54 protein-coding genes and 2 pseudogenes (1 of these 56 running past the window's edge) are annotated in these 56,960 nt (G+C 66.0%); 32 read left to right on the top strand and 24 right to left on the bottom strand.

Going from position 1 to position 56,960, the window contains the following annotated elements; genetic code table 11:
• From CA951_RS36325 to CA951_RS36315, 3 genes are all read right to left on the bottom strand, one after another.
• On the bottom strand, positions 1-1,021 hold the 5' portion of the coding sequence (locus tag CA951_RS36325; RefSeq protein ID WP_087561480.1) for an aminobutyraldehyde dehydrogenase. The gene continues 512 nt to the left of window position 1, outside the view; only the first 1,021 of its 1,533 coding nucleotides appear in the window; it begins with the start codon at positions 1,019-1,021; its stop codon lies off the left edge, out of view.
• A gap of 63 nt (positions 1,022-1,084) precedes the next feature.
• Positions 1,085-2,152 (bottom strand): alpha/beta hydrolase, encoded by a 1,068-nt coding sequence (locus CA951_RS36320; protein WP_087561479.1) that lies wholly within the window; start codon positions 2,150-2,152, stop codon positions 1,085-1,087.
• The gene (locus tag CA951_RS36315; protein WP_087561478.1) at positions 2,149-3,729 is read right to left on the bottom strand and encodes an NAD(P)/FAD-dependent oxidoreductase; all 1,581 of its coding nucleotides are present in this window, start codon (positions 3,727-3,729) and stop codon (positions 2,149-2,151) included. The genes CA951_RS36320 and CA951_RS36315 overlap by 4 nt, the downstream gene beginning before the upstream one ends.
• A gap of 375 nt (positions 3,730-4,104) precedes the next feature.
• Here CA951_RS36315 and CA951_RS36310 point away from each other — a divergent pair, with 375 nt between their 5' ends.
• The 4 genes from CA951_RS36310 (at position 4,105) to CA951_RS36290 (ending at position 6,767) form a co-directional block, all read left to right on the top strand.
• On the top strand, positions 4,105-4,971 hold the full coding sequence (locus CA951_RS36310) for a phytanoyl-CoA dioxygenase family protein (protein WP_087561477.1): 867 nt from the start codon (positions 4,105-4,107) through the stop codon (positions 4,969-4,971).
• Positions 4,972-5,075: 104 nt separating this feature from the next.
• Complete coding sequence (locus CA951_RS36305; RefSeq protein ID WP_087561476.1) at positions 5,076-5,234, top strand: NAD(P)-binding domain-containing protein; 159 nt, start codon at positions 5,076-5,078, stop codon at positions 5,232-5,234.
• A gap of 455 nt (positions 5,235-5,689) precedes the next feature.
• Positions 5,690-5,953: a DUF3263 domain-containing protein gene (locus tag CA951_RS36295; RefSeq protein ID WP_087561474.1), complete on the top strand. Its 264-nt coding sequence runs from the start codon at positions 5,690-5,692 to the stop codon at positions 5,951-5,953.
• A gap of 283 nt (positions 5,954-6,236) precedes the next feature.
• A complete protein-coding gene (locus CA951_RS36290; protein WP_087561473.1) occupies positions 6,237-6,767 on the top strand; it encodes a DUF1269 domain-containing protein in 531 nt (176 codons plus the stop codon).
• A 63-nt stretch (positions 6,768-6,830) separates the two neighbouring features.
• Here the strand turns inward: CA951_RS36290 and CA951_RS36285 are convergent, their stop codons facing one another.
• From CA951_RS36285 to CA951_RS36265, 5 genes are all read right to left on the bottom strand, one after another.
• Positions 6,831-7,265: a nuclear transport factor 2 family protein gene (locus CA951_RS36285; protein WP_087561472.1), complete on the bottom strand. Its 435-nt coding sequence runs from the start codon at positions 7,263-7,265 to the stop codon at positions 6,831-6,833.
• Complete coding sequence (locus CA951_RS36280; protein ID WP_087561471.1) at positions 7,262-7,825, bottom strand: thioesterase family protein; 564 nt, start codon at positions 7,823-7,825, stop codon at positions 7,262-7,264. Before CA951_RS36280 ends, CA951_RS36285 begins: the two co-directional genes overlap by 4 nt.
• A gap of 32 nt (positions 7,826-7,857) precedes the next feature.
• Positions 7,858-9,354, bottom strand: coding sequence for a peptide MFS transporter (locus CA951_RS36275; protein ID WP_087561470.1), 1,497 nt, complete (start codon positions 9,352-9,354; stop codon positions 7,858-7,860).
• Between the two features lie 281 nt (positions 9,355-9,635).
• Positions 9,636-11,990 (bottom strand): arylsulfatase, encoded by a 2,355-nt coding sequence (locus CA951_RS36270; protein ID WP_087561469.1) that lies wholly within the window; start codon positions 11,988-11,990, stop codon positions 9,636-9,638.
• Positions 11,991-12,079: 89 nt separating this feature from the next.
• Entirely contained in the window at positions 12,080-13,561 is a 1,482-nt protein-coding gene (locus tag CA951_RS36265; RefSeq protein WP_256974231.1) for a DUF1254 domain-containing protein, read from the bottom strand.
• A 698-nt stretch (positions 13,562-14,259) separates the two neighbouring features.
• Here CA951_RS36265 and CA951_RS36260 point away from each other — a divergent pair.
• Both CA951_RS36260 and CA951_RS36255 read left to right on the top strand, forming a co-directional pair.
• Entirely contained in the window at positions 14,260-14,637 is a 378-nt protein-coding gene (locus tag CA951_RS36260) for a hypothetical protein (RefSeq protein WP_087561467.1), read from the top strand.
• 10 nt (positions 14,638-14,647) lie between these two features.
• A complete protein-coding gene (locus CA951_RS36255) occupies positions 14,648-15,397 on the top strand; it encodes a rhomboid-like protein (protein WP_256974230.1) in 750 nt (249 codons plus the stop codon).
• 73 nt (positions 15,398-15,470) lie between these two features.
• Here CA951_RS36255 and CA951_RS36250 read toward each other — a convergent pair whose 3' ends face one another.
• Positions 15,471-16,172 (bottom strand): MspA family porin, encoded by a 702-nt coding sequence (locus tag CA951_RS36250; protein ID WP_087561466.1) that lies wholly within the window; start codon positions 16,170-16,172, stop codon positions 15,471-15,473.
• A 601-nt stretch (positions 16,173-16,773) separates the two neighbouring features.
• Between CA951_RS36250 and CA951_RS36245 the strand changes: the two genes are divergently transcribed.
• Positions 16,774-17,475: a response regulator transcription factor gene (locus CA951_RS36245; protein WP_087561465.1), complete on the top strand. Its 702-nt coding sequence runs from the start codon at positions 16,774-16,776 to the stop codon at positions 17,473-17,475.
• Here CA951_RS36245 and CA951_RS36240 read toward each other — a convergent pair.
• Together CA951_RS36240 and CA951_RS36235 are read right to left on the bottom strand one after the other, a co-directional pair.
• Positions 17,432-18,832: an ATP-binding protein gene (locus CA951_RS36240; protein WP_087561464.1), complete on the bottom strand. Its 1,401-nt coding sequence runs from the start codon at positions 18,830-18,832 to the stop codon at positions 17,432-17,434. The two genes, CA951_RS36245 and CA951_RS36240, sit on opposite strands and share 44 nt — an antisense overlap.
• A gap of 60 nt (positions 18,833-18,892) precedes the next feature.
• Positions 18,893-19,627 carry a phosphatase PAP2 family protein gene (locus tag CA951_RS36235; RefSeq protein WP_256974229.1) on the bottom strand — a complete coding sequence of 245 codons (735 nt, stop codon included), beginning with the start codon at positions 19,625-19,627 and terminating at the stop codon, positions 18,893-18,895.
• 417 nt (positions 19,628-20,044) lie between these two features.
• Here CA951_RS36235 and CA951_RS36230 point away from each other — a divergent pair, with 417 nt between their 5' ends.
• The 10 genes and pseudogenes from CA951_RS36230 to CA951_RS36190 form a co-directional block, all read left to right on the top strand.
• Entirely contained in the window at positions 20,045-20,329 is a 285-nt protein-coding gene (locus CA951_RS36230) for a hypothetical protein (protein WP_306300874.1), read from the top strand.
• Positions 20,330-20,525: 196 nt separating this feature from the next.
• Positions 20,526-21,747, top strand: a pseudogene (locus tag CA951_RS36225) (hypothetical protein).
• A gap of 51 nt (positions 21,748-21,798) precedes the next feature.
• Positions 21,799-21,948 (top strand): hypothetical protein, encoded by a 150-nt coding sequence (locus CA951_RS36220; RefSeq protein WP_179220437.1) that lies wholly within the window; start codon positions 21,799-21,801, stop codon positions 21,946-21,948.
• A 130-nt stretch (positions 21,949-22,078) separates the two neighbouring features.
• Positions 22,079-24,664 carry an AMP-binding protein gene (locus CA951_RS36215; RefSeq protein WP_256974228.1) on the top strand — a complete coding sequence of 862 codons (2,586 nt, stop codon included), beginning with the start codon at positions 22,079-22,081 and terminating at the stop codon, positions 24,662-24,664.
• Between the two features lie 74 nt (positions 24,665-24,738).
• Positions 24,739-25,779 carry an iron ABC transporter substrate-binding protein gene (locus tag CA951_RS36210; protein WP_087561460.1) on the top strand — a complete coding sequence of 347 codons (1,041 nt, stop codon included), beginning with the start codon at positions 24,739-24,741 and terminating at the stop codon, positions 25,777-25,779.
• A 71-nt stretch (positions 25,780-25,850) separates the two neighbouring features.
• Positions 25,851-27,365 (top strand): iron ABC transporter permease, encoded by a 1,515-nt coding sequence (locus CA951_RS36205; protein ID WP_087561459.1) that lies wholly within the window; start codon positions 25,851-25,853, stop codon positions 27,363-27,365.
• Entirely contained in the window at positions 27,362-28,402 is a 1,041-nt protein-coding gene (locus CA951_RS36200) for an ABC transporter ATP-binding protein (protein ID WP_087561458.1), read from the top strand. Before CA951_RS36205 ends, CA951_RS36200 begins: the two co-directional genes overlap by 4 nt.
• Before the next feature lie 148 nt (positions 28,403-28,550).
• Positions 28,551-29,786, top strand: coding sequence for a CdaR family transcriptional regulator (locus CA951_RS36195; RefSeq protein WP_256974227.1), 1,236 nt, complete (start codon positions 28,551-28,553; stop codon positions 29,784-29,786).
• Between the two features lie 216 nt (positions 29,787-30,002).
• Positions 30,003-30,233, top strand: a complete 231-nt coding sequence (locus CA951_RS43655) for a hypothetical protein (protein WP_179220436.1) — start codon at positions 30,003-30,005, stop codon at positions 30,231-30,233.
• Between the two features lie 167 nt (positions 30,234-30,400).
• A pseudogene (locus CA951_RS36190) lies at positions 30,401-30,553 on the top strand (PAS domain-containing protein); the annotation flags it as partial.
• 176 nt (positions 30,554-30,729) lie between these two features.
• On the opposite strand, the gene CA951_RS36185 reads toward CA951_RS36190, so the two are convergent.
• Entirely contained in the window at positions 30,730-33,072 is a 2,343-nt protein-coding gene (locus tag CA951_RS36185) for a sulfatase-like hydrolase/transferase (RefSeq protein WP_087561456.1), read from the bottom strand.
• Between the two features lie 114 nt (positions 33,073-33,186).
• On the opposite strand from CA951_RS36185, the gene CA951_RS36180 reads away from it, so the two are divergent.
• Positions 33,187-33,954, top strand: a complete 768-nt coding sequence (locus CA951_RS36180; protein ID WP_087561455.1) for a helix-turn-helix transcriptional regulator — start codon at positions 33,187-33,189, stop codon at positions 33,952-33,954.
• 28 nt (positions 33,955-33,982) lie between these two features.
• Here CA951_RS36180 and CA951_RS36175 read toward each other — a convergent pair whose 3' ends face one another.
• Complete coding sequence (locus CA951_RS36175; RefSeq protein ID WP_087561454.1) at positions 33,983-35,017, bottom strand: aldehyde reductase; 1,035 nt, start codon at positions 35,015-35,017, stop codon at positions 33,983-33,985.
• Positions 35,018-35,161: 144 nt separating this feature from the next.
• Between CA951_RS36175 and CA951_RS36170 the strand changes: the two genes are divergently transcribed.
• Positions 35,162-36,007 carry a helix-turn-helix transcriptional regulator gene (locus CA951_RS36170; RefSeq protein ID WP_087561453.1) on the top strand — a complete coding sequence of 282 codons (846 nt, stop codon included), beginning with the start codon at positions 35,162-35,164 and terminating at the stop codon, positions 36,005-36,007.
• A gap of 12 nt (positions 36,008-36,019) precedes the next feature.
• Here CA951_RS36170 and CA951_RS36165 read toward each other — a convergent pair whose 3' ends face one another.
• Entirely contained in the window at positions 36,020-36,616 is a 597-nt protein-coding gene (locus CA951_RS36165) for a TetR/AcrR family transcriptional regulator (RefSeq protein WP_087561452.1), read from the bottom strand.
• A 73-nt stretch (positions 36,617-36,689) separates the two neighbouring features.
• On the opposite strand from CA951_RS36165, the gene CA951_RS36160 reads away from it, so the two are divergent.
• Positions 36,690-37,226 (top strand): GNAT family N-acetyltransferase, encoded by a 537-nt coding sequence (locus tag CA951_RS36160; RefSeq protein ID WP_087561451.1) that lies wholly within the window; start codon positions 36,690-36,692, stop codon positions 37,224-37,226.
• Positions 37,227-37,230: 4 nt separating this feature from the next.
• On the opposite strand, the gene CA951_RS36155 is transcribed toward CA951_RS36160, so the two are convergent.
• Positions 37,231-37,455, bottom strand: coding sequence for a hypothetical protein (locus CA951_RS36155; protein ID WP_087561508.1), 225 nt, complete (start codon positions 37,453-37,455; stop codon positions 37,231-37,233).
• A gap of 333 nt (positions 37,456-37,788) precedes the next feature.
• On the opposite strand from CA951_RS36155, the gene CA951_RS36150 reads away from it, so the two are divergent.
• The 3 genes from CA951_RS36150 (at position 37,789) to CA951_RS36140 (ending at position 40,161) form a co-directional block, all read left to right on the top strand.
• Positions 37,789-38,082, top strand: coding sequence for a DUF4193 domain-containing protein (locus CA951_RS36150; RefSeq protein ID WP_087561450.1), 294 nt, complete (start codon positions 37,789-37,791; stop codon positions 38,080-38,082).
• A 68-nt stretch (positions 38,083-38,150) separates the two neighbouring features.
• Positions 38,151-39,392: a UPF0158 family protein gene (locus CA951_RS36145; protein WP_087561449.1), complete on the top strand. Its 1,242-nt coding sequence runs from the start codon at positions 38,151-38,153 to the stop codon at positions 39,390-39,392.
• Positions 39,393-39,516: 124 nt separating this feature from the next.
• The gene (locus tag CA951_RS36140; protein ID WP_087561448.1) at positions 39,517-40,161 is read left to right on the top strand and encodes a dihydrofolate reductase family protein; all 645 of its coding nucleotides are present in this window, start codon (positions 39,517-39,519) and stop codon (positions 40,159-40,161) included.
• A gap of 18 nt (positions 40,162-40,179) precedes the next feature.
• Here the strand turns inward: CA951_RS36140 and CA951_RS36135 are convergent, their stop codons facing one another.
• The 3 genes from CA951_RS36135 to CA951_RS36125 all read right to left on the bottom strand — a co-directional run bounded on the left by CA951_RS36135 (position 40,180) and on the right by CA951_RS36125 (position 43,663).
• On the bottom strand, positions 40,180-41,178 hold the full coding sequence (locus tag CA951_RS36135) for a cation diffusion facilitator family transporter (protein ID WP_218780550.1): 999 nt from the start codon (positions 41,176-41,178) through the stop codon (positions 40,180-40,182).
• Positions 41,179-41,240: 62 nt separating this feature from the next.
• Positions 41,241-42,203, bottom strand: a complete 963-nt coding sequence (locus CA951_RS36130; protein WP_087561447.1) for a hypothetical protein — start codon at positions 42,201-42,203, stop codon at positions 41,241-41,243.
• Positions 42,204-42,406: 203 nt separating this feature from the next.
• Positions 42,407-43,663, bottom strand: coding sequence for a cation:proton antiporter (locus CA951_RS36125; RefSeq protein WP_087561446.1), 1,257 nt, complete (start codon positions 43,661-43,663; stop codon positions 42,407-42,409).
• A 338-nt stretch (positions 43,664-44,001) separates the two neighbouring features.
• Between CA951_RS36125 and CA951_RS36115 the strand changes: the two genes are divergently transcribed.
• Positions 44,002-44,262: an acyl-CoA-binding protein gene (locus CA951_RS36115; RefSeq protein WP_087561444.1), complete on the top strand. Its 261-nt coding sequence runs from the start codon at positions 44,002-44,004 to the stop codon at positions 44,260-44,262.
• Here CA951_RS36115 and CA951_RS36110 read toward each other — a convergent pair.
• On the bottom strand, positions 44,259-45,215 hold the full coding sequence (locus CA951_RS36110; RefSeq protein ID WP_087561443.1) for an alpha/beta fold hydrolase: 957 nt from the start codon (positions 45,213-45,215) through the stop codon (positions 44,259-44,261). The genes CA951_RS36115 and CA951_RS36110 overlap by 4 nt on opposite strands.
• A gap of 139 nt (positions 45,216-45,354) precedes the next feature.
• Positions 45,355-46,479 carry a serine hydrolase gene (locus CA951_RS36105; protein WP_087561442.1) on the bottom strand — a complete coding sequence of 375 codons (1,125 nt, stop codon included), beginning with the start codon at positions 46,477-46,479 and terminating at the stop codon, positions 45,355-45,357.
• Between the two features lie 638 nt (positions 46,480-47,117).
• Between CA951_RS36105 and CA951_RS36100 the strand changes: the two genes are divergently transcribed.
• From CA951_RS36100 to leuD, 3 genes are read left to right on the top strand one after another with little or no spacing between them, the layout of a single operon-like run.
• A complete protein-coding gene (locus CA951_RS36100) occupies positions 47,118-48,467 on the top strand; it encodes a 2-hydroxycarboxylate transporter family protein (RefSeq protein WP_087561441.1) in 1,350 nt (449 codons plus the stop codon).
• A gap of 56 nt (positions 48,468-48,523) precedes the next feature.
• A complete protein-coding gene (gene leuC, locus CA951_RS36095) occupies positions 48,524-49,924 on the top strand; it encodes a 3-isopropylmalate dehydratase large subunit (protein WP_087561440.1) in 1,401 nt (466 codons plus the stop codon).
• A 30-nt stretch (positions 49,925-49,954) separates the two neighbouring features.
• Complete coding sequence (leuD, locus tag CA951_RS36090) at positions 49,955-50,551, top strand: 3-isopropylmalate dehydratase small subunit (RefSeq protein WP_087561439.1); 597 nt, start codon at positions 49,955-49,957, stop codon at positions 50,549-50,551.
• A gap of 43 nt (positions 50,552-50,594) precedes the next feature.
• On the opposite strand, the gene CA951_RS36085 is transcribed toward leuD, so the two are convergent.
• Complete coding sequence (locus CA951_RS36085; RefSeq protein WP_087561438.1) at positions 50,595-51,080, bottom strand: Lrp/AsnC family transcriptional regulator; 486 nt, start codon at positions 51,078-51,080, stop codon at positions 50,595-50,597.
• 138 nt (positions 51,081-51,218) lie between these two features.
• On the opposite strand from CA951_RS36085, the gene CA951_RS36080 reads away from it, so the two are divergent.
• Positions 51,219-51,983, top strand: a complete 765-nt coding sequence (locus tag CA951_RS36080) for an RraA family protein (RefSeq protein WP_087561437.1) — start codon at positions 51,219-51,221, stop codon at positions 51,981-51,983.
• Between the two features lie 131 nt (positions 51,984-52,114).
• Here the strand turns inward: CA951_RS36080 and CA951_RS36075 are convergent, their stop codons facing one another.
• A complete protein-coding gene (locus CA951_RS36075) occupies positions 52,115-52,606 on the bottom strand; it encodes a DUF6537 domain-containing protein (protein WP_179220435.1) in 492 nt (163 codons plus the stop codon).
• 84 nt (positions 52,607-52,690) lie between these two features.
• Here CA951_RS36075 and CA951_RS36070 point away from each other — a divergent pair, with 84 nt between their 5' ends.
• The 3 genes from CA951_RS36070 to CA951_RS36060 all read left to right on the top strand — a co-directional run bounded on the left by CA951_RS36070 (position 52,691) and on the right by CA951_RS36060 (position 55,252).
• Positions 52,691-53,872 (top strand): glutamate--cysteine ligase, encoded by a 1,182-nt coding sequence (locus CA951_RS36070; RefSeq protein WP_256974225.1) that lies wholly within the window; start codon positions 52,691-52,693, stop codon positions 53,870-53,872.
• Positions 53,850-54,554 (top strand): PAS and ANTAR domain-containing protein, encoded by a 705-nt coding sequence (locus tag CA951_RS36065; protein WP_087561436.1) that lies wholly within the window; start codon positions 53,850-53,852, stop codon positions 54,552-54,554. Before CA951_RS36070 ends, CA951_RS36065 begins: the two co-directional genes overlap by 23 nt.
• Before the next feature lie 206 nt (positions 54,555-54,760).
• On the top strand, positions 54,761-55,252 hold the full coding sequence (locus tag CA951_RS36060; RefSeq protein WP_256974224.1) for a hypothetical protein: 492 nt from the start codon (positions 54,761-54,763) through the stop codon (positions 55,250-55,252).
• 9 nt (positions 55,253-55,261) lie between these two features.
• Here the strand turns inward: CA951_RS36060 and CA951_RS36055 are convergent, their stop codons facing one another.
• Complete coding sequence (locus CA951_RS36055) at positions 55,262-55,600, bottom strand: helix-turn-helix domain-containing protein (RefSeq protein ID WP_087561434.1); 339 nt, start codon at positions 55,598-55,600, stop codon at positions 55,262-55,264.
• Positions 55,601-55,729: 129 nt separating this feature from the next.
• Between CA951_RS36055 and CA951_RS36050 the strand changes: the two genes are divergently transcribed.
• Positions 55,730-56,794: an MBL fold metallo-hydrolase gene (locus CA951_RS36050; RefSeq protein ID WP_087561433.1), complete on the top strand. Its 1,065-nt coding sequence runs from the start codon at positions 55,730-55,732 to the stop codon at positions 56,792-56,794.
• Positions 56,795-56,806: 12 nt separating this feature from the next.
• Here CA951_RS36050 and CA951_RS36045 read toward each other — a convergent pair whose 3' ends face one another.
• Positions 56,807-56,953, bottom strand: a complete 147-nt coding sequence (locus tag CA951_RS36045; RefSeq protein WP_373414903.1) for a winged helix-turn-helix transcriptional regulator — start codon at positions 56,951-56,953, stop codon at positions 56,807-56,809.
• Between the last annotated feature and the right edge of the window lie 7 nt (positions 56,954-56,960).

Raw genomic sequence — 56,960 nt, 5'->3', positions numbered from 1 at the left:
TGATCAGCGGGCCGAGTTGCACGGCATCGGGGCCGCCGGGGTCGCCCATCGTCAACGCGTCCGCCCCGCTCACCAATCGCTGTGTCAGGGCTTCGCTGACACTGCTGTGACAGATGACGCGAGTCGCCGCTCCGCAGTCCTGACCGGCGTTCGTGTAGCCCGCAGCAACGATGGTCTCCGCGGCCGCGTCGAGATCCGCATCGGGGAAGACGACGATCGGTGCCTTGCCGCCCAGTTCCAGGTGCACCCGTTTGATGGTGGCGGCAGCACTCTGCGCGACGAGCTGACCCGATCGGGTGCTGCCGGTGAGCGCCACCATGTCGATATCCGGATGGCGACTGAGGGCGTCCCCGATGTCGCTCCCCCGGCCCAGGACGACGTTCAGCACACCCGGCGGCAGAATCTCCGACGCCAAGTCCACGAGTGCCAGAATGGAAAACGGTGTCAACTGCGACGGCTTGAGGACGAGCGTGTTGCCGCCGGCGAGAATGGGCGCAAACTTCCAGGCCGCCATCATCAGTGGAAAGTTCCACGGAACGATCGCGCCCACCACGCCCACCGGCTCACGGCGCACATACGACATCGTTCCGGGCGCGTACTGGGCAGTGGCCGGCGCTTGAGCAGTACGCGCGGCTCCGGCCATGAAGCGCAAGCAATCGGAGACGACCGGGATCTCTTCGACGGCGGCATCGATCGGCTTACCGACATTGATGGATTCCATCGACGCGAGTAGGTCACGGTTCGCGTCGACCACGTCGGCGAGTGCGAACAACACCTCCGCGCGATCGCCGGGCGTACGCCGGCTCCAATCCCCGAACGCAGCGCGGGCGGACTTGACCGCGGCGTCGACATCGGCTGTCGTTCCATTGGGAATGGTGCCCAGCGACGTCCCGGTCGCGGGGTTAAGAACGGTGATTTCGGCGGCGCTCTCGGATGAGACAAAGGCCCCGTTGATGAAGTGGGCTCTGGGAAGACCCGCGAGACGGCGTTGTGCATCGGCGAATACGTCGGTAGTGATCATGATGTCCCTCGAACAATTCTGTTGGTGACGGTGATGTGCAGCGCGAACAGGCGCGCTATCCGGCTAACGCGATACCGACTCTGAGATCGCAGCGATGACGCGCTCGACTGCGGCGCGGCTCGCGGGACTGACACGGGTCAAGGAAATGAACCCGTGCACCAATCCGCCTTCCCGCAACAGCTGCGTCGGAACCCCGCTCTCCCGCAGTCGTTCCGCATACGCGATGCCTTCGTCGCGCAGAGCGTCGAAACCCGCGACGACGACCACCGCCGGCGGCAGGCCGGACAGATGTTCGGCCCGGACCGGGGAGATCCGTGGATCAGCCCTGTCAGCTCCGGCCGGCAGGTACTGATCGGTGAACCACGCGATCTGTTTCGCCGTCAGAGCGGGGTTCGTGGCGAATTCCGCGCGCGACGCATGGTCGCCGACCAGATCGGTGACCGGATAGATCAGCACCTGTAGCTGCGGCTGGATGTCCTGTCCTCGAATCTGCTGAGCGAGCACCGCAGTGAGATTGGCCCCCGCGCTGTCACCGGCAATGATGATCTTCCTCGGGTTGTGACCCCATTCCGCTGCGTGTTCGACCGCGAACTTCCAGGCGGTCAACGCGTCGTCGGTGGCAGCCGGGAACGGATGCTCGGGCGCCCGCCGGTACTCGATCGACAGCACGTCGACGTCGGCACCCGAAGCGAGCAGCCTTGCGGGCGAGTCGTAGCTGGCCCTGCTGCCGAGTACGAATCCGCCGCCGTGGAAGAAGACGAGCAGTCCCCGGGAGGTCGCACGCGCGCGGTAGCGGGTTGCCCGGAGTCCACTCGGCAAACTGAGTTCTTCCGCAATCGCGAACGGAGGGAAGTCCTCGGCGAAGATGCGGGCCTGCGCTTCCTCGAGGATGCGCGCGTTCACCGCTGTGCCGTCGCTGTAGTCGTCGGCCATCTCCGTGATTCGCATCAGTGCCGCGATCTCGGGAGCCATCCGGTCGCCCTCGTTGTTGACCGGCACCTTCGCGAGTCGGCCGAGTAGGCCTTCCGGCATCCGGCCGAGAGCCGTGAAGGCGAAGCGCTGTGCGCGCTCGGCGAACGACAGCACGGGCGCGGATACCGGAGCGCCGGAACCGATTGCCGACGTCGTCATCTACTGATCACCTTTCCCGTCACCGCGGACAGAAGCTCCACCGGGGTCTGCCGAGGTCCGGCCGATTGTTCCGGCTGCGGAGTGACCTCATGCCCTCCGGAAGTCCCGAACCGTAGGTTGCCGTCGATCAGGGGTCCCTTGTAGAGCTTCTGGTCGTTCCGGTAGATGGTCTTCAACTGCCACGGCGCCTCGGTCCCCTGCCGGGGAAATTGATCTTCGCCGCGCTGCATGTAGCCGGCCGAGAGATCGAACATCGATTGCGTGGTCATCGAATCATCGGCGACCGGCACCACCGAGTCGTATCCGCGCTCGTCCATGTACTCGAGCAGCGAGGAGAAGTACTTCATCAACAGCCCGATCTTGAGCGTCCACGACGACTTGGTGTAACCCATCGCGAAGGCCCAGTTGGGAACCCCGGACAACAGGCTGCTGCGGTAGGTGACCGTCTTCGACGGATCAACGGGCTTTCCATCGACGGTTTGCTTGATGCCACCGATGAACCGCATGTTGAGGCCCGTGGCGGTAACGATGACATCGGCGTCGAGTTCGCGCCCCGATTCGAGCAGTATCCCGTTCCTCGTGAAACGCTCGATCCGATCGGTGACGACCGATGCGTCGCCGTCGCGGATGGATTTGAAGAAGTCACCGTCGGGTGCCAGACACAGACGCTGGTCCCAGGGCTCGTACGGCGGATTGAAATGTGTGTCCACGTCGTAGCCGGCGGGGAGTTCTTTGCTGGTGAGATAACGGACGAGTTTGCGTCCCTGCTTGGGGAAATGTGACAGGAAATTCACGACTGCCCAGTCGATCCACACATTCTTGAATCGCGTCAGGGCATATCCCCGCTTTTCTCCGAACATCTTGGTGAGTCGCAAATTCAATGTATCGACGCGCGGAAGAGTCAAGATGTAACTCGGGGTGCGCTGAAGCATAGTCACATGAGCCGCCGCCTGCGGCCCGGTCGCCATGGCGGGGATGAGCGTGATAGCCGTAGCGCCGCTACCGATTACGACTACTTTCTTACCGGAGTGGTCGTAGTTCTCGGGCCAATGCTGCGGGTGAATGATATCGCCCTCGAAATCTTCGCTTCCGGCGAACGTGGGCGCGTAGCCCTGATCGTAACGGTAATATCCGGTCGCGCTGAACACCCAGCCGGCCTTGATCCGGACGTCTTCGGTCGAGCCGTCCTCGAGGGTCTTTCGAACGCTCAGTGTCCATTCCGCGTCCGCGCTGGACCAGTCGGCAGAAGTCGCCTCGTGCCGGAAGCGGATCAGGCTGCCGATACCGCGTTCCTCGACGGTCTCACGCATGTAGTCCCGAATCATGTGCCCCTCGGAGATCGCCGTCTCGTGGAGCCAGGGCTTGAACTCGTACGCGAACGTATGCAAGTCCGAGTCGGAACGAATGCCCGGATACCTGAACAGGTCCCAGGTTCCGCCGACACTCCCGCGAGCCTCCAGGATGATGACCTTCTTCCCCGGGAATGCCTCCGTGATGTAGCAGGCCGCTCCGACTCCCGAGATGCCGGCGCCAATAATGACGATGTCGCCGTGCTCGGTTGCAGTGGAAACTTTCATAGTCGTTCCGCCTTCCCATGGAACAAAGTGATTGCGGACAACCGTGCAGGTTCAGGTGTGCGCCACACCACACCGTGATGCATCACAATGCAGCGACGTGCGGTGCATGTTGCACACCCGCGCCCTTTTGGTTCGACAGCGATCCGCGATCTGGGCCCATTTCTTCACGGCAGGCCGGGCCGCGGTGCACATTGCACCGTCAATGCACGGATCGTGTGGAGATTTGGTGTAGATCACTGCGGCTACAGGGAGGATGGTGAGACGTGCGCCACATCGAGGGCGACACGATGACGACCCGTGAGCTTCCACCCCGGTCGCACGCCCCCGGTCGCGGCCCCACCCTTCGCAGCCAGTTCTATCAGCAGAGGATCACCAATGACTGACACCGTCTCCGGAACCGCCCTGCGCCGGATTCCCGCCACCGCTCCGATCGAGGACATTCTCGCCGTCTTCCACGAAGACGGCGGGGTCATCATCGGCGGGCTACTCACCGACGAACAGATCGACCGCTTCAATGCCGACATCGAGCCGGACCTGACGGCCATCGAGCCGGGCGGCAAGAGTGACAACAAGTTCATTGCCGAGTTCCATGGCAGGAACACCAAGCGATTGGGCAACCTGGTCACGCGAAGCAAGACTTTCCGTGAAGAAATTATCGACCACGACCTGGTCCATGCCCTCGCCGACGCGGTGTACCTGGAGGAGTCGGGGTCCTACTGGATGACCACCGCTCAAGTGATCGAGATCGGACCGGGAAACCGGCCCCAAACCCTGCACCGCGACCTGGAGAACTGGAACCCCTTCGTCGGAATGGGGCCTGCCGGTCCCGAGGTCATGATCAACTTCCTCATCGCTCTCACGGATTTCACCGAGGAGAACGGCGCGACCCGGGTGATCCCCAAGAGCAACGTATGGGAGGACTTCGAGAACCGCGGAACTCCCGAGGACACTGTCCCCGCAATCATGAACAGGGGAGACGCCATCTTCTTCAGTGGAAAGACCGTGCACGGCGGCGGCGCGAACGTGACCGACAGCGACTATCGACGGGCGGTCAGTTTCGCGTTGAACCCCGGATATCTGGTCGGCGAGGAAGCCTATCCGTTCCTGGTCGACCGAGAACTCGTCCGCACCTTGTCCGAGCGTGTGCAGCGCCTCGTCGGCTTCCGCTCGCAGTATCCGACGGGCTCACCCGGCCTGTGGATGGTCGACGCCGGCGAGCTGGCCGACTACCTCGAACTCTGACGGTTCGTCGCCGCCGGCTCGCGGCACAGATCTCATTGCGCCTGGAGCCCGCGGTCGACTGTTGAATCTTGTTACCTCACTAGCTATCGCGGAGTCGATCGTCCTTGTCGACTGCGATCTCGGCAATCGGACTGGGAAATATGGGTACCACCCTCGCCCGGCTGTTCCTCACCGCTGGATACGAGACCGTGGTGTGGAATCGCACGGCGGCAAAGGCCACCCCACTGATTCAGCTGGGCGCCGTCGCCGCCTCCGAGGGGTAACCGCCGCTGTGCGCGACACGGCCCTCTCGGTGTTCTGCATCGCGCACTACGGGCAAGTGACCGAACTACTCGATGACATGCCGCCCGACACGATTGCCGGCAAAACTCTCGTGAATCTCACCTGGGGCACCGCCGACGAAGCACGAGCGATGGAGAAGTGGGTAGCCGCCCGTGCGCGCTATCAGGGCGCCGACCCCGGGCTGTCGAATATTCTTGCGTGCGCGGGTGCGATCAAGCGTCCAGCAGAGTCTTCCACGAGGCCGGGCACATCATCCACGAGGATGTCCGAAAGATCGGTCAACCGGGCAACCTCATCGCCGCATTCTGCGACATGGTCGAGCCGGTGGTGGCCTCCGGCGACGGCGACTCGGCAGTCTCTGCGATCTACCCCCACCTTCAGAAACCCTCGAACACCGAGAAACCCTCTACCCCAACATTACCGAGCTGACAGAAACATGAAACGAACACACACCGACGACATCGCGATACTGGACCTCGCGCTCCGGTGGGCCCCCTACGGCGGCGTCCCCAGTAGCGAGATATGGGTCGCGTTCGGGGTGAGCCCCGAACGGTTCTACTCCACCCTGGCGCACATACTCGGCACCCTGGCTGCGCGCGGGCTATCCCCCGAGCAGCGCCAATCCCTCGAACACCTGGTCCTGCGCCACTTTCGATCACCCGCAGTTGGCCGACGCCTCGCGCAGAGAACAATGCGCTGACGTCTACCGGTGTCGTTCACTTCCTTGTACTTCGGGGATCTACCGCACCGGGATGCGACTCCTGCCATCTATCGAAGCCCCTCTGTGTGGCGAAAGTGAAGCGATCACCTGACATATATCCCGAATATCGGCTTTTCGTGAAAGCTGGCTGCGCGACGACGACACGCTGGTGATCACCCGTTTTGGGCGATGCGAGCGGGACCGCGAGTGCCGAGGCTGGAACCGGACAACCTCACCTCTGGCGTCCACGGGTCCACCGTCAACCAACCCATTGGAGGAAATCATGGCCCTCGATACATTCGCCCTGCTGGCGGCGGTCTATGACTCGCAAGACGCCGCGATCGCCGACTACGACGCCGTGCACGATCTCTACGTCGAGGCGAACCTGATCGATACCTACGATGCGGCCGTCATCACCCGGACTGAAGCCGGCAAGGTCAAGATCGTCAAGAAGCATGAGCAGCCGACCCGGCAGGGAGCCTGGGGTGGTCTCGGCATCGGCTTGGTTGGAGGTGCGCTGGTTGCCCTGTTCCCGGCCGTCGGGCTCGGCGCCGGGTTGTTGCTGGGCGGCGCAGGCGGCGCCGGTCTCGGGGCACTCGGCGGGCACGTCGCGGCCGGGATGAGCCGCTCCGACCTCAAGGAGGTGGGTGAGCTGCTCGACGACGGGGACAGCGGACTGATCGTCGTCGCGGCGACCGACCTCGAGGCGCGGGTCGAGAAGGCGCTCGAACGCGCATCCAAGGTGACAAAGAAACAGCTCGAGGCGGACACGGAGAAGGTCGGTAAGGAGATCGACGAGGCGTCCAAGTCCTGATATCCATCGCCTATCTTCGGCGAGTTGCGCCACGGCACGGTCGACAATTCGGCCCGCCGTGCTTCAGCCGGCTTGGGCTTCGCCGATCTTTTGGTCCAAGGCGGCCGTGTCGACGAAGTACACGTCCCGCAGGATTTTGAGCGAATCCGGGTCGAACGTCGAGAAGCCGGTCGCGATCCAGCGCACCTGCTTGCCGGGCGTCGACGCGTCGCCCGTGCCGACGAGAGTTCCCGTCGACTCGAACAGCACCCCGATGGTGTTCTCGTCGACGTGCGACGCGACCACCCGTGGTGCGAAGTCGGGGAACGTCGCCCACATCTCGTCCAAGAATGTGAGGAGTCCGTCCTTGCCGGTTTCGCTTCCCGTTGTACCGTCCACGAAGACGCAGTTGTCGTCGAAATGAGCCAACGCACGGCCGAGGTCGTGCTCGATCACCGCCGAGCACGCGCTCCTGATCCTGTCGGCGTATGCGTCTGCCCGCTGGTCGGTGGTTGTCATGGCAACTCCGGTTCCTGCCTCGGTCGAGCATGGGTGTCCATGACAGCCTCGCGGTCTGCCTCGGTGTGGTTCTTGCGAGGTCCCGCCGACGGGAGGTCCAGGCCGTGCAGGATCTCCATGTCCAGCTCGAGCGGCCCGCGTTCAGCGGGGGACAGCTCGCGCGGACCTCGCGCCTGCGGGTCCCAGGCCACGAGCGTGACGTTCGAGAAGTTGCACACGCGGGAATTCCTGTCCACGAGCAGCTCTTCCAGCCGCACGCTGGACCTGCCGAGCCCGGTAGGCCGGATCAGCACGCGAAGCGGTGACACTTCCTCGCGGATCTCCGTCGCATACTGCATCGTGTGTGATGCCACGACGTATGCCGGTTGCCGAGTTCCCCACCGCTGCGCGAGATATCGTATCCGGCCCTGTTCGAAGGCCTTCGGATAGATCGCCGCCGTCAGGTGACCCAGATAGTCGAAGTCGTAGGACCAGGGATGGATGTCGGTGGACCAGAATCCGACGACCTGATCGGGCGACAGGTGGCGGACGACTGGGCGATCGGGGGCGCGCTGACTCAACTGTTCTCTCCTTCGACGGGCCATGACGGCTCTTATTCGATCAATGATTCGATTCGGCGGGACATCAATCGAATTGCCGCAGCCGTAGCCAACCCGCAAACCCCGACACTGATCAGATAGGGAGCCAACGGCATCACGGTATAGAGGACTCCGAGCACACCCGAGATGGCCGCTCCCCCGCCGATGATGAGCACACCCAGCGCTGTCATCTGAGTACCGAACTTCTGTGGAGCAATTCGAGTGACGAGGGACAGTGTCACCGGATTGACGAACACCTCGGATGGACCGGCTAGGGCCATGCACACCAATACCAGTGCGGGGGACACCTCTTTACCCGGAGTGAGCTCACTGAAGAGCAGTAGGAGGTATGCGCCCGACACCAAAACCAATCCGATTGCGAATTTACTTGTCACACTTGGCTCACGCGGACCCTGGCGCGCCCACATTCGAGTAATGAACGGCGTGAAGATCACACCAACCAATGGGGTGACGGCGATCAGCCATGCGGCAGGCAGCTGCCAACCGAACAGATCAAGATCGACGCGTTCAGTCACAAATATCGTGACCGTCGTGAATACCTGTAACAGGATTCCGTAATACAGCACACCGACGACCCACAACGGTACATACCCGGCGACCCGCCGCTTCTCATCCGAGGCCACCGCGGGCGAACGCAGAATCGCGGAGAACAGCACTCCGGCGGCGAGTGCAATGCACGCTCCGACAACATGAGTCAGGTTCCCCGCGTTGACGGTTCCGATCGACCAGAGCAACGCAAGAAGAGCGGCGGCGAATAATCCGCCCGAAGCATATTTTGCGAGATTCGCCGGCCGAATTCGATTTCTCACGATTCGCGACGCGGGCGGAAGGTCCTTGTAACCGAGGACGTATTGGACGAGCCCCGCCGCCATTCCGATCGAGGCTATGAGGAACGCGAGGTGAAATCCCCAGACACTTTGCACCCATCCGGTGATGATCGGCCCCAGCACGCAGCCGGTGTTCACTGCCATCAGAAAATACGAGAACCCGGCATCGCGCATCGACCTGTCCGCAGGAAGGGTCGCACCGATTATCGCGGTGATATTCGTCTTGAGCGCACCAGTGCCGGCCACTATGAAGACGAGTCCTGTCACGAGGCCGTGAATTCCAGGAATCAGCGACAACGTCACGTGACCAGTCATGATAGCCACGGCACCGAAGAGCACCATCAGTCTCGGCGGAAAGACACGGTCACCCATCCACCCGCCGACCACCTGCATGAGGTAGATCAATCCGCTGTACCCACCGATGATGCTGACCGCGATCGCAGGGGATACGTCGAGACCGCCTTGGTCCAGCGAGTAGAGAAGGTAGAACCCGAGGACACCCTGGAGCCCATAGAAGCTGAATCGCTCCCATATTTCAGTGAGCGCCAACTGCCAGAATGGTTTCGGCAACGCCAACCGTGGCCGGGAGACAGCATCGTCACCCTTTACGTCGACAACCGTCTGCACATCCTCACGGCCGACCTCGCGCGGTGGCTGTACCATCAGTTCTCCCTTGGAGTGAGTGAGTGATCTGCAATTCGGCGGGGTACCGTGAGACGGAACCGGCGACAGTAGCGATGGCGGCCAAGTCAGTTGCAGATGACCCCACAGCGTTTCTCCTCGAATACGTTCGAACACCGGCGTGAGAAGTTGTCGACTCTGTCGCGCTCTCTACCCTGCGCTGCTGTGACGTCGTGATCTACATCAACTTCCACAGCATTCAACTCGAGGCCGGTGCACGTTGCACCGGCCTCGAGATTCCGACTATTCGAACGGCGTCGGGCTCACTCCCGCATGAGCATCAGGGCGGCTTCCCGCTCGAGGTCGAGGTACGGCTCGCCGCTGACGTCGATCGCGACCCGGTCGATCCTGCCGCCGGTGAAACGATGGGGTGATTCGCCGGGGTAGTCCTCGGTGATCGGCTCGCCCGGGTGCCGACCGACGTACAGTCCGGCACCGGCGATCGCGAACGCCCCCATCTGGGTTCTGATCCGGCCCTCGCCGACCTTCCGATCCCCATGGAAGAGGGACAGTATTCCCAGGGTGGCGGTGGGTTCCTGCCCGTCCTTGTCGAACGACGCGGACAGAATCAGGTCGGTGCCGGTGGGGATGTCCTCGGAGCCGACGATCATCTGTTCGTCGCTGCCCACGAAATTGTTGACGTAATGCAGCCGGTTGTCCTTCACATACAGTGCGTGCCCTCCGAAGCGGGACCCGATCGCGAAGAGCACGCCCTCGGCGCCCGGCTCGGGGATGTCGACGAGTGCGCCGATCACGAACGATCGGCCGCGGGTGTTGACCGCCTGCCATTCGGACACCGCGGCAACGTCCGGGTAGTACACGTATCGGTCGCGGGCCGCGGCCAGTTGGGGGCGCGGCGTGCCCATGATTTCGACGCCCGATCGATCGTCGAGCGGAAACGCCAGATTCGCGCCGGCCCGGGCGAACCAGATGTTCACCAATTCCCGCAACTTGTCCGGTTGTTCCGCGGCCAGGTTGTGCACCTCGGCGCGGTCGACATCGGTGTGGTAGAGCTCCCATTCGTCTTCGTTGAAGTGACCCCAGCCGGCGATGGTCGGATGGGTCGTGACGGCCTTCCAGCCTTCGTGCCAGATCGATCGCGAGCCGAGCATCGAGTAGAACTGGGTCCGGCGGGCCGAGGGCGCGGACTTGTCGTCGAACGTGTCCCGCATGCTGACACCGTCGAACGCGGCCTGGGTGTGGCCCTTGATCGTCTCGGGTGGTTCGACGCCGACCAGGTCGAGGAGCGTCGGCACGATATCGATCGCGTGATGGTACTGGTCACGGATCTCGTCACGCGCCTTCGTTCCGGCAGGCCACGAGATGATGCACGGATCTGCAGTGCCGCCGTTGAACTCGTAGCGCTTCCACATCTTGAACGGGGTGTTGAACGCCATCGCCCAACCGTTCGGGTAGTGGTTGTAGGTCTTGGGTCCGCCGAGGTCGCCGAGTTTCGAGAGGTTCTCCGCGAGGTCGTCCGGGATGCCGTTGGCGAACTTCATCTCGTTGACCGAGCCGTTCGGGCCGCCTTCACCACTCGCGCCGTTGTCGGAGACGACCACGATCACGGTGTTCTCCAATTGGTCGTTCTGCTCGAGATAGTCGAGCACCCGCCCGATGTGATGATCGGCGTGAGCCAGGAACCCCGCGTAGACCTCGGCCATCCGCGCAAACAGCCGCTTCTCGTCGTCGTTGAGCGTGTCCCATGGGCGGGTGTAGTCGAGTTCCGGGAACGGCTGCCCCTCGGGGCCCGACCGCGTCTCGGGGGTGCCGATCGGATTGATCGGCGGAAGCTCGGTGTCCGCGGCGACGATGCCCATCTCCTTCTGCCGGGCAAGGGTCTGCTCACGGACCGCGTCGTAGCCCATGTCGAACTTGCCCTCGAACTTCGCGATCCACTCCTCCGGGGCGTGATGCGGAGCATGACACGCTCCGGGCGCGTAGTAGAGGAAGAACGGCTTCTCCGGCGCGATCGCCTTGGCGTCCTTGATGAACTCGAGGGCCTTGTCGGTGATGTCGTCGGTGAGGTGGTAACCGTCCTCCGGCGAACGGGGCTGGTCGACGGGGTGGTTGTCGTAGACCAGATCCGGATACCACTGGTTGGTCTCCGCGCCGAGGAACCCGTACCAGCGCTCGAAGCCACGCCCGGTCGGCCAGTTTCGACGAGTGGCCGCCAGGTTCATCTCGTCCGTCGGGCACAGGTGCCATTTGCCCACCATGTACGTGTTCCAACCCCGCTCACCGAGGATCTCCGACAGCATCCCGTTCTCCGGCGGGATGGTGCCACTCGCATTGGGGAATCCGATCGACGCCTCCGTGATGCAGGCCATGCTGTTGCGCGTGTGGTTACGCCCGGTCAGCAAACAGGACCGTGTGGGCGAGCACAGCGCCGTGGTGTGCCACTGGGTGTACCGAACACCCTTCGCGGCGATCCGGTCGATGTTCGGCGTCTCGATCGGCCCGCCGTAACAACCCATGGCCGAGAATCCGACGTCGTCGAGCACGATGTACAGCACATTCGGCGCTCCGTCAGGCGCCCGTGGCGGCTCGAACGGGGTCCAATCCGGGACCGAATCCCGAACGTCGACGTTGACCACACCGCGAAATGGCTTGACCATGATGCGCCTCTCCTCGCCTGCACTCCTGGTGCCAGCCTCGACACTGGTGCGCCCGCACACCTCACCCGACACGGGTGAACCCGAACCACCTACTGTTTTCGGATGACGTCCGGGAATTGATAGGAGTCGTCGAGGATCGTCCGGTCGGGGACGTACGCGCGGATGATCAGGCAGAACTCGCCATCGGGTGCGGGTAGCCAATTCGCCCGTGCAGCAGGTTCACTCGGCTCCTCGTGCGACAGATGCAGGGTGAGTGTCCCGTCTCGGAACACGAGGTCGCCGGCGTCGAGGTTGACGGTACCGAGGTTGACACGACCACCGGGGGCGCCGGCGAGCATGAATGCGTCCTTGTCGTACATGGTCAACGACCAGAACCCGCCACGGCCCCGGTCGACCGGTGGCAGTGCGTTCTCGGCGAACGTCATCGTGTACTGCTCGCGGCCGTGGAGGAGGCCACCGGCGCTGTCGGTGCCCCGGATCAGGTAGACCGCCTCGTGGAAGTCGTTGACGTAGATGTAGATCACCGAGGCGAGGGCCCGGCCGAACCAGTCGGTACCCCATACACCGCCGTTGCGTTGGCGCTGCCACCCGTTGCCGACGTCCGTGCCGACCTGGACGTAGGTCGCCGATGCATGGAGGGCGACGTCGGCGCTGAGCGCGGCGCGGTCGAGGAGCGCGCGGTAGGGCTCGTCGGATCGATGCAACGCGACGAGGGTGCGGGCTTGATCGGCCATCGGGGTGTCGGATTCGCTCATCTGGGGATTGAAGTCGAGCATCGCGGCGAGATCGGTCCAGAACGATTCCGGCTTGACCCATTGCGGCCTGCTGGCGTCCGGATTCGCCGCGAGCACCTCCGCGGTGAGGCCCGGCGGAAAGATGGCGGTGGCGGCGTCGGCCTCGTACCCGAAGGATCGTTGCCCCGGCTGATCCTCGCCGAGCGGGTACATCCCGATCTGGTCGAGGACGACGCGGGCCTGCTGCTTGGATTCGTCCGAATGCGCGGCGAAGCTGCGCGGAATCACCCCGGCCACATTGGTCGGCATCCGCAGGACGCTGACGAACTCGGCGGGCACGTCTCCCTCCCAGGTGGGTCCGACGAGCAGAAACTTTCCGCCGGGTGTGCCCGCGGCCGAACCCAGTTGGTGCACGACGTTGGTGAGAACATCGACGATCTGGACGGTCCAGTAGTGCCCGGCGGGAACGTCGGTGGGTGTCTGGACGACCACGGCATCCCGGGTCAGATCGGCGAACCCGACGCCGTAGATCGTGTCGTTGTTCGGTGAGACCACCCACCGCTGCGCGGGACTCATGTAATCGGCCAGCGCTCCGGTGTGATTCTTCGGGGCGCCGGGCAGGATGCCGAGCTGCAGGCCGGCCTTGCCGTCCATGAGGGCCCACATGGACGTGCGGCCGAACGTGTCCACGGCCGGGTAACCCCAGTAATAGACGACGCGGGCGAGCGCCTCCACATAGCCTTCGCCCGCCAGCGTGGCAGGAACCCCCGCGGACCGGGCCAGCCCGGCGTGCGCGGGCGTGAACCCTCTGGCGACATCGTCGAACGAAGTACCCATCCGAACACCGTGCCCCGCAGCGCCCGGCCGGCCATCACCCATGCCGGGTGAAAGGTCATTTCATGAAGACGGTGCCCCCACCACCATCCTTGGTGGTGTCCCGCGACTGCCCTTGCCACTGCGTACACCAGTCCCCGAGGGGATTGCTCGGCGCGTCGAAATCCCAGTGCGGCGCGTCCTGGAACGGACCACAGGTCGGCTCCTTGGGCGGCGTGGAGGACGGCGCCGACCTTTCATTTCAGATCCTCAGCGAATACTCAGGAAGTGCGGGGTCATCACCGAGGCCACCCGTGGAGGCGTCCCGGGGCCGAACGACAGACCGAACATCAGGGGATAACGGTTGCGCCACTGCATCTTTTGTACACCGTGAAGGCTGCCAGGAGATTCACAGGTTCGTGCCAGCCGACCGCCAGGATGCGGGCCTGCACTGGGATTGTGCACTCCCCGACCAGCGGGTGCATTAGCCCACCGCTCCGGTGGGTTTGCCAGCGAGAGGATCGATGATGATCACGCACTCCACGACGACGGGAACACGGCGACATCTGTCGAGAATCGCCGCCACAGCGGCACTCGCGGCCATCCCCCTGGCCGCCGCAGACCGACAATCAGACCCCCGCCCCGACCACCAACCCCTTCGCCGGGTTGTTCGGGTCCAGCTGACACCGGGTAAATGGACCACGAAGGCGAGGTGAGGTTCGATGAGATCATCACCGTTGGGCGCGCTCGACACCCTGACCACCACCGCAGCCACCGGAGATCGGGACGCGGCCAGGCACCTGCTCGACGTCATCTGGCCGATCCTGGTCCGACGTTGCCGGGCCGAACTCGACAGCACCACCGCTGATTCCGTCGCAACAGACCCGACCTCCCGGCACCCCGGACCGCTCGCGGTCTTACCGGGCCCCGAACGCGCGGTCCTGATCCTGCGACTCGTGGTGGGACTGAGCGTCGACGACACCGCAGCCTCCCTCGGGCGCACATCCGCCGAGGTGCTGCTCGACCAGCATCGGGCCCTGCAGACATTGCGCGGGGATGGCCTCCCCCACGAACAAAGCCCACCGCCGCGGCGACGATGAGGAGTGCCGGATGCGGAACGAGGCCGAACGGCTTGCCTGCGCCGATACCACCACCGGGCGCATACTTACCCCGGTGGACGCCGCCATCTCGTCGCACCTTCGATCGTTTCCGCGGGCAGCCTGGACGTACATCCGGCGGGCGCCCGGCACCTACGTCTGGCTGGCGATACTGCTGGTGACGACGGTGGTGGCGAGGCACCTGTCTCCGGATGTGCTCCACGAGGTACTGGGTAACCGCTCGACCAACCTGCACCACCTCGCCGAGGACCCCGTTCGAGTCCTGATCGCGAGCGCCTTCTGGCTCGCCGGCGGCGGATGGATCACGTATCTCATCTTCTACAACATCTTCCACGTACCGGCGGAGCGGTGGCTGGGGACACTTCGGTGGTTGTGCGTGGTCGTGATCGCCCACGTCGGCGCCACCTACATCAGCGAAGGTGCACTGTATGCAGCGATCCGCCATGGCCGTGCCCCTGCCTCGGCGGTCGACACCCTCGACATCGGCGTCAGCTACGGACTGGCCGGCGTGGTCGCGATCCTCACCTACCGAATCGCGGCGCCCTGGCGCTACCTCTATCTCGCCGGCGTGCTCGCCTTCTTCGCGGTACCCCTCTTCGTGCACCTGACCTTCACCGCGATCGGCCACTTCGCCGCCGTCCTCATCGGCCTGTGCTGCTACCCGCTGACCCGCGCCCACACCGGCACCTGGTCGCCCGCCGACACGGTCCGACGACTGCGCCGAGCACCCGGCAACACGTAAGCGGGCGCCACCACGGACACCGCTGCCCGACACCGATCCGCGATCGGTGTCGGGCAGCGGGCCGAAACGTGAGCTAGTTGAGCTTCTGCGGCACACCGTAGGTCGTGACGGTATCGCCCCCGGCCGTCACAGCTGTCGCGTAGGGCCGGATGGTGACTGCCCCGAGCGCACCCGAAATGGAACCGTGGATGCCCTGTAATCGCACCGACGCCGCCGGACCGTCGAACGACTGGTTCTCCAGGAGCGGAACTGTGGTGATGCCACCCGGTGCCAGATCGATGTCCAGTTCCTGCGACGGAATGATGTCGCCCGCGAGGTCAGCATGGTTCGATGCGTTCAGGCTCAGCGAGGGTGTCGGGACGAGGCCGAGGTCGATTCCGTTACTCGCGCCGATCACGAATCCGAGGCCCGGCGAGTTGAGCACCACGGTGGCGCCGGACAGAGCGATCGGATAGCCGATCTGGTAACCGATGGTGAGTTTGGTGCCCTTGAACTCCGCGGCATTCGGCCCGGTGATATCGACCCCGGCGTAACCGTTGTGAAAGAACTCGACCGACGTGGGCACACCGTCCAACGGCGGAACGACCTGATACTGGGTGTCACCCTGCAGGACCTCGATGCGATTGCCTCTCGCATCGACGACGGAACTCGAATTGTCCACGCCCGCAGACGCAGTTCCATTGCCCAGCACCATCGCAAGCGCCGCAACACCTGCGACTGCGAGGGCACGGGTAAGACCGGTGTACTTCGAGCGAGATTTGCTGATGTTCGTCATACCGACCCCATTCGTTCGGAATTTCTACGAAATACATAGGAGCTGAGGGTAACCGGCATTTCGGTCTGCTGCTCGGGATACGTGGAAAACCGAAAACCGTTCCTCACCTGCGGGATTCCTCCGCCTGCGCGCACACCGACGGCTCCCGCCGGCCTCTGGGGTCGCGGCCGGCGGGAGCCGACGAACCGGAGCTCATCTCTCACCTGGGAATGAGAGCCCGGTGCACTGACGTATCGGTTGCATCGATCATCATCAGCATCCGAATGCTATTCCACCGCAATGCTGTCCGCGAACAGCCGGACGCCAGTTCTCAGCGGAGTCTCAGACACGCCCGCACTCCGGCGCCTCTCAGCGTTCCCACAGGATGCCGGGTGCATACTCGCGAGTTGACAGAACGACCCAACCGACAGAAAGGACCCGACATACGCAAATCGGAACCGCCCGACCACCAGCGCGATCAGTAGATACCTTCTGTCCAAACAGCTTCCGCAAAGCATCGCTCGTGATACAGCACTGCCTTCCCACGGGAGGTCAGGCCTCGCGGACATCACGGGGCTCGGTAGGGATACGGTGGTCACGTGTCCGATCACAGGTCTGTGCAATGAGGGTGCTGGTCGTCGAGGATGAACCCCGGCTGGCCCAGATGGTCCGTCGCGGCCTCGAGCTGGAAGGATTCGTGGTCGTCACCGCCGCCACCGGACCCGACGGGCTCTGGCACGCCACCGAGGAATCGTTCGATGTGATCGTGCTCGACATCATGCTGCCGGGGATCAGCGGGTATCAGTTCGTCCGAGAGATCCGGGCCAGGCAGAATTGGACGCCGATCCTGATACTGACCGCCAAGGACGGCGAGTACGACGAGGCCGACGCATTCGATCTCGGCGCCGACGACTATCTCACAAAGCCTTTCTCCTATGTCGTGCTGGTCGCGCGGCTGCGGGCGCTGGTCCGGCGGGGCGCCCCCACGCGGCCGGTGGTACTCACCGCCGGGAACCTGAGCCTCGATCCCGGCCGCCGCCGAGTCACCCGCGGGACCGAGGAGTTGCAGTTGACCCGGCGCGAGTTCGGACTGCTCGAATACCTGATGCGGAACCCGGACACCGCGCTCACCAAGAGCGAAATTCTGCAGAACGTGTGGGACGCGAATTACACGGGGGACGAAAACGTCGTCGAGGTGTATGTCGGGTATCTCCGTCGCAAGATCGACACCCCGTTCGGTACCCGCACGATCGACACGGTGCGCGGAGTCGGTTACCGACTCACGACCGGTTCTCCGGACAGCCCTCCTCCACCGGAAGCGTGACCACCACTCGCGTCCCACCGTGCTCGGCCGTGTCGATCCGCACCGAACCCCGATGCGCCGACACGATTTCCGCGACGATCGCCAGTCCGAGTCCGGAGCCCCCGTGGGCGCGGGAGCGGGCGCTGTCGAGTCGCACGAACCGCTCGAACACCCGCGCCCGATCGGACTCGGGAATGCCGGGTCCGTCGTCGTCGACGTTGACGCACGCCTGGCGGCCGGATCGGGACACCTCGATGGACACGGTGGTGGCGGCGAATCGGACAGCGTTGTCGACGAGGTTGCGCACCGCCCGGGACAGCTGGGCGGCGTCACCCCGGATGCGCACCGGGGTGAGCGCGGCCGTCACCGTGACGGTGGTGTCGGCGCGGGAACGGCGAACTTCGGTGTCGACGATGTCGTCGAGATCGACGTCGGCGACCCGCAGCGGCAATCCGAGCTCGTCGGCCCGGGCGAGCAGCACCAGGTCGTCGACGAGTAGTTGCATGCGGGTGGTCTCGGGACGCAGGGTCCCGCGAACCAGGTCGCGGTTCAGGACCTCGGGCCGCGCATCGGCCACGTCGAGGGCGGTGGTCAGCGTGGCCAGCGGGCTGCGCAGTTCGTGGGAGGCGTCGGCGATGAACCGGCGCTGGGCCGCGTGCCCGGCCTGGATGCGGCCGAGCATGTCGTTCATCGTGCGGGCGAGCGCGGCGATCTCGTCGCGTGGGCGCGGCACCGGGACCCGTTCACCGAGGTCGGTGGTCGAGATCGCGGCGACCTGGGTGCGGATGCGCTCGACCGAGCCCAGCGATCGGCGCACCAGTTTGTAGGTCACCCCCGCCGCGACGAGGGCGATCACCGGTGCTCCGGCGGCGACGAGCCCGCCGACCGTGGCCAGGGTTGCTTCCACCGACTCCTCACTCGCGGCCACGATCACGGTGTAGTCGCCGCCGACCCCGTGCGCCCCCTGGACGGTGGTCCGCAGATCTGCGCCGCCTGTTTCGTGCGAGACCAGACTGCGGACCGGTGCACCGCCCACCGGTGGACGCACCCCGGTGACCGGAAGCCCGAGATCATCCTGTGAGGATCGCACCACCGCGCCGGCGTTGTCGACGACCTGCACCAGAGCGATGCGTTGGTCGGTGTCGAAGAGTTGGCTGTCGAGATCAGCGGGCGAATCGGTGCGCAATCCCACGGTGAGGTCGGCGGCGCGGCCGGTCGCGGCGTCGTCGAGGGCCGACAACAGGGTTCGGTCCAGCACGAACAACAGGGCTGCGGCGCCGAGCACCAATGCGACCGCAACCACCGCTCCGGCGCTCAGGGCCGATCGCAGGGCAAGCCCCCACCGCGACGGATTGAGCCACACAGGTGCGCTGTTCATGGGGCCATCCTCCGCCACCGGACACCCGCGGGCGACAAACCGGAACGGCGCGCCAGGACCTCAGGCTGCCCGTCCCGTCGTCGCCGCCTCGGTGGCGCCGACCGCGTGTCGTGGATCAACCTCGACGACACTGTGCAAACGATCAGAGGCTCGCCGCATCCAGATGCCGTACAACTCCGAACCGATCAGGGCGGCGAGGCCGCCGAGGAGAATTCCACCGATCACGTCGGTGAGCCAGTGCTCGCCGAGGTAGAGGCGGGTGACCGCGACCACCACGGTCACCGTGAACGCCGCGACGAGGAGCAGCCCGCGCCGGGCGGCCGGAGACCCGTATCCGAGGATGACCGCGACCATGGTGAACAACACCATCGCTCCCGTCACGTGCCCGGACGGGAACGAGTGGTCGGTCTCGAGGAGTACCTGTGACACGATCGGCGGGCGCGACCGCCCGACAACGGCTTTCGTGACCGTCGACGCTGCCGCCGCGACCCCGACGGTCCCGATGAGAATCAGTCCGGGGACGAGTGATCGTGCCCGCCGGGACAACAGCGCTCCCAGCACCACCGCCATGAGGACGGTGCCGACGGGACCACCGGCGTCGGTGATCGCGATTGCCGGGCCGGTCACCCACTCCGACCGGTGATCGGCGAACCAGCCCAGCACAACGGGGTCCGCGGTGGTGACCAAGGCGCCGACCCTGACCTCGTAGGCCAGCGCGATCAACGCCACGGTCAGCCCGAGGATCTGTAGTCCGATCAGCGGTGACGTCGCCGAACGCCGGTTCGTGGCCGCCACGGCCCGCCAGGTTGTTGCGGCCAGGAAAACAGCCGCTCCGGCCCCAAGGAGCGCGACTGCAAGCGTGGCGCCGGTGCTCTGGTGTATGTCGGCGGCGGCGTCGTGGGCTCGTCCGATCAGACTGTGGTGATGTCCATACGCCGATGGTTTCGAAAGCAAGAGAAGTGGTGGTGACTGTTTCACCTTCGCAGTATCGGCGCCGGCCGCTGTGGAGGCGCTGAGAGCACCGCCAGAAGAACACCGTCTCTCAGCGTTCTCACAGCGCGCCGCGTACATACTCGGGCCGGTTGACCGAAACCTGTGACGATTGGAGCTCCGACGCAACCACCAACCGCCCCCGCGGAGCCGATCGTGGTCACCCTCCGCGGTACGACGATGAGTCTCCTCCGAATCAACTACCGGGTGTCGCGTATCCCGTTGCGGTTCATCGAAGCGGTGATGACTCGATTCGACGAACAGGCGCCGATCCGGCTCGCCTACGAAGAGGCACTGATCGAATGGGATCGCGCCGCCGCCCAACTGCTCGGTGATCAGAACGCGGACAGGCGCGCGAACGAACTGCACCGACATACCGCCGCTGTGAGGGATGCGATTACGCGCGCAAACAGCCGGCGCGACCATCACGGCCTGATACTCCTCGACGAGCAGCGCGATCGGTTTCACCGCCGGCGTCGCCAAAGGCAATTCGAAGGGATCTCCTAGCGGAGCCCCTGCCGATCGCCGCCCCTTTCGCCGATGCGCTGCGCTGGAGGGCATTCCGGTGCCGAAGAGGTCGTGATGACGCTTGCTTTCGCCATGTGGCCGCGTCGGCTTCTCAGCGTGAGCACAGCTGGATGTCGCTACGTTTGAAAATGTGACCGAGACAACGAGATCCGAGGCCGGCAAGATCCAGCGCGTGATGCTGAGCAAGGTCCCCGAGATCACGGTGTGGTTCTGGGTCATCAAGATCCTGTGCACGACCGTAGGTGAGAGCTTCGCCGACTGGATAAACATGACGTTGGGCGTCGGCCTGAACGCGACAGCTCTCATCTTTACGATAATCCTTGCCGCAGTGTTGGGATGGCAGTTGTGCTTGCGCCACTACGTGCCGTTCGCCTACTGGCTGACCGTCGTCGTCCTCAGCGTGACGGGCACGCTCTACACCGACATCCTCACCGATAGCCTGGGCGTCCCGCTTTCTGTGAGCACGAGTGCCTTCGCGATAGCCCTGGCCATAGTGTTCGGCGTATGGTTCGCGTGCGAACGGACACTGTCGATCCACAGCATCACTACGTTGCCACGTGAGTTGTTCTATTGGCTCGCAGTTCTGGTCACTTTTGCCCTGGGTACAGCTGCCGGTGACTGGACACTCGAGCTCACCGGGTGGGGACCTGGCAGGTCGGTGCTGCTGCCGGCCGCCCTGATCGTCTTGATCGTGATCGGCTGGCGGCTGGGCGCGAACGCTGTGCTGTCCTTCTGGCTCGCCTACATTCTGACCCGCCCGTTGGGCGCGAACCTCGGCGACTGGTTCGCGTCCCCGTCCACCGAACACGGTCTCGGTTTGGGTACTGCCTGCCCTCACCAGCGCGATCTTCCTTGTCGCGATCCTCGCTACGGTCGTCTACCTGACGCTCACCCACAGCGACGTCATCGACGATCACGAACTGACCCGCACCCGAGCCGTCACCACGACGCCGACGCGCGAGCGAATCATGCTCGGGTACTACGCCGCAGTCGCCACCGCCACGGCCGCCCTGCTCACGTGGGCGGCCACCCAGCCGCACGCCGCCGCCGCCGCGAGCGAGGAAGAAGCCGGCACGGCGCCCGTGACAACGACACTCGACCCGGGGCAGGCGACCGCGCGCTTCCCGTCCGCAGAGATCGACAAGTTCCGCACCATCACCCAGGACACGCTCACGAAACTTCTTCAGGCCACCGATCAAACCGAGGCGACGACCCGGATCAAGGACCTCGAAACCGCCTGGGACGACGACGAGTCGACGCTACGCCCCCTCGACGAGACCGCGTGGCGAGTCATCGACAGCCAAATCGACAACGTCCTCGAGTCGTTGCGAGCGAGCACACCCGACCCTGCGACCGAGGCACAAACTCTCACCACACTATTGGCCACCCTTCGATGAGATCGTGTGCCGGACCACCTGTTATCGCCGAAAGCCGTTCTGGGACTGTTCATGGACACTTCCGACGAGGCAGCCACGTCGATCGCCGTCGTACTGCTCGCCATCGCGGTGTTCCAGCAGTTCGCCGACTCCGCCCAGAACATCGGCATCGGCCTGCTCCGGGGAGCCGAGGACACCACCTCGAGCTTCGGATCACCCTGATCGGGTCTGGGGAATGGACAAGCCCCGGCGCACCAATGGACGCCGGGCGCTTCGCGAAGGAGCCCCTCGCAGCCCCTATAGAATTACGGCGGTGCAGAGTTGCCCATCCTTCCAGGTAGAGCGTCCCGGTGTGCCTTTCGTGCACGAGTTGGGCGGCTTCGGCGACGCCCCGGCACTTATCACAACGGGCGAGACGGTCAGCTACCGCGAACTGGCCGAACGAATCGCGCGGAAGGTCCCGCTGCTCGGCGCGGGGCGACGCCTGGTGCTGATGGGCGGCACCAATGAGGTCGATGTGATCGTCACCTACCTCGCGGCCCTGTTCGCCGGTCACCCGGTGCTGCTGGCCCCGGGCGACAGTCCCGACTGCCTCGACGGCTTGATCTCCGCATACCGGCCCGACATCGTGATCCGCAGCGTGAACGGGAGCGCGGTGATCGAGGAACGATGTACGGGCTCCGCGCACCGACTGCATCCCGACCTCGCCCTTCTGTTGACCACCTCGGGATCCACCGGATCACCGAAACTCGTCCGTCTGTCGCACCGCAACGTGCAGTCCAATGCCGAGTCGATCGTGGAATACCTCGGTATCCGAGGCACCGACCGTGCGGTGACGACACTTCCCATGCACTACTGCTACGGGTTGTCGGTCATCCACAGCCACCTGCTGCGCGGCGCCGCCCTGGTCCTCACCACCGACTCGGTCACCGACCCGGAATTCTGGGACCTCTTCCGGAGCCACCACGGCACCAGCTTCGCGGGTGTGCCCTACACCTTCGATCTCCTCGACCGGATCGGGTTCGACGAACTGGATCTACCGCACCTGCGGTACATCACGCAGGCCGGTGGCCGGCTCGCGCCGGAGAAGGTGCGAGCCTACGCGGAATTGGGTCGACGCCGAGGCTGGGATCTGGTCGTCATGTACGGGCAGACGGAGGCGACGGCCCGGATGGCCTACCTGCCCCCGGAGCTCACCGCCACCCACGCCCACACGATCGGCCGACCGATTCCCGGCGGATCGTTCCGGCTCGAGCCGGCCTCCGACGCCCCGGCAGGCACCGGCGAGCTGATCTACGCGGGTCCCAATGTGATGCTCGGGTATGCGCACACCCCCGAGGACCTCCACATCGGCGACACCCTCGGCGGCGAGCTGCACACCGGCGATCTCGCCCGGCTCAGCGACAACGGGTTGTACGAGGTGGTGGGGCGCCGCAGCCGGTTCGCGAAAGTCTTCGGGCTGCGAATCGACCTGCCGCATGTCGAGTCGGCGCTGACCGGGCACGGCCTGACGGCCTGCTGTGCGGGCGGTGCCGATGAGTTGATCGTCGCCGTCCAGGACAGCCACGACGAGACCGGTGTGCGGCAGATGGTGGCACGGGTCTCCGGTCTTCCGGTCTCCGCCGTTCGCGTGTTCCTCGTCGACCAACTCCCTCGCACCTCCACCGGCAAACCCGATTTCCGGGCGGTCGCCGAGCTCGCACGCGCGGATCGCTCCCTGCCGTCGCCGGAACCCACGACGGCCGCTGACACCGCAGCCGTGCATGCACTGTATGCCGACATCCTGCATTGCACGCACGTCACCGACGACAGCACCTTCGTGAGCCTGGGCGGCGACTCGCTGTCCCACGTGCAGATGTCCCTGCGGCTCGAGAAGCTGCTCGGCTATCTGCCCGTGAACTGGCACACGACCCCGATCCGGGACCTCACCCGTGACCCGGGACAGCGCCGTCGGTGGCGGACGGTGGAAACGAACGTCGTGCTGCGCGCGGTGGCGATCATTCTGATAGCGGGCTCGCACATTCATCTGTTCACGCTGCTCGGCGGGGCCCACGTGCTCCTCGGCGTCGCCGGCTACAACTTCGCCCGGTTCCATCTCGGTGCCGCCGAACGGACCGAACGAATCCGCCACACCGTCGCAAGCGTCGCCCGAATCGCCGTTCCGAGCATGGTGTGGATCGGCGCCGTCATCGCCCTCACCGGGGAGTACCGCATCACCAGCGCGTTGTTACTCAACGGCATCCTGGGTCCGGACGGGTGGTCCGTCGAGTGGAGATACTGGTTCGTCGAGGCGATCGTGTACATCGTGCTCGTCGTCGCGGCCGTGCTCTGCATTCCGTTCGCCGACCGCATCGAGCGCAGGAATCCGTTCTGGTTCGCGATGGGGTTCGTGGCGCTCGGTCTGCTGACACGGTATGGGCTGGTCGACGTCGACGACGGTCGCAACCGCATCCTCACCGCGTCGGTGGTCTTCTGGCTGTTCGCCATCGGCTGGGCCGCCGCCCAGTCGACGACGGTGTGGCACCGGCTCTGCGTCACTGCGGTGATCGTGACCACGGTTCCCGGTTTCTTCTTCGGCGAGACTCGGCGGGAAGTCATCGTCGTCGGGGGACTCTGCCTGCTGGTGTGGGTCAGGTCCGTCCCCTGCCCCACTCTGGTGAGCCGGGTCGCCGGTGTGCTGGCGAGCGCTTCCCTCTACATCTACCTCACCCACTTCCAGGTGTATCTGCCTCTGCGCGACGACCATCCGTGGCTGGCGCTGGCGCTGTCGATTCTGGTCGGTGTCCTCTACTGGCGGGCAGTGACCGTCATGCTGCGGCTTGGGCGCCGACTCCGCTTTCGCGTGCCCGGCACCGCGCAGCCGGGATCGTCCCTACCCTCGAGAGGGTCGGTTCGCGTCTCGCATCGACGCGTCGAGACACCCTCAGCCCCAATTTAGGTTTGCCAACCCTGCAAGTGGCATCATTTTCCTGGAGACAGCGGGAAAAGTTCCGCCGTGGAGGAGGACGGACGATGAGGATTCGGATCGGATTGACGTCGGGAGTGGCGCTCGCGACCGCGGCGGTGATGATGGTGTCAGGGTGCTCGAGTTCCAGTTCGGACGGCGGAGCTGATTCGGGGGATGCCAACACGATCACGGTCTACAACGCTCAACACGAATCGCTGACCCAGGAATGGGTCGACGCCTTCACCGCGGAAACAGGTGTCCAGGTGGAAGTGCGCAACGGCAGCGACACCGAGCTCGGCAACCAGTTGGTCGCCGAGGGCGACAAGTCACCCGCCGACGTGTTCCTCACCGAGAACTCCCCCGCGATGACGCTGGTGGAGAACGCCGGGCTCTTCACCGACGTGAACCAGGACGTCCTCGACCAGGTCCCGGCCCAGTACCGCCCGTCGAGCGGCAAATGGACCGGCATCGCGGCCCGTTCCACCGTGTTCGCGTACAACAAGGACCTGCTGCCCGAGGACCAGCTGCCGAAGTCGCTCCTCGACCTGCAGGACCCCGCATGGAAGGACCGCTGGGCGGCCTCCCCGTCGGGCGCCGACTTCCAGGCCATCGTCAGCGCCCTGCTCGAACTGAAGGGCGAGGACGCTACCCGGCAGTGGCTGGCCGGGATGAAGGACAACGTCCGCACGTACAAGGGCAACGGCACCGTGATGAAGGCCGTCAACGCCGGTGAGATCCCCGGCGGTGTGATCTATCACTACTACTGGTTCGGCGACCAGGCCAAGACCGGCGAGAACAGCAACAACGTCGCGCTGCACTACTTCAAGAACGAGGACCCGGGCGCGTTCGTCAGCGTGTCGGGTGGCGGCGTCCTGAAGTCGAGCACCAAGCAGGATGCGGCCCAGCAGTTCCTGAAGTTCGTCACGGGGCAGAAGGGCCAGGAGGTCCTCCAGACCGGGACATCGTTCGAGTACACCGTCGGCAGCGGTGTGCCCGCGAACCCGAAGTTGGTTCCCCTCGTCGACCTGCAGGCCCCGCAGGTCGACCCCGCGAAGCTCAACAGTCCGCAGGTCACCGAGCTCATGACCGAAGCTGGTTTGCTCTGAATCTCACACTGATCGGCCGCGGACGGTCGGCGGACGCGGACACCCCGCGCCGCCGAACCGCCCGGTCGAGCATGCCGCTCCCGCTGGCCGCCGCGGCGCTCGCCGTGGTGGCCGCGTCATTGCTTCCGCTCGGATACGTGATCGTGCAGAGCATCGACACCGGCTGGGACACCGCGTCCGCGCTGTTGTTTCGGCCGCGGGTGCGCGAACTACTCGGGAACACCGTGCTGCTCGTCGTGGTCACGGTACCGATCTGTCTCGTCGTCGGCGTTGCCGCAGCGTGGTTCGTGGGACGCACCCGCGTCGCCGGCGCCAAGGTGTGGGCCGTGCTCCTCGCGGCGCCGCTGGCCGTTCCGGCGTTCGTCAACAGCTATTCGTGGGTGACCGCGATACCGTCGCTCGGCGGACTGTTCGGCGGCGTCCTCATCTCGACGCTCTCGTACTTCCCGCTCGTCTACATCCCGACCTTCGCGACGCTGCGCCGCCTCGACCCCGCCGTCGAAGAGTCCGCCCGAGCCCTCGGCGCCGGCTCCTGGGCGGTGTTCTTCCGTGTCGTGGTGCCGCAACTGCGCCTGGCCATCGCCGGCGGCGCTTTGCTGGTGTCGCTGCACCTGCTCGCCGAGTACGGCGCCTTCGTCTTCATCCGGTTCGACACCTTCACGACCGCGATCTTCGAGCAGTACCAGTCGACGTTCAACGGCACCGCGGCCACCATGCTGGCCGGCGTCCTGGTGCTGCTGTGTCTCACCCTGCTGGTGATCGAGTCGGTGGTCCGGGGCAGTGCCCGCTACGCCCGGATCGGTTCGGGGGCCGCGCGGCGGGCCGTCCCCGTCGAACTCGGCTGGCGGTACTCGCCCCCCGTTCTGGTGTTCCTCGCCGGCCTGATCGCGCTGTCGGTGGGGGTTCCCGTCATCAGTGTCCTGCGGTGGCTCGTCATCGGTGGCAGCGCGGTGTGGAAGTGGGACTCCGTGTGGGCCGCGGTCGCGCAGACACTCGTCTTCGGGATCGTCGGTGCGGTGGTGACGTGCGCACTCGCGTTTCCCATCGCCTGGATCTCCATCCGCCATCGTGGCCACTTCAGCCGTTTCCTCGAAGGCACCACCTACATCTCCAGTGCCCTGCCCGGCATCGTGGTGGCGCTCGCATTCGTCACGGTCACCATCCGCTACATGCATCCGCTCTACCAGACCGTCTTGGTGGTGATCGCCGCGTACGCGCTGCTGTTTCTCCCCCGCGCCCTGGTCAACCTGCGGGCCGGTCTCGCTCAGGCTCCCGTCGGACTCGAGGAAGCGGCCCAGTCTCTGGGGGTGTCGCCGTGGGCCGCGTTCTTCCGGGTGACCCTGCGACTGGCTGCCCCGGCGACGGCGGCCGGCGGAGCGCTGGTCTTCCTCGGGATCGTCAACGAACTGACCGCCACGCTGCTCCTCGCGCCGACCGGTACACGCACGTTGTCCATGCAGTTCTGGTCGCTGAGCAGTGAGATCGACTACGCCGGTGCGGCGCCCTACGCGTTGATCATGATCGTGCTGTCGCTGCCCATGACCTACGTTCTCTTTTCCCAGTCGAAAAAGGTAGCAGGACTATGACATACGCACTCGAGGTGAAAGGGCTCGACAAGTCGTTCGGTGCCGCGACGGTGCTTCGCGACGTCGCCCTCACCGTCGAAGCCGGATCGACGACCGCCATCCTCGGACCCTCCGGATGCGGAAAGACCACGCTCCTCCGCCTCGTCGCCGGGTTCGACAAGCCGGACGCCGGCACCATCGCGCTCGGTGGTCGTGTGGTCGTCGGCGGCGGATGGACACCGGCGCACCGGCGGTCGGTGGGCTATGTCGCGCAGGACGGCGCGTTGTTCCCGCACGCCACGGTCGGCGCGAATGTCGGCTTCGGGCTCCCCCGTCGGGCCCGCACCCACTCGAAGATCGCCGAACTGCTCGACATGGTGTCCCTGGACCCGGCGTATGCCACCCGGCGTCCTGATCAGCTGTCGGGTGGACAGCAGCAGCGCGTGGCACTCGCTCGTGCGCTGGCGCGGGAACCCGAACTCATGCTGCTGGACGAGCCGTTCTCCGCTCTCGACGCCGGACTGCGGGCCAACACCCGCAGGATCGTCGCCGACGTCCTGGCGAAGGCGGGCATCACCACCATCCTCGTCACTCACGACCAGCCCGAGGCCCTGTCGTTCGCCGACCGGGTTGCGGTGATGAGTTCGGGCCGGCTGGCCCAGATCGGCACCCCCCGCGAAATCTATTCCGCCCCCATCGACGTCCCCACCGCGGAATTCATCGGGGATGCCGTCGTGCTGGGAGCGCACGTCGAGAGCGGCCGTGCCCGCTGCGCGCTCGGCAGCATCGCCGTGACCGCCAACGGGGTCCGCGGCGATGCCCGAGTCATGTTGCGCCCGGAGCAAATCGAGGTCACCGGTGACGGTGCCGGAGTGTCGGGGACAGTTGTCGATGTCGAATACCTCGGCTCCGAGATGCTGCTCGGCATCCGACTCGACACACCCGACGGGGTCCTCCCCGAGCGAGTCACCGTCCGCCGCTTCGGCGCCACACCGCTCACCCCCGGTGATCGCGTCGGTATCCGTGTACTCGGTGAGGCTGTGGCCTACGAAGTCTGAATCTCCCAGCCCGCATCGCCGGTTCTCGTCGGTCCTGCTCCCGTACCCAGAGGCCCGGCCGGCCTCTGGATGAGCGACTACGATGAGCAATCGGCGACTACCTGGCGCTGTGAGCCGACGCCCTCGGATCCGCCGACGAGGAGGCACGGTGACTGACTCAGACCAGGCGGAACCGACGCCGTCGCCGAGGGTCCGCGAGCTGTTCCGGAACCTTGCCATGCAGATGCAGGCAACCGTGGCGGACATCGCGGCCGAAGCGTGGGAAGCCGGGCAGCGCAACCTGAAGGAACCGACGTTCGCCGAAGACCCCATGCTTGCCGAGCTGGATCGACGCTTCACCCACTCGACGTTGGCTCACTGGCTCGTGGCCAATATCGACCACCCGGGGCAGTCGGTCGAGCCGACATTCATCCCGGACCTCCTGACGTATTCGCGTGATCTGGTGCTGCGTGGCGTCGACACCGATGAAGTCGACGCCTGGCGCGCGTCGCAGAACGTCACATGGAACTGGTGGCTGAAGGCGTGTTTCGACACCACGGACAATCTCGAGGACCTGCGAGAGCTGGTCGCGATCTCAGCGAGCTCACTCATGGCCTACTTCGACGATTCGAGGGCCGCCGTGTCGGCTCATGTCAGCGAGGTCCGGTCCGAACTCGCTCGCGGACCGCTCGTTCAGCGTCTCGCGATGGTGCAACTGCTGCTCCAGGGGGCGCCGATCGCCCGAAGCCGGGCAGAAGCGCAGCTCGGCTACGCTCTGACCGGACACCACCTTGCCGCGATCGTATGGGTGGATTCGGAGGATCAGGTCGACGGGCTCGAGCTGGCGGCCGAGCATCTCATGCGCGTGTGCGGCGCAGAGCGGCGGTTGACCCTGGTCACCAGCCTCACTGCACTGTGGGTGTGGCTACCGGTGACCGGTGTGCCGTCGGAGGCCGACCTCGCCGCAATCGTCACGGACATCCCCGGAGTTCGCATTTCCCTCGGCCGGTGCGGCACGGATGTCAACGGCTTCCGGCGCAGCCATCTCGACGCAGCCGCAGCGCAAAATCTCTTGGCACGGCTCGGATCCCGCCGCCGAACCGTGCGATTCGAAGACGTCCAGCTGATCTCCCTGCTGTCGTCCGACGTCCCGGAAGTAAAACTGTTCATCACCGACATTCTCGGTGATCTGGCGACCGCCGACCGCACGCTGCGCCACACGGTGCGGGTCTTCATCGCGGAGCAGTTCAGCATCTCCAAGGCGGCCGAGAAACTGTTTGCACACCGGAACACCATCGACCGACGGCTCGTACGAATCGACGAGCTGCTGCCGCGTCCGTTGGCTCAGAACCCGAGCGCGGTCGACACCGCGCTCGCCCTCGTCGAGCTGCAAGAAGACGACTAGCTGGTTGTTCCAGTGTCGGCGCTGGTTATCGTCCTCGAGCGGCTCGGTTGAGCAGGTTTCAGTGGCGAGAGCGGGACTGTTCGTCGGTGTGCATCGCCAGGACGGCGGCGAACGCGGTGGTCAGCAAACCCAGNAGGAGCAGCACATTCATCGTGTTCCCTCTCGTGACGTCAGCGCGCACCCGTCCGGCTGACTGGTCGACGGTCGTCGGCGAACATGGCCTCGATCCTCGCTTTGATCTCCGCGGTGCTCATCGCGCCGCTGCGCCGCACCGGCGGCCGCGCGGTGATCGAAGAGGCCGGAATCATCGAGGCTGTGGTCATGCACGCCCTACCTTTCATCGTGTCCGCGGACCCGGCACACCAGGTTGGTGTGCACCACCGTCACAGTGATGTGATCCGCTTCACATTTTCTGCCTCCAATGTTGTACATCACTCACGCCGTTGACGCCAACTCGTCCCTGCCGCAGCACAGTTGACGCTCTCCGCGACTCCGGGCCGCAGCGTGGTCGCGGGCGACACGGCCGCACGACCATGGCAACCTCTCGGTTATCGCGATGCGCTAGAAAATAGGGCGTGACTACGGATCAGGCGTTCGGTGGGGAACCGCAGCGGGTGGGCAGCTTCCCGTTCCTCCTCCACGCGCAGCGGTGGGAATGGTCCGATGCCGTCGCCCAGATGCACGGCTACCAACCCGCCGAAATCGTCCCCACCACCGCTTTGCTGCTCTCCCACAAGCATCCCGAGGACCATCCCCATGTAGGCAGATACGGATAAAGCGCCACAGGATGCGGCCGTCTACTCCCGGTGGTATCCCGTCGTTGATCAACACGTCGACGTCCCGCCGGTCCCAGTAGACCCGGTGGGCATGGATCAGGCCGTCCTCGATGTCCATGACCTCCACGAAGTCCATTTGCTCTCCGTGGGGAGGCTTTGATTCCCGGTCAGTAATCTTTGCCGGAGCTGAACCGTGCGTGCAGCGCGGCTTCCTCGTCGGGATCCAGTCCCGGTTCACCGAGTTCGATGTCGACACGACCGATCGAGCCGGTGAACGCGAAGGGCGCGGTGTAGTCACCGGAGACCGGAGAGCCGGTGTCGCGGCCGACCCCGAAGGTGTCGATGCCGAACCGCCCGGCGACGGTGCGTTCGATGCGGTCGCGGGCAACCTCACGACCGTCGACCGTCAGCACGGCGTCGCCGCCCCGACCCGCTCCGCCACCGTCGTAAAGGAACTCGAACTCGACGATCGAGGTGCCGTCGGGAAGTGGCGAGTCGGACCGGAGCATCGTGCGTTCTCGTCCGAACCAGTTGTAGTGGTAGACCGGCCGGCCCTCATCGACGTAGAGCACGTAGCCGGCGGAACCACCTCCGCATGCGACGAGCACGCCGTCTCCGGGTTCGTCGATAAGCACGGTGATCCGGTGGGATCGATTCTTCGTGTTCGCGGCGGCGGTCTCTGGCAGCCGAACGGCACCCGGGTAATAGGTGAAGTGCCGCCGTGCCGGATCGGCACCGCCTGGCGGAGGTTTGGGCGTGACGAGGCGTTCGGCGCCGCGATCGTCCAGCGGATAAACACCGTACCGTTGGCATTCCTGTTCGAAGATCTCTTGCAACTCGGCGAGCTTGTCGGGATGTTCGGCCGCGCGGTCGTGATTCTCGCTGAAGTCGTCGTCGAGGTTGTAGAGCTCCCAGCGGTCGTTCTCCCAGTGGCCGGGTGCATAATCTTGGCGCCACGGGAAGGTGTGCTGGGCACAGGCGATCCAGCCTTTGTCGTAAATGGCACGGTTGCTGAAGATCTCGAAGTACTGCCGCTCACGCACCGGTGTCGCGTCGGAGTCGTCGAACGTCGACTGGATGGAGACCCCATCCATAGGCTTCTGATCGATGCCGTCGACGGTGTCCGGGGCTGGGATGCCCGCCGCGTCGAGGATCGTCGGGACGAGATCGATCAGATGGGTGAACTGTGAGCGCACCGACCCGTCGCCGTCGATCCGAGCGGGCCAGGACACCACCAGTGGGTTTCGGGTGCCGCCGAGGTGGCTTGCGATCTGTTTGACCCATTGGAACGGAGCGTTGCCGGCCCATGCCCAGCCCAGCGGATAGTGCGGCTCGGTGTGCGGCTCGCCGATTTCGTCGATCCGTGCCAGCGTCTCGTCGAAGTCCGAGGGGATGCCGTTGAGATTCATGATCTCGTTGATCGTGCCGGTCAGGCCACCCTCGGAGCTGGCACCGTTGTCGCCCACGACGTACATCACCAGGGTGTTGTCGGCGTCGGGTAGTTCGGCGACCGCATCGAGTACCCGTCCGATCTCGTGGTCGGTGAACGCAAGGAAACCCGCATAGTTCTCCATGAACCGGGCGTATAGCCGCCGCTCGTCCGCGGTCAGTGAGTCCCACGCCGGGCACCATTCCGGCCTGGGTGTGTTCTCGGCGCCGTCCGGAATAACCCCCATCGCGAGTTGACGCTGATACGTCTCCTCCCGCACCACGTCCCAGCCCTGATCGAACTGGCCACGGAAACGTTCGCGCCACTCCTGCGGTGCGTGGTGGGGGGCATGCGCGGCACCGGGTGCGAAGTATGTGAACACCGGCTTGTCGGGATTCACCGATTTCGAGTACCGCATCCACCCGATCGCCCGATCCGCGAGATCGATGTTGAGGTGGTATCCCTGCTCCGGTGTGCGGTCAGGTTCGACCGCACGGGTGTTCTCGTACAACACCGGGTAATACTGGTGCGTCTCGCCACCGATGAACCCGTAGAAGTAGTCGAACCCGAGTCCAGTGGGCCACCGATCGAACGGGCCGACGACGCTGGACTCCCAGTCCGGCGTGTTGTGGTTCTTGCCGAACCATGCGGTGTTGTAGCCGTTGTCCTTGAGGATCCGCCCGATCGTTGCCGTTGTCTTGGGGATCATCGTTGTGTAGCTGGGGAATCCGGTCGCCCACTCCGCCAAAAACCCGGACCCGCAGTTGTGGTGGTTGCGACCGGTCAGCAACGCGGCGCGCGACGGGCCGCAAATCGACGTGGTGTGGAAACGGTTGTACTTCAAGCCGCGGGCCGCGAGACGGTCGAGCGCCGGCGTCGGAACCGGGCCTCCGAACGTGCCGACCTGACCGAAACCCACATCGTCCAACACGATCAACACCACATTCGGTGCACCCGGCGGCGGCGCCGGGGGCGCCAGCCATGCCTCTTCCGACTCCAGGTACGAACGGCCGACAGTCCCCGTGAATGGCGGGTCCGGAATCGGTAACCGAGCTCGATCAAGTCCATCGTTCGAGGCCATAACCGGATGCTATTCGGGGTCCTTGATCTGGCGCGGACATTCCGCCGAAGGTCGGACCTGTGCTGCCGGATTGTTTCGGCGCAGCCCGAAACGTCCCGGACCTATTCTGATGCCATGGTCCGCCACTCCTCCGCCGGTGACGCCGACGTCGCCCGGATCGCCGCGTTGATCGGCGATCGGACCCGAGCCCGGGTCCTGATGGCGCTCGCCGACGGGCGCGCGCTGCCAGCCGGTATGCTCGCGTCCGAGGCCGGGGTCACCGCGTCCACGATCAGCGAACACCTCACCCGGCTCGTCGACGCCGAACTGCTCACCGCCGAACGCCAGGGCCGCGCCCGCTACTTCCGCCTCGCCGACCCCTCGGTCGCGGAAGCGCTCGAGGCGATCGCGCGGATCTCCCCGCCCGAACCGATCCGCTCGCTCCGCCAAGGCACCCGCGCACACGCCCTGCGCCGCGCCCGTACCTGCTACAACCACCTCGCCGGCCGCCTGGGTGTCACCGTCATGGCCGCGTTAATCGACGAGGGGCTGCTCACCGGTGGGGACGGGCGCCACCACCGTGCCGCCGTCGACCGCCTGTCCGCTCCCGGCACCGGCGTCAGTTACCGGCTGACCTCCCACGGCCGCAGCCGGTTGACCACCTTCGGCCTCGACCTGCCTGCGCCGGGCGGGGAACGGCGGGCAATCCGCTACTGCGTGGACTGGTCCGAACAGCGTCATCACCTTGCCGGACCGCTCGGCGCCGCCCTGACCGATCGCATGTTCGACCTGGGCTGGTTACGCCGCACCGACCAACGACGGGTCGTACGTCTGACCGAAGCCGGACGCCACGGCCTGCACGACACCTTCGGTGTGCCCGAGAACTGGGACGAGCGCACCTGAACCGACGCGCACCAGGTGCTCCGAACAGCTAAGAAGTGCTGTGCGACTTCGCGATGAGACTCTCGGCGGCCGCGATGACAGCCTCTGACGCGGGTCGCGGTTCCCAGCCCAGCACGCGACGTGCCTTGTCGTTCGAGATCTTCTTCACGTAGTCGAGATCGGCTGCAGCCGAACGCGCTTCGTCGTTGAAGTGGGCGGCAAGCCGGATGACGATGTTGGGGATACGGCGGGTCGGCACCTTCTCCGCGGCGTCGCCGAAGTGTCCTCGAAGGATCGCACCGATCTCTTTCATCGCGACGACGGGTCCGCTCGCGAGCAGGAATCGTTCACCGGCTGCGGCGGGCGATGTCATCGCCAGTATGTGCGCGGCGGCAACGTCGCGCACGTCGACGATCGGCACCCAGACGTTGGGGTAGCCGGGCATGCGGCCCGCGAGGATCTGCTGAATCAAATGGTTTGCGCCGGAGACGTTCTTGCTCAGGGCCGGGCCCATCACGGCGACCGGCAGCATCGTCGCGAGCTCCATCGTCCCGCCCTGGTCGGCCATGAATTCCCATGCCGCCCTCTCGGCGAGGATCTTGCTCCTGCCGTACGCATCGACGCCGGGTCCGTGCAGCGGCGACCAGTCGTCCTCGGTGAAGAGGTGGTCGACGTGGCCGTGTCCGAATCCGACGGCATGGAACGCGGATGTGAGGACGACGCGCCGGACGCCGGCGTCACGCGCCGCGCGCAGCACCCGTAGTGCCCCGTCGCGCGCGGGCGAGATGATCTCGTCCTCGTTCTTCGTTTTGCCGAAGCGGACCGGTGACGCCACATGAAGGACGTAGTCGCACCCGTCGACGGCGTCGCTCCAGCCCGCGTCGTCGGTGAGGTCCGCGGCGACGAAGCTCAGGTTGTCACCGTCGACCATGCCCGCCTCGGCGAGGACAGCGCGCACCTCGCTCTCACGGGTGAGCGATCTGACCGTGGTCCGCACGCGGTATCCCTGCTCCAAGAGTTGGAGGATGCAGTGGCCGGCGATGAGACCGGCTCCGCCGGTGACGAGGACGCGTTCGTGGGTCATGGTGGTTCCTTCGGTGCGATCGCGGCAACTGCTGTGGACGTTGATTCGAGTGTCGGCGTTCTGCGGGCGTTCAGGGAGCAGTCCCGTTGTCGTAGGACTGGCAGGGCCAGGACAGCGGAGACCTCGCCGGCGCAGACTGGGACGATGAACGGCTCGGAATTCGGCCGAATGGTGCGTCGTTGGCGTGATCGGGTCTCACCGGAGACGGTCGGGGTTCCGGTGGGCGGTCGACGCCGGGCCACCGGGTTACGCCGTGAGGAGCTCGCCGGTCTCGCGGGAATCTCGGCCGACTACCTGACGCGTCTCGAGCAGGGGCGGTCGACGTCGCCCTCGGCGCAGGTCGTCGAGTCGCTCGCCCGGGCCCTACGATTGCCCGACGCCGAGCGCGACCTGCTGCATGAACTGGCTGGGCATGCTTCTCCCGGCCACGACGTCGTCCCGTCTCGGATTCCCCCGAGCGTGCAGCGCCTTCTCGACCGGCTGTCCTACACACCGGTGGCTGTGTACGACGCCGCCGGGACGCTCATCGTCGCCAACACGGCGTACGACGCACTCATGGGCGACACCACCACGTGGCGCGGCATCGAGCGCAACGCCGTGTGGCGAAACCTCCTCGGCCCTCGCAGTCGCGTCGTGCTCACACCGCAGGAGCGCGCCGATCTCCAAGCGCGGCAGGTCGCCGATCTCCGCTTGACGGTGGCCCGCTATCCGGCCGACCGGAACCTCGGCCGACTGGTCAGCGATCTCGCGTCACACAGTCCCCGCTTCCGCGAGCTGTGGGGATCGGGCGAGTCGGGGCCGAGATCCGAGCCGTCACGACACAAGACCATCGACCATCCCGCGGTCGGGCGCATCACCCTCGACTGCGACGCGCTCGTCATCGCAGCCGACGACCTCCGCATCCTGGTCTACACAGCCGAGCCCGGCACCGACGACGCCGAGCGGCTCGCACTGGCCCTCGTCCTCGGGACACAGACACTGGTCGAGTGATTCGACGGCCCGTCACTGCTCCGCATCCGAGGACAGCGAGGCGAGCTGGTGCCGGACGGCGGCGGTGACGCGCTTCTGGTCATCGGTGGCGAGGAGATCGAGCAGGGCGCCCCGCAGCACGGCCAACGCCGCGGTGCGACGGACCGCACCGGCCTCGCTGTCCTTCTCCGGCTGCGGTTGGCATGCGGCGAGGACGGCGAGCCAGTCGTCGACCGTCGAGCGGGCGAACCCGGCCCACGCACCGTCGGGTTCGACGAGGGATCGGGCGTACGCCTCGGTCCACAACCGCAGCAACGGTCGATGTTCCTCGGCGGCCAGCCACTCCCACACCCGCTCGACCGCCGCGGGCAGGCCGATCGGCTCTGCACCCGCGGCCTGCCCGAGGTGGTCCAGCATCGCCAGTTCGTCGCTGCGGGCCTTCGCCAGCAGTGCACGCACCAGGCCGTCCTTGTTGCCGAACAAGAACATCAGCACCCGCGGGCTCGAGCCGATCGCCGACGCCAATGGACGCAGCGACAGATCGGCCAACCCGTGCTCGAGTGCGTAGCGGTAGGCGGCGTCGAGCAACTCGGTCTGCCGCGCGGACGGGGTTGTCGTTTCCCTGGTCACAGCGGTAGCCTACCTCTACTGAAACAGTCGTGTCAGTGAGCGCCGATCATGGCCGCGCTCCGGGAAGGAACCCATGACTTCGCAACCACTCCAGCGACCGGAAGTCGTGGTGCGCCCGGCCGATCGTCCCGGCGATCTGGGCTGGGCCGTGATGGCCCACGGCGAGATCTACCACCGGCAGTTCGGGTGGGACACCGGCTTCGAGGCGCTGGTCGCACAGATCGTCGCCGACTACGCCACCGACCACGACCCGGCCCGGGAAGGGGCATGGATCGCCGAGGTCGACGGCGAACGCGTGGGTTGCGTCCTCTGCGTCGCCGGCGACGAACCCGCGGTCGCCAAACTACGGATACTGCTGGTCGCCCCGACCGCCCGCGGTCTCGGCGTCGGGTCCCGGCTGGTCGAGCGATGCGTCATCTTCGCCCGCGACGCCGGCTACCGGCAGATCACGCTGTGGACCAACGACGTGCTGGCGTCCGCCCGCAGGATCTACGAGGCTGCCGGGTTCGTCCTCACCGATCAGGAACCACATCACAGCTTCGGCCACGATCTCGTCGGGCAGAACTGGACCCTCGACTTGCATGTGGCCACGACGGCGACCGGCAACTGACGACCTACGACGGTGTCGGCAGCATGTCGAAGACGGCCCGATCGGCGCCGGCGGCCGTCAACGCCGCCCGGGTCGCGGTGAGCCACGCGTCGGCCCACGCCGGTTCGATGCCGCGCAGCAACTGGTACTGGGCGCGCCAGGACGCGGCGCGGAAACCTGGCTTCGTCACCTTCAGGATCCGCCGGCGCATGTCGTGATCGAGCAGGTCGTCGTTCAACGGGTCAACCACGTGCACGTCACTGCAGCGGATACACGCTGCGCACATACCCAGCGCACCGCACATCGACCTTCGCCCCGCATTCGGCGACCTGCGGCAGCAACTCGGGCACCACCTCGAACTGCGTACCGAACCGCACCCCTGCTGCTCGACCGAACCTGCGACCGCGCGTCGCCCCCAACGGAATAGGTCCCACCACCGGGGGTATCCAATCCCGACACCCCGCGGCCGGCGATCCTGACCTGGCCCTTTGCGAGGGCCGTCACACCCCCCGGGTGCATCCCGTGCCGCACGGGGCTCTAGCCTGGCGGGTCGGAACACGCAGATCACGAGGTTGAAACAGTTATGGCCACCGATTACGACGCCCCCAGAGTCACCGATTCCGACGAGTCGAACGACACGTCGCTCGAACAGCTGACCGCCAGCAGGAAAGAATCCCAATCACCCGCGGTGGACATCGACGACATCGACCCCGCCGAATCCTTCGAGCTGCCCGGTGCCGACCTGTCCGGCGAGGAATTCACCGTCCGCGTCATCCCGAAGCAGTCCGACGAATTCACCTGCACCAGTTGCTTCCTGGTGCATCACCGCAGCCGACTCGCCCCGGGTGGGCAGCTGATCTGCCGGGACTGCGTCTGACAACACCGATGCCCGCGCGTCTGCGGCTATGACCGGACGCGCCGCGGTTTGCGTGCCATCCTCGGGGGATGGCGCGAACGTGGTTGTCGGTGACGGTGGAACTGCTCGGCGGGCGCGGCGAGGAACTGTGGCCGTGGCCCGGCCGGGTTTTCGCGGTCGGGCCGTCGCACACCTTCCTGGACCTCGCGAACGCCGTCAACGACGCCTTTGCCCGCTGGGACAGGTCTCATCTGTCGATGTTCACTCTCGCCGATGGACGAGTGGTCACCGACGCGGAGACGGGGGCCGAGATGGCCGGCTCGCTCGGAGGGCCCATCACGGAGCCGGTGGACATCGAGACGGCCAAGGTCGCTCGGTTCCTGGTGCCCGGCGCGGAGTTCCAGTTCACGTTCGACCTGGGCGATGACTGGACCCACCGTTGTGTGGTCGGCGACGACAAGGTCGACCCCGTCGAAGTGCTGGGAATCGCGCCGAAGAAGCCCCTGCCTTACTGGGGCTGGGGCAGCATCCCGGATCAGTACGGGCGCCGGTGGGCCGACGACGACGGGCAGAGCCGGGCGCCGAGCAGACCCGCCCATCCGCATCCGATGATGTTGCGCGCGTGGCCCGGACTCGAGCAGGTAGCCCCGCTCGACCTGTCCGAGTTGCGCGGAGCCATCGCGACGGGAGATGCAGGCCGCTTCCTCGCCGCGGTGCGGGGACGCGACGTCGACGACGCGCTGCAACAGGTGGGGGCCGGCATACCGATGGCACTGGAACAGCGACGGGAGCAGGCGGAGTCGGTGGCGCTGTCGGTCGTCAACCGGCTGACGTGGCGCGCCGGTGCGGGTGACGAGGTGCTGGCCGAAGACCTGCTCGCCTGCCTGCGCAGCGAACCGCTCGCAGGGCGGGTGGTACCGGTCGACCTCGAGACGCTCGGTTCCGAACTGGAGGGGGACCCGGGTATGTCGACCGGCGGCTACGTCGACCTGCGCACCGGGGAGGTGTACGACGACAGCCTCACCGACCCGATGATGGTCGGGGAGGACGCCGCCGTCGACGTGGAGGAAGAGCCCGACCGTTGGCTCCGGTTCGACTGCACCGGCTCCCGGGACGGCTGGCGCGACATGGCGGCCTTCGGCGAGCGGCATCGTGACGCGGCGCTGCGGGATCGGCTGCTGCGGGCGATCGAGGGCAAGGGCGCGTTTCACCGGTTCCGCGATGTCGTCGACCAGGAGAGCCTCGTCGAACAGTGGCGCACCTTCTCGACCGACCGCCAACTCGGTCGTGCCCGCGAGTTCCTCGCCGACAAGGGCATCCGTGTTGGCTGACGGCTCGGACATACCCGTACGAGCCGCACGGAACACGATTTTCGAGGTTCCGCGATGAGTTCGGCCGTCTCGTCGGGTCTGTCTGTCTGTATCCCGGTCCATCCGATCACTGAAGGAGTCGCCCGTGTCCCGCACCCGGATCCACAACATGAACATCTCCCTCGACGGCTACGCCGCCGGCGAGCACGTGACGTTCGACGCCCCGATCGGCGGTGCCGAACGGCTGTTCGGCTCGTTCGACGGACGCGTCATCCACGGCGTCGACCGGGTTGACGACCCGATCACCCTGGACCGCGCCGTGACCAGCCTGTGGGGTCAGGGCATCGGCGCAGAGATCATGGGCCGTCGCAAGTTCGGGCCCCAGACCGGCGAATGGCCCGACGACGGGTGGCGAGGCTGGTGGGGCGACGAACCGCCATTTCGCACACCGGTGTTCGTCATGAGCCACCACCCACACCCCAGCATCGACTTTCCCAACGGAACCAGCTTCCACTTCGTCGACGCGCCACCCCACGAGGTGCTGCGCCTGGCCCAGGACGCTGCCGACGGTCAGGACATCCGCATAGGCGGCGGGCCCTCGATCGTGCGGCAGTTTCTGAAAGCCGACCTGATCGACTTCATGCACCTCGTGATCGTGCCCATCACGCTCGGGCGCGGGGTATCCCTCTGGGAAGGCTTGGACGGTATCGAAGACCGCTTCACCATCGAGACCGTCGCCTCCCCCAGCGGGCTCACCCATCAGTTCTGGAACAAGAACGGTCACGACTGACCCCGGTCCTCCGGCCCGTTACCTCTCCTCACCGGTCCGGGAGTCGCCATCGATGTCCGCCGGGTCCGGGTCCGCAACGGTGAGCACCGCATCCACGATCTGCGGGTGGCGTTCGAGTTCACCTTCGAGCTTCCGCAAGGTCCGGGCGACGTGCGATTCCGCCTTGTCACCGACGAGATCGACACTCGCGACGAGAAAGAGCTGCCTCGGCCCGAGGTATTCGAGGCGCACGAACCGCACGGTCGCCACCTCCGGGAGCGTTTCGATCCGCGCGATCGCCGCCTCCCGAAGTTCCGCGGAACCCGGTTCACCGGTGAGGAATCGGCGGTTGCGGTCGATGAGGACCACCGCGACCGCGCCGAGCAGCACACCGACGAGGACCGACCCGATCGCATCCCAGACGGCGGCCCCGGTGAGCTGGTGGAGCCCGATACCGGTGGCGGCGATGACAATGCCGATGATCGCGGCGCTGTCCTCCGCGAAGACCGCCCGCACCGTCGGGTCGGACGTCTCGAGGGCGTAGTCGAACAGGTCGCGATCGTGGCTGTCGGCTTCGGCACGCAACTGTTTGATCGCCCGCAGCAATGACGCGCCCTCCAGAACGAAGGCAATCGCCAGCACGACGTACGCGACCAGATAGTCCTCGCCGACACTCGACGCGCCGAGCAACTCGCTCACCCCGTGCCACACCGACACCGAGCCACCCGCGACGAACAGTCCCACGGCGGCCAGCAGTGACCACACATACGCCTCACGCCCGTACCCGAGCGGTCGGGCCGCGTCGGCCGCCCGGGTACTCCGACGATGGGCGATGAGGAGAAACACCTGATTGCCGGTGTCCGCCCATGAGTGGGCGGACTCAGCGACCATCGAGGCGGACCCGGTCACCATCGCCGCCACCGACTTCGCGATCGCCACTCCGAAATTGGCGCCGAACGCAATGACCACAGTGCGCACACTGTCGCCGCCCGCCGCATCCCCGGCGCGCCGCGGACCACGATCGGGTCGCCTCGTCACCCCTCGAGTCTCACACCTGATCCGTCGGCCGGCGGCCGGAATCCTGGACCCGGCGGGTTCGGTCAGCTGAGACCGGCAACTTCCTGAGCGATCGCGGCCAGGCGGGTCTGTGCGGCCGAGACGACACCCTGCCGGTTCTTGTGCGCTTCCTCGTACGCCACGATGGCGCGCACATCCGCCGGCTCGGTCAGCTCCTTGACCGCGGCGACCGTCTCCGAGACGTTGAGGGTGTCGTAGTCGTCGACGGGCAGTTCACCGGGTTCGAGGACACCCGCCGCGGTACGGGCAGAATGCAGAACGTCCGCGACCCCATCGGCCCCTTCCCGGCGGGTGACCTGCTCCGCGGTCTCGAGGGCGGCGTCGCGGGATGCGGCCAGCGTGGTGACAGCGACCTCGCCGGCGTGCGCGCCCCTGCTCAGTAACTCGCTGAGCGCCGGTGGGGTTGCGCGGACGGTGTCGAGGGCCCGATCCAGGCCGCGGGCCGACCAGGCGACCGGCGCGTTGACCAGCCGCACCGCCGTTCCCGCGGCCGCCTGCAGTGGGGTGCGGCGGAGCGCCGCAGGTCCGCCCAAGGCCTCCTCGGCGAGGACGGTGGTCAGCCAGTCCACGGTCGCCGAATGGGCGGCGATCAGCCGGAACGCCAAGTTCTCGACGTCCTTCTTCTGCGCTGCGACGGCGAGTGCCTTGATGTAGCGGGCACGGTCGAGGAGTTGGTGCTCGAGCGCGAGATCGCCGAGCAGGGCCTCGTCGAACGGTTGGGCCTGCTCGACCACCGCCTTCACAGCAGCGCCGGCGCGCCCGAGGAATGGGCCGACCAGTTCCGGAACGCCGCCGAGTTCGCGGATGGCGGCCTCGATGGCTTCGGCGCGGGCGCGGCCGTTGTCGGCGTTCTCGGACAGCTCCCGGCGCACGGCCTCGGTCCGGGCCTGGACGGTGCGGGTTTCGGCGAGCTGGATCTCGGTGTGGGTCAGGTCGAGGACTGTACGCAACTGCGCCAGCAAGGTCATCGTGTCAGATGTGCTCATGCGGTATTCGTCCCTTCGGCATGTGACGGCATCGAATCGGCGCAAGGTGCGCCGCTCCCGCGACTACCCAGACCTGCCGCCGGATGAAACTCCCCCACGTGCCGAACTCCGGGAATTCATCGATTGTTCACCAGGGACTCACCCGGATCCACGAACCTCGCCGATGACGTCACCATGGCTTCACCCTGGTCGACTCTGCCGCACTACCGGCTTCGGGAGCCGCCCCGCCGGCGGTCGAGGACCCGCATGACGGTCGTGGCGGTGACACCGTGGACGACCACCGACAGCACCACGGCGAACGCCGCCGTCGACCACAACGCGCCTTCCTGATCGATGCCCGCGACCGCGGCCGCGAATGCGAGATAAAAGACCGAGCCGACGCCGCGGATACCGAAAAACGCGGTCACTCCCCGTTCCTGGACCGTCATCTCTCGGCAGCCGAGCAACGCCAGCCACCCCACGACCGGACGGATCACGACCACGAGCGCCACCGCGACGAGGACTCCACCCCAGGTCAGATCGTCCAGCAGGCCCGATGTGAGAGCGACGCCCAGCAACAGCAGCACCGCGAGGGTCAGGACGTGCTCGAGTTGTTCCATCACACGATGCATGTCGGCGTGGTACGAATGCGCCCGCTCGATCCGGCGGAGCGCGACCGCACACGCGAACACGGCGAGAAAGCCATACCCACCGACGAGTTCGGTGAGCCCGTAGACGGCGAACGTGGCGGCCAGCGCGACGATCGGTTCGCCACTCTCGGCCAACCGCGCATGCGGAATCGGGAAGTGGAACACCACCCGCCCGAGCAGGTACCCGGCGACCGCGCCGATGGCCGCGCCCAGCACGGTCTTGCCGACCAACTCCCACAGGAACCAGTGCGCGATCCAATCCTCGGCCGGACCCTTCGTGATCAGGAACAACGCCAGATAGACGAACGGAAACGCGAGAGCGTCGTTGAGCCCCGCCTCCGACGTCAGGGCGAACCGCACCTCGTCGTCCTCGCGGTCGGAATCGTCCCCCGACGACGGTCCCTCCACCTGGACGTCGGAGGCCAGCACCGGATCCGTCGGGGCGAGCACGGCACCGAGCAGCAGCGCCGCCGCCGGTGTCAGTGCCGCCGCCCACCAGCCGAGCAGGGCAACCGCGGCGATTCCGAGCGGCATCGCGATGCCCAGCAGCCGCCACGTCGAGTTCCACGTCCGCAAGCCGAGCGGCCGGTCGATCGCCAGGCCGACACCCATCAGCGCGACGATGACACACGCCTCGCTCACGTGCTCGGCCACCGCGGGATGCGCCACCGGCGACACCAGATCGGCGTTGCCGAGGAACACCCCCACCACCGCTCCGACCGCGAGCACCACCAGCGGCGCCGACACGGCACGGTTGCGCATGATGCGCGGAACGGTCGCCGCGAGCAGCAGCGCCACACCGGCGGACAGGTAGACGACGTCGGTATTCACGGTCGCGGCCGCACACCTTTCACGAGCGGGGAGGAAAGTGAAGAGTGCACGAAAAGCACCTCCCCGAAACGGCGGCACCGTTTGTGAACGGGCCGGTGCTGCCTCGGGTTCGTGTGGAGTCGGCGAGGGACTTACCGCGGGTCTCGGGCGCCCAGGCGGCACTGACAGCGAGGCCGATCACGGCGATCGCGTACTCGGTCGATGAGATCGCGCCGACAACACCGCGATACTCCACGCTCTCGAGGCCCACTCCGCCATCTCGACTTACGTGAACCAGCCGCCGTCGGCTCCGGCCGCTACGATTACGTCGAATCGTCCGTCCCAGAGCCAGGGGTGCCATGTCGGAGTTGGACCAGGCGTTTGCCGATGCACAGGAGAACGTCAACAAGCTCACCTCGCGGCCGGCCAACGATCAGCTGCTGCAGCTGTACGCGCTGTTCAAGCAGGGGTCGAAGGGTGATGTCGAGGGCAAGCGGCCCGGTCGGCTGGACATGGTCAAACGCGCCAAGTACGACGCCTGGGCCAAGTTGGCGGGTACGAGCAGCGCCGACGCCAAGCAGGGTTACATCGACCTGGTGGCCCAACTCAAGCAGGGCTAAGCGGTAAGTACCAGGTTCGCGTCTTCTGCGGTCTCGTAACCGCGTATCCGGGTCACGAGACGAGCGATCGCGTCGGCAACCGCGGTCGGCTGTTCGAGGATCACCGAGTGGCCGGCGCCGTCGACGCAGACGAAGTCGGCGTCCTCGACCTGCGCGGCGATTGCCACCGAATGGGTGGGCGGCGTCATCAGGTCCGCGGAACCGCACAGCACGAGCGTGGGAATCACGGAGAGAGCGGGCAGCGTCCCGGACTCGTCGTAGGTCGTGAACGAGTCCAGGAAGCTGGTCATCGTCACGATCGGGGTCTCATCGTGCATGGCGATGGCAAGCTCGAGGGCGTGTGGGCTGACCTTCCGGTTGCCGAATTCAGCCCCGCGGATTGCCGGTGCGAATACCTTGCACCCGAGACGCTTCACCTGCTCCATTGATGTCGGTGCCAGGCGCACTGCCTGCTGGACCCAGGACAGGACCGGGGCGCGCAGCAGTCGGCCGAATCCCGCGTCGGCCAGACCACTCGCGGCGGTTGCGATCAGGCCGATCCCGACGATGCGGGTGCCGATCTCGTGTGGATGCTGGCGGGCGTAGGTGAGCGCGGTCATCCCACCCATGGAGTGCCCGACCAGGACGACCGGATCGGTGGGGGCGACGGCGTCGAGCACCGCGTGGAGGTCGCAGCCCAACTGCTCGACGGTGTAGGTCGCAGCGGACGCCACGTCGGAATCGCCGTGTCCGCGGTGGTCGTAGCTGACGATCCTGGCGTCGGTGTACTGCCGCATCTGCTCATCCCGCACCAAGATCCACGATTCGGCACTGAGGCAATGGCCGTGCAGAAGGACGATCGTCATGGGGGCGTCGGTGGGGCCGTACTCGCGGACGGCAAGCGACACACCGTCGTCCGCCGTGACTGTGGTCCTACGTGGGACCAGGGCTCGAGTGGTGCTCTCGATCGACATGCCGCCTCCCTCCTCCGTGCGATGACAGGTTCTACTGTCCATCGCGCAGGTTCGGGAAATAAGCACCCAGAGTGCTGGCCGTGATCACCCGGGGGTGACCGTCCCGCCACCCAGGGGTGGGTCCGGCCCTTCGTCGCCACTACGACGGCGGCGCCGGCCAGGGGTGGTCGGGGCTGACGATCTTCACGATCTCCGTGAAGAAGTTCCACACACCCAGCGGGTCGGCGTTCGAATTGACCAGCACCACCACGGTCTTGGCCTCGGGGGGAAGGTAATACGCATAGGTCTGGTAGCCCGCGATGTTCCCGTTGTGGCCGATCCAGCCGTTCTGGTTCTCGACCCCGAGTCCGTACAGCGAACCCGTGCCTTCCGACGGCGCCGGCTGGAACTGCTCCCGCTCGTGCTGGGTGGCCGGGGAGAGCAGCGTTCCTTCTGCCAAATCGCGCACCCACACGCGCAGGTCGTCGAGCGTGGAAATCATGTTGCCCGCGCCGAATCCCCACGACGGGTTCCAGTCGGTCGCGTCCACCGTCGCGCCGTCGGCGGTTTTCGAGTAGCCCTGCGCATGCGGTGACGGGATGGCCGCAGTGGTGGGGACCGTGGTGTCGTCGAGTTTCTCTGGTCCGGTGATGCGCTCGGCGACGTACGTGTTCAGCGGCAGGCCGGACGCCTTTTCGACCACGAGACCCAGGAGGAGGGTGTTGGTGTTGGAGTAGTCGAACGCGGTTCCCGGCGCGAAGAGGGGTGGACGGCTGAAACTGATCGCGAGCAGTTCCTGGGGTGTCCATTGGCGCTGTGGCTGACTCGGGAGCGCAGGAATCACCACCTCGGAGTAGTCGAAAAGCCCACTGCGCATGGCCGCCAACTGGCGGAGGGTGATCGCCTCGCCGTTGGGGACGTCGGACACATACCTGCCGATCGGATCGTCGAGTCCGACCTTTCCCTCGTCGACCAGTTGCAGCAGGGCGGTGGTGGTGAAGGTCTTCGTGAGGCTGCCGACGCGCATGAACAGGTCCGGTGCCATGGGCTCACCGGTGGCGGTGTCGCGTACCCCGAACGCCTGCACGTACGGTTCGGCGCCGTCCTGCCAGACACCGACGATCGCCCCGGGAACCGCGGCGCGCTCCATCGCCGCCGGAATCGTGTCGGTGAGCTGTGCGTCGGGCAGAACCGGTGCATCGTCCGACTCACCGCATCCCACCAGTCCCGTCGTCAGGACCGCCAGCGCGGCGACCAGTCGCCGCCCCGAAAATGTCCGTGCCACCCCGCTCTCCCATCGCCGTCTCGAACCTCGACCTGCTCGAAGCTTGCGCGGAACACTGTTTCCAGTATGGGCGGCCGTCCCAGCCGGGGAGGCGGATTACTTCGAAGGAACCGGCGCACACGAGTCGGGTGATCTACCGGATCCACGACGGCCACCTCACCCGGCTATCCGGGGAGGGCATCAAATGTGCGGCATTCGAAAGGTGCCGTGTCCGTTCGCGGCAGAGAAGTGCCGTTGACGTCCTCATGCGTGGTCCGGGCAGAGAAGATCAGGGGTGACGGTCCACCCAGCGCTGATGAACCATCGTTGAACTGGCTTCACCAGATCGCCCTTCTCCGCAAGTTCGGCGAATTGGCCGGCGAGAATTGGCCCGTCGCCGCAGACATTGCGAAATTTTGATTGCCGGATCCTCCACGGTTAACTCGGGCACGCCTCGTCGGAGTTCCCAGTCGGAAGTCGGGCCAATTGTCCACACTGGTCGAGTCTGGCCGTCACCAATTGGGCCAATGGTATGAATAATCCGAGACCGTTGGCAACTGAGGCGCAGGAAACGCTACCGTTCGTGACCAGTGATGTGAGTCACTCCCCATAACTTCCGTGGTCGGCGCAGCCCCGCCGCCGCGGCGCAGGAGGCGAACGTGGAAATCAAGGATGCTGTGCCCGGCACGGAGGCGACGGTTTCAGCCCGCCGCGGGTCCGACCGCGCGAAAATCTTGTCGATGCCCTGGCCGTGGTACCTCGCACTCGTCGCGGTCGGTCTGGGCGCGGTGTACACGGGAACGCTCCCGGAGAACATCTTCGGGGGTCTAGCCATCGCGATGATCATCGGCTGCGGCCTGTTCTGGATCGGCGACCGCACCCCGGCGCTGTCTGCGATCGGTGGCGGCCCTCTGCTGTGCGTGTTCGTGCCCGCCCTAGCCGTGTACTCCGGTCTGGTTCCGGACAGTTTCGCCGCCATCGTCAAAAGCTGGTTCACCGGATACGGTTTCGTCGAGATCCTGGTGGCGTCGATCATCGCCGGCAGCATCCTCGGGATGGACCGCCGGTTCCTGATCAAGGCCGGGGGCCGGTTCTGTGCGGTAATCGTGGTCGCGTTCGCCGTGGTGGTCAGCATCATCGGCGCACTCGCGGCGGTCACCGGTTTCGGATTCAAGACCGCAGTTCTCGACGTCACCATCCCAATCATGGCTGGTGGCATCTCCGGCGGTGCGATCCCACTGTCGCAGATGTACGCCGACACCATCGGCGGCGACGCCCAGCAGTACATGTCCAGCATCGTGCCGCCGATCATCTGCGCAAACCTACTGTGCATCGTGCTGGCATCGGTCTACGCCAACCTGACCCGCCGGCGCACCAAGTTGTTCGTCGGGTTCAACGGCCACGGTGAGATGCTGCGGATCAAGGCCACCCCGGAGCAAGTCGCCGCACTGACCGACAAGCGCCCGCTGACGATCAGCGGCCTCGGCACCGGCCTGCTGATGACCGGCGCGATCTACCTCGTCGGTGCGATGCTGCAGGCCGCGGTCCCGCCGGTGCACCTCTACGCCTGGGTCATCCTGCTCACCGCCGCAATCAAGCTGTCCGGCGTGCTGCCGCAGGAGGTCGAGGAGTCGACGACAGAGTGGTACCAGTTCGTGGTCAAGCTGTGGGTGCCCGCAGCACTGGTCGGCATCGGAGTATCCCTGATCGACATCGAGCAAATCGCCGAACTTTCTTCCCGGCCTGCATATCTGGCGTTCACCGTGGCCACGGTGCTGATTACCGCACTGACCGCCGGATTCGTGGGGTGGTTGCTGAAGTTGTACTTCGTGGAGTCCTCGATCACCGCCGGGTTGTGCATGACCGACCTCGGCGGGTCCGGTGACATCGCCACCCTCGGCACCACCCGGCGCATGCATCTGCTGCCCTTTGCGCAGATCACCTCCCGGCTCGGCGGCGGACTGGTGCTGCTGTCGGCCTCGGGTTTCCTGGCCTACTTCTACGGCTGATTTCGGCGGTCGGCCGCCACTCGGCACGCATGTATTCGATGAGGAGAAAGAAAAAGATGGGTAAGACACTGGCCGAAAAGGTCTGGGACGCACACATAGTTCGCCGAGAGGAGGGTGAGCCGGACCTGCTCTACATCGACATGCATTTGTTGCACGAGGTGAACACCCCACAGGCCTTCGACGGCCTCCGGGCGAGCGGTCGCACGGTGCGGCGCCCTGACCTGACGCTGGGCACCGAGGACCACAACACTCCGACCGTGGCCGTCGACAAGGAGATCGTCGACCCGGCGGCCCGCGAACAGGTCTCGCTGATGCGCAAGAACTGTGCCGAGTTCGGGATCGAGTTGTTCCGCCTCGGCGAGGAACATCAGGGCATCGTGCACGTCATCGGTCCCGAACTCGGCCTGTCCCATCCGGGGTCGACGATCGTTTGCTGCGATTCGCACACCGCCACCCAGGGTGCGTTCGGGGCACTGGCCTTCGGGATCGGCACCAGCCAGGTCGAGCACGTGCTGGCCACGCAGACCTTGCCGATGGCACGGCTGAAGAACATGGCGGTCACCGTGAACGGCTCGCTGCCCGAGGGGGTGACGGCCAAGGATCTGATCCTGGCGATCATCGCCCGCGTCGGCACCGCCGGCGGCCAGGGCCACATCATCGAATACCGGGGTCAGGCCATCGACGAGCTGTCGATGGAGGGCCGGATGACGGTGTGCAACATGTCCGTCGAGGCCGGATCGAGGGCCGGGATGATCGCCCCGGACGAGAAGACCTTCGAGTACCTGCGTGGCCGCCCGGCCGCACCGACCGGGGACGCATGGGATGCCGAGGTGGCGTACTGGCGCACCCTGTTCAGCGACGGCGACGCCGTCTTCGACAAGGAAGTCGTGATCGATGCCTCCACCCTGACCCCCTTCGTGTCGTGGGGCACCACGCCTGCGCAGGCAGGTCCACTCGGTGACCCGGTGCCCCACCCGGACCAGTTCCCCGACCCGATCGAACGGGCCGCTGTCGAACGCGCCCAGGATTACATGAACATCACACCCGGACGGCCGGTCCGCGGGCTTCCGGTCGATGTCGTGTTCATCGGATCATGCACCAACAGCCGGATCGAGGATCTGCGTGACGTCGCGCGTGTCCTCGATGGAAGGACGGTCGCACCCGGGGTCGAGTTGATGATCGTGCCCGGATCGATGAAGGTGCGTCAGCAGGCCATCGACGAAGGCCTGAACGAGGTGTTCGAGGCCGCCGGAGCGGGACTGCGATTCGCCGGCTGTTCGATGTGCGCAGCGCTGAACGAGGACCGCCTCGCACCCGGTCAACGCGCCGCATCGACGAACAACCGCAACTTCGAGGGCCGCCAGGGCAAGGGCTCTCGCACTCACATCGTCTCCCCCGCCGTGGCGGCGGCGACTGCCGTGGCCGGTCACCTGGCCGCACCCGCCGACCTGAACTGACTCACCTTTCGTTTGCGAATCGAGGACCTCGTGCAACCGTTCACCGTGCACACCGGCATCGCCGCGCCACTGCGGCGCACCGACGTCGACACCGATCAGATCATTCCCGTCCGCTTCCTCACCCACAGTTCCCGAACCGGGTTCTCCGACAAACTCTTCCACGACTGGCGTGAAGAACCCGACTTCGTCCTCAACGACCCCACCTACACCGGGTCGACGATCCTGGTCGCCGGCCGGGACTTCGGCACCGGATCCTCGCGGGAGTACGCGGTCTGGGCGTTGCAGAACTACGGATTCCGGGCGGTGATCGCGCCCCGATTCGGGGACATCTTCCGCGGCAACGCCCTCACCAACGGCCTGCTCACCGTGGAGTTACCGACCGACACCATCGAACGACTCTGGTGCGTGCTCGAGGCCGAGCCCGGACATCAGGTCACCATCGACCTGATCGAACGGCAGGTGCGGGCGGGTGCGATCGCCGCATCGTTCGAACTCGACGACAACACCCGCTGGCGTCTACTCGAAGGACTCGACCACATCGACCTGACCCTCGCCCACGCCGGCACTATCACCGACTTCGAGCACCAGCGGCGCCCCGCACTGCCCTCGACCACTCTGATTCGCTGACCTCAGGGATGCAGTGACCGCAGCGTTGGACGGGCCGAGACCCTCAGGGTGTCTCGGCCCGCTGCTTTTCCAGCAATGGCACGATCCGCGGGGCGATGCGGCGGCTGAGCACCAGTTCCGACTGGGTTCGCAGCACCCCCTCGGTGGCGATCATCTCCTGCAGGACCCGCTCGAAGTCCTCGTGATCCTTGGCCACCACCCGGCACAGCAGATCGCCTTTTCCGGCAACGGAATTGACCTCGAGCACCTCGGGGATGGTGGCCAGATGCCGGCAGGTGGCGTCCATCATCGACTGCGCGATGTCCAGGTGCACGAACGCCAGGATGGAGTACCCGAGGGCGGTCGGTTGCATTTGCGGGCGGTAGCTGGTGATCACCCCGTCGCGGGAGAACTTGTCGAGCCGCGACTGCACGGTGCCGCGCGCGACGTTGAGGCGCCGCGCGTACTCACGCACCCCGGCCTTGGGTTCCTCGACGATCAGCTTCAACAGATCGAGATCCAGCTTGTCCAAGGGAGTGGTCAATTGCATCACCCCATTGTTCCCGATGCAGCGCTCAGGATGAACCGAACAGGGCCGATTGCCCACCTTCTAGTTCCAGTCTCCTACCACTAGCCCACCAGGTGCGGGTTCGAACACCGACCGCCTACTTGACGAACGGAGAACACGATGTCCCAGCAATCTTCCCCGGTCTCGCCGACGATCGACCGGGAGGCGGCGGTAACGGCCCACCGCGACCGTGCCGCACTGTTGGCTTCCCTCTCGCAGGTTGCCGATGTCTCCTGCGCGGTCGCCGACGCCCTCGACCAGCTGGGCGACGGTGCCGCGATCGGTGCCGGTACTCTCACACCGCTGAGTCGGGGCCAGCGGATCTGCGGGCCCGCGGTGACGTTGCGGTACCGCCAGCTGACCGGCGACGTCGCCGACAACAGGGCGGACGGACTTGGTGCCCGGCTCGGAGACCGGGACCTCTACAGCAGCGCCCGGCCCGGTGATGTGGCGGTGTTCGACTGCCCCGCCCCCGCCGATACCGCTGTCGTGGGTGCGCTGTCGGCGCATTGGGCGCTGCTGGCCGGACTCGCCGGCTGCGTTGTCGGGGGCGCGGTGCGTGATTCGGTGTCCATCGTTGACAGCGGCTTGCCCGTGTGGTCGATGGCCCGGGTTCCGCAGGCCGCGCGTTTTCGCTACGCCACCGAGTCGATCGGCGAACCGGTCCGGCTGGCCGGGCGCCTGGTCCACCCGGGCGACATCATCGTCGCCGATGACGACGGGGTCGCCGTCATTCCGGCCGACCGGTTGTTCGACGTGGTGAAGGTCTGTGTGGAGGCCGAGCGGGTCGAGCACGACCTACTCACCCAGTTGCGGTCGAGTGATTCGATCGCCGACCTTCTCGGCAAGCTGCGGCAACGACCGGTCAGCGTGTTCGACCGCTGACCCTGGTGGGCCGACGGAGCATGCGCTGATATCGAATTTGGCTCGTGATCCGTCGGCCGTCGGCACCATGGAAGGCGCATGACGGAGGGGCTCGACGCATGGCGTCGAGCCCCTCCGCGTTGGTGTGTCTGTCAGGTGTCGAGCAGTTCGACCGTCTCGATCCCGAGGCCTCGCAGCCGCGTCACGTAGTTGTCGACATTGCGGACTTTGACGTCCTCGTAGCCGCGCACCATATCCGCGGCTGCCGCGGCGGCGACCGCCGTGTCGTACGTGCTCTCATCCAGGTCACGCGCCAAACGCAGCACCATCTGCTCGTAGTGGGCGGCCAGGCGTCGTTCGAGCCGACGCATCCCGGCGTATCCGAACGGATCCCACCGCGTGCCCCGCAGCCGTTTGCCCTTGGCCAGCACACGCAGTGCGGTGTGGCTGCGCGGTCCGAGACCGATCTTCTTCTTCCGGCCCACCGCCTCGAGGGTCGGGGGGTGGAGCTTGTAGGTGAGGTTGCCGTCCACGCACGAGCGCAGCGGGACCGGCGCAGACCTGGGCGTGGTGGATGTAAGTCGTGCCGGGCGGTCACCAGGTGTGACGTCGACACCCCGCAGGGACTTAAGTCCCTTTTCCATGCCGATCCGGTTCTTCGCTCGGGTGGGGGTGCCAGGCTGTGGATGGCCCCGGGTTTCAGGGCGGTCGGGCAGGAGCGGACAACGGTGTCGACACTTTCAGCGAATCCGATCGGTGCTGCCGGTGCCGGAACCGCCGGTTTCACGCCGACCATCGGGGTGGAGGAAGAGTTCGTGCTCGCCGACCCCGGCACCGGTGCCCCGTTCCTGGGTAACACCGCGGTCGCCGCCGCCGCCCGACGCTGCGGCGCCGAACTGCAACTCGAGTTGTCGCGGTGTCAGATCGAAACCGCCACTCCGGTGTGCACCACCCTCACCGATCTCGGAAACCAGCTCCGGCGTACTCGAGCACAGGTGGCGGCCGCAGCCTCCGCGGTGGGCGTCGCGGTGCTCGCGACCGGGGTACCCCCCTTCGGACCGCCCCCGACCTCGATCACCGCGCTGCCCCGCTATCAGCGGATGGCCGAGCATTTCGGCCTTCTCGGGGAGCAGGTCATCTGCGGTTGTCACGTTCACGTCGGACTCGACGACCGGGACCTCGCGGTGCAGGTCAGCAACCATCTACGTCCCTGGCTGCCGGTGCTGCTGGCACTGACCGCGAACTCACCGGTCTTCGCCGGCCGCGACACCGGATACGCCAGCTGGCGGCACGTGTTGTGGTCGCGGTGGCCCAGTGCCGGGCCACCCCCGTATTTCCGCTCCGCGCAGCACTACGACACCGTGGTGGCGGACATGCTCGACCACGAGGTGATCCTCGATACGGCGATGGTCTACTGGGATGTGCGCCTGTCGGCGCACCTGCCCACCCTCGAGGTGCGGGTCAGCGACGTCCCCGCGACCGTCGAGGAAACGGTGCTCCTCGCCGCGCTGGTGCGCGCGCTGGTCACCACCGCCCTCGGTGCTGTCCACAGCGGGCAACAGGCACCGGTGCTCGACCCCGCTCTGCTGCGGGCGGCGTATTGGCGCGCCGCCCGGGACGGGGTGAGCAGATACGCCCTCGACACCGGGTCCGGACACCTGATCTCGGCGCGCGAGGCTACCGCGCGGCTTGTCGATCATGTACGTCCGGCGCTCGAGCGCACCGGCGATTACCGGACCGTCCGCTGCGCCGTCGAGTGTGTCCTCGGTGCGGGTAACGGGGCTGTGCGGCAACGCCGCATCCTCCGGGCAGGATCTCGTGCCGACCTCCTCCACATGCTCACCTGCACCACCACCGACACCTGCGCGAGCACCGAGGAACTCGGACATGACACCGCCGACCGGTCATGACGGACCCCACGCGCGGGTGGTGGCGGTGAAACTCGATGCACTGTTCGGATCGGGTACACCGCAGCGGGTCGGCAGCTTCCGATTCCTCCTCGACGGCCAACGGTGGGAATGGTCCGACCCGGTTGCCGAGATGCACGGCTACCGCCCCGGCGAGAAAACTCCCACCACCGAATTGCTGCTCTCGCACAAACACCCCGACGACCTCCGCCATGTCACCGCGATCTTCGAGAAGATGATCGACGAGGGCCAACCTTTCAGCAGCAAACACCGCATCATCGACACCGCTGGGCGTGTGCACCATGTGATCGTCGTCGGGGACCAGCTCCGCGAGAACGACCGGGTGGTCGGCACGTCCGGGTTCTACATCGACGTCAGCGAGTCCCTGGAGACCGTACTGCAGGAATCGCTCGACGAAGCGGTCGCCGAACTTGCCGCGTCCCGGGCGGTCATCGAACAGGCCAAGGGCGTGTTGATGCTCGTCTACGGCATCCCCGCGGAGCGGGCCTTCGACATCCTCATCTGGCGCTCCCAGGAGACCAACACCAAACTGCGCACCATCGCCGAGAACCTGGTCACCGCGGTCGGCGATCCCGCCGCCGCCGCGGTCCCGCCGGAAACCTTCCGGACCCGGTTCGACCGCGTGCTGCTCACCGCCCACCAATTCCGGAGCAACACGAGCTGAGGGGCAACCGCGGTCCGTTTCCGTCAGGTGCGCTCAGCAGAATCGTGCCGCCCCTTCACAGCGCCGGTGCCGGCGGTTGAGTGCCGGGAAACCGGGGTAGTCACGGTATATACACCCCGCGCGCACCGACGCGCCCTATTGCTGCCGACGCCGTCGACGCAGCGCGTGGCGACGACACACAGCAAGTAGGTTCGATCATGAAAATCATGAAAACTAAAACCAAAGTCGAGTTGGGGGCCGCGGTTGGCGCGGGATACCTGCTCGGGCGCACACACCAGTTGAAGATGGCCGTGAAACTCGCCGGGGCGGGCGGACGATCCCCCAGTGGGCCACAGGAGCTGCTCACCCAGGGCTCCGAACTCCTCGCTTCGTCTCCGGACATCACGGAGCTCGGTGACTCGGTTCGGGACGAACTGCTCGACGTCACGGCGGCCAAGGCCGAAGCCGAGGCCACCAGCGAGCACATCGCTTCGTTCCGCGACCGCCTCCGCTCGCGCCGCGCGAACGTCGTATCCGGCGGCGGGCACCTGGTCGCAGGGGTGAAGAGAATCGGTCATCGCGAGCACGCCCACCCGGCGGAATCCACCGTCGACGCCGAACCGGACAACGGAAAAGACGAGGGCGAGAAACAACAGCAGCCGTCCAGCACCCGGGCACGCTTGCGGCGGATCACGCCCCGCGCGCTCCACCATGCCTGAGCGGTCGCGTCATTGCAGCGTGAGGTGCGTCCTCGCCCAGTCCGCCAGTTCGTCGAGGACCGGCATCAGTGACTGGCCTGCCTCGGTCAGCTGATATGTGACCGATACGGGCGGTCCCTCGCAGACTTCCCGCGTCACGAGACCGGCCCCGGCCANTTCGACGAGACGGTCGGAGAGCACCGAATCGCTGATGCTCCCGACCGAACGTCGCAGCCCGGAGAACGTNGCCGGGCCCGACATCAGTGTCGCCAGAATGACGCCGTTCCAGCGCTTGCCCAGGAACGTGAACGCCTTCGCGAGCGCGCCGTCGCACGCGCGCGGATCGTGCTGTTCGACGCCTGAGCTCATANNTCGACCTTAGNAAGGTGCTAGCATCCAACTGTCAACTAGTTTTTTACTAGTAACACTTTTGTTGCTAGTCACTGATCGGATTCTCGGAGGGAGACAGCGAGGCGGGTGGCGTGCTAGAACGAACGAGTGGCACTCGGCGAACAGATCGAGATCGACGCTCGAACGCGCATGATCGTCGGTCAACCGCTCGACATGGCCGCGGACCAGCCGGATGTGGGCAACGCGATCGTTCACCGAGCCGGAGATCTCTTGGTGGTCGTCGACACCGGGGTGACCACCGCTTTCCGCGACGCGATCCGATCCGCTGCCGACGACCTCGCTCCGTGGTCGAAGGTCCTGCTACTCACCACCCACGGTCACCCCGACCATGTCGGCAACAACGACATCGTCGACGACCTCGGCGTCGGACTCGACCGCTCGAACGTGCAGCATTTCGTCAGCGCGCACGACGCGAGCCAGTACCGCGATCGAGGTCTCCCCTACTGGATCACGAGTCTCGAACGTGTGTCCGGCCTGGTGCCGGGGTTCGAGGATCCCGCTGACGCAGCACGTCGGCTCCTCGCCATGTACCGGCCCTACGTTCCCGTCACCGATATCACCCGGACGTACGAGGAACTCCCGCTCGAGCACCTCGTCATCGGCTCTCAACACGTGTCCGGCTGGTCGTTCGGGGACGGTGCCGTTCAGGTCGTCCGCACCCACGGTCACTGCGCCGGCCAGGTCGTCGTCCACCTCCCCGGGGCACGGTTGCTGCACCTGTCGGACGAGCCGAACGGGCCGTGCGGCGCGATGCACGACGCCAACCAGATGAACATCTTCGCCGCGGCCGCCCTGGCGCTGACGCTGGTCGAGACCGGCGCTCTCGACGTCGTCACCGAGGGCCACGCGTTCGAGGTGTTCGATCGCCCTGCCGCAGCCGAGCGCCTGTCGACGCTGCTCGATCAGGCTTCGGCGCTCGACGGCGCCGCACAGGCACTGCTCACCGATCACATCGACGACCTACCGGCGTTCGTTCACGCCTTCATCGCGCGATCCCAGGAGCTGGGCGTATCGGGCGCGAATCCGAACCCCATGTTCAACACGATGATGACGATCGCCAAGTTGCGCGAGCTCGGTCTCGTAGCGAAGGGTGCGGGCTCGCACCAGACATGGACCCGACCCGTCCTCGACGACTCCACGCGCGCACCGTGACACGCGTGCCGGTCACTGCAGCCTGAGGTGCGTCCTCGCCCAGTCCGCCAGTTCGTCGAGGACCGGCATCAGTGACTGGCCTGCCTCGGTCAGCTGATATGTGACCGATACGGGCGGTCCCTCGCAGACTTCCCGCGTCACGAGACCGGCCCCGGCCAGTTCGACG

The organism is Rhodococcus sp. NCIMB 12038, assembly GCF_002165735.1.
In the GTDB taxonomy this organism is placed as follows: Bacteria; Actinomycetota; Actinomycetes; order Mycobacteriales; family Mycobacteriaceae; genus Rhodococcus_F.
Note: the sequence above shows the minus strand (reverse complement) of the source record. Positions and strands in the feature narration are given on the sequence as shown.

What these genes read in the sequence shown, in the direction of transcription:
- CA951_RS36320 (WP_087561479.1), bottom strand. Translation starts at nt 2,152, where the DNA reads ATGACGACGTCGGCAATCGGTTCCGGCGCTCCGGTATCCGCGCCCGTG.
- CA951_RS36315 (WP_087561478.1), bottom strand. Translation starts at nt 3,729, where the DNA reads ATGAAAGTTTCCACTGCAACCGAGCACGGCGACATCGTCATTATTGGC.
- CA951_RS36310 (WP_087561477.1), top strand. Translation starts at nt 4,105, where the DNA reads ATGACTGACACCGTCTCCGGAACCGCCCTGCGCCGGATTCCCGCCACC.
- CA951_RS36295 (WP_087561474.1), top strand. Translation starts at nt 5,690, where the DNA reads ATGAAACGAACACACACCGACGACATCGCGATACTGGACCTCGCGCTC.
- CA951_RS36290 (WP_087561473.1), top strand. Translation starts at nt 6,237, where the DNA reads ATGGCCCTCGATACATTCGCCCTGCTGGCGGCGGTCTATGACTCGCAA.
- CA951_RS36285 (WP_087561472.1), bottom strand. Translation starts at nt 7,265, where the DNA reads ATGACAACCACCGACCAGCGGGCAGACGCATACGCCGACAGGATCAGG.
- CA951_RS36275 (WP_087561470.1), bottom strand. Translation starts at nt 9,354, where the DNA reads ATGGTACAGCCACCGCGCGAGGTCGGCCGTGAGGATGTGCAGACGGTT.
- CA951_RS36270 (WP_087561469.1), bottom strand. Translation starts at nt 11,990, where the DNA reads ATGGTCAAGCCATTTCGCGGTGTGGTCAACGTCGACGTTCGGGATTCG.
- CA951_RS36265 (WP_256974231.1), bottom strand. Translation starts at nt 13,561, where the DNA reads ATGGGTACTTCGTTCGACGATGTCGCCAGAGGGTTCACGCCCGCGCAC.
- CA951_RS36260 (WP_087561467.1), top strand. Translation starts at nt 14,260, where the DNA reads ATGAGATCATCACCGTTGGGCGCGCTCGACACCCTGACCACCACCGCA.
- CA951_RS36255 (WP_256974230.1), top strand. Translation starts at nt 14,648, where the DNA reads ATGCGGAACGAGGCCGAACGGCTTGCCTGCGCCGATACCACCACCGGG.
- CA951_RS36250 (WP_087561466.1), bottom strand. Translation starts at nt 16,172, where the DNA reads ATGACGAACATCAGCAAATCTCGCTCGAAGTACACCGGTCTTACCCGT.
- CA951_RS36245 (WP_087561465.1), top strand. Translation starts at nt 16,774, where the DNA reads ATGAGGGTGCTGGTCGTCGAGGATGAACCCCGGCTGGCCCAGATGGTC.
- CA951_RS36240 (WP_087561464.1), bottom strand. Translation starts at nt 18,832, where the DNA reads ATGAACAGCGCACCTGTGTGGCTCAATCCGTCGCGGTGGGGGCTTGCC.
- CA951_RS36220 (WP_179220437.1), top strand. Translation starts at nt 21,799, where the DNA reads ATGGACACTTCCGACGAGGCAGCCACGTCGATCGCCGTCGTACTGCTC.
- CA951_RS36210 (WP_087561460.1), top strand. Translation starts at nt 24,739, where the DNA reads ATGAGGATTCGGATCGGATTGACGTCGGGAGTGGCGCTCGCGACCGCG.
- CA951_RS36205 (WP_087561459.1), top strand. Translation starts at nt 25,851, where the DNA reads ATGCCGCTCCCGCTGGCCGCCGCGGCGCTCGCCGTGGTGGCCGCGTCA.
- CA951_RS36200 (WP_087561458.1), top strand. Translation starts at nt 27,362, where the DNA reads ATGACATACGCACTCGAGGTGAAAGGGCTCGACAAGTCGTTCGGTGCC.
- CA951_RS43655 (WP_179220436.1), top strand. Translation starts at nt 30,003, where the DNA reads ATGGCCTCGATCCTCGCTTTGATCTCCGCGGTGCTCATCGCGCCGCTG.
- CA951_RS36185 (WP_087561456.1), bottom strand. Translation starts at nt 33,072, where the DNA reads ATGGCCTCGAACGATGGACTTGATCGAGCTCGGTTACCGATTCCGGAC.
- CA951_RS36180 (WP_087561455.1), top strand. Translation starts at nt 33,187, where the DNA reads ATGGTCCGCCACTCCTCCGCCGGTGACGCCGACGTCGCCCGGATCGCC.
- CA951_RS36175 (WP_087561454.1), bottom strand. Translation starts at nt 35,017, where the DNA reads ATGACCCACGAACGCGTCCTCGTCACCGGCGGAGCCGGTCTCATCGCC.
- CA951_RS36170 (WP_087561453.1), top strand. Translation starts at nt 35,162, where the DNA reads ATGAACGGCTCGGAATTCGGCCGAATGGTGCGTCGTTGGCGTGATCGG.
- CA951_RS36160 (WP_087561451.1), top strand. Translation starts at nt 36,690, where the DNA reads ATGACTTCGCAACCACTCCAGCGACCGGAAGTCGTGGTGCGCCCGGCC.
- CA951_RS36150 (WP_087561450.1), top strand. Translation starts at nt 37,789, where the DNA reads ATGGCCACCGATTACGACGCCCCCAGAGTCACCGATTCCGACGAGTCG.
- CA951_RS36145 (WP_087561449.1), top strand. Translation starts at nt 38,151, where the DNA reads ATGGCGCGAACGTGGTTGTCGGTGACGGTGGAACTGCTCGGCGGGCGC.
- CA951_RS36130 (WP_087561447.1), bottom strand. Translation starts at nt 42,203, where the DNA reads ATGAGCACATCTGACACGATGACCTTGCTGGCGCAGTTGCGTACAGTC.
- CA951_RS36115 (WP_087561444.1), top strand. Translation starts at nt 44,002, where the DNA reads ATGTCGGAGTTGGACCAGGCGTTTGCCGATGCACAGGAGAACGTCAAC.
- CA951_RS36110 (WP_087561443.1), bottom strand. Translation starts at nt 45,215, where the DNA reads ATGTCGATCGAGAGCACCACTCGAGCCCTGGTCCCACGTAGGACCACA.
- leuC (WP_087561440.1), top strand. Translation starts at nt 48,524, where the DNA reads ATGGGTAAGACACTGGCCGAAAAGGTCTGGGACGCACACATAGTTCGC.
- CA951_RS36085 (WP_087561438.1), bottom strand. Translation starts at nt 51,080, where the DNA reads ATGCAATTGACCACTCCCTTGGACAAGCTGGATCTCGATCTGTTGAAG.
- CA951_RS36080 (WP_087561437.1), top strand. Translation starts at nt 51,219, where the DNA reads ATGTCCCAGCAATCTTCCCCGGTCTCGCCGACGATCGACCGGGAGGCG.
- CA951_RS36075 (WP_179220435.1), bottom strand. Translation starts at nt 52,606, where the DNA reads ATGGAAAAGGGACTTAAGTCCCTGCGGGGTGTCGACGTCACACCTGGT.
- CA951_RS36065 (WP_087561436.1), top strand. Translation starts at nt 53,850, where the DNA reads ATGACACCGCCGACCGGTCATGACGGACCCCACGCGCGGGTGGTGGCG.
- CA951_RS36060 (WP_256974224.1), top strand. Translation starts at nt 54,761, where the DNA reads ATGAAAACTAAAACCAAAGTCGAGTTGGGGGCCGCGGTTGGCGCGGGA.